Origin of the sequence: Lysinibacillus sp. KCTC 33748 (assembly GCF_002237755.1) — a bacterium.
Taxonomy (GTDB): Bacteria; Bacillota; Bacilli; order Bacillales_A; family Planococcaceae; genus Lysinibacillus.
In genome coordinates this window covers 57,672-115,168 of sequence record NZ_MWSJ01000011.1, presented here as the reverse complement: position 1 = coordinate 115,168, position 57,497 = coordinate 57,672, and the positions used below count along the sequence as shown (strand labels likewise).

Annotated in this window: 65 protein-coding genes, 2 pseudogenes, 1 riboswitch and 2 other annotated features (2 of these 70 cut by a window edge); of the genes and pseudogenes, 23 read left to right on the top strand and 44 right to left on the bottom strand. The window is 37.2% G+C overall.

What is annotated here, in order from left to right:
* Positions 1–145, bottom strand: partial view of an HAD-IIB family hydrolase gene (locus B1B04_RS14795; protein ID WP_079562201.1) — the start only. It extends 623 nt beyond the left edge of the window; 145 of the gene's 768 nt are visible here — the first part of the coding sequence; the start codon lies at positions 143–145; its stop codon lies off the left edge, out of view.
* A 646-nt stretch (positions 146–791) separates the two neighbouring features.
* Positions 792–1,029, top strand: a binding site (T-box leader).
* 123 nt (positions 1,030–1,152) lie between these two features.
* Here B1B04_RS14795 and B1B04_RS14790 point away from each other — a divergent pair.
* Positions 1,153–2,724 carry a 2-isopropylmalate synthase gene (locus B1B04_RS14790; RefSeq protein WP_079562200.1) on the top strand — a complete coding sequence of 524 codons (1,572 nt, stop codon included), beginning with the start codon at positions 1,153–1,155 and terminating at the stop codon, positions 2,722–2,724.
* Positions 2,725–2,822: 98 nt separating this feature from the next.
* Here the strand turns inward: B1B04_RS14790 and metG are convergent, their stop codons facing one another.
* From metG to rsgA, 4 genes are all read right to left on the bottom strand, one after another.
* Positions 2,823–4,457, bottom strand: a complete 1,635-nt coding sequence (gene metG / locus B1B04_RS14785) for a methionine--tRNA ligase (RefSeq protein WP_079562199.1) — start codon at positions 4,455–4,457, stop codon at positions 2,823–2,825.
* Positions 4,458–4,641: 184 nt separating this feature from the next.
* Positions 4,642–4,908 (bottom strand) — a binding site (T-box leader).
* Between the two features lie 165 nt (positions 4,909–5,073).
* Positions 5,074–5,721, bottom strand: coding sequence for an HAD-IA family hydrolase (locus B1B04_RS14780; RefSeq protein WP_079562198.1), 648 nt, complete (start codon positions 5,719–5,721; stop codon positions 5,074–5,076).
* A 55-nt stretch (positions 5,722–5,776) separates the two neighbouring features.
* Entirely contained in the window at positions 5,777–6,202 is a 426-nt protein-coding gene (gene fosM, locus B1B04_RS14775; protein WP_079562197.1) for a FosM family fosfomycin resistance protein, read from the bottom strand.
* A gap of 51 nt (positions 6,203–6,253) precedes the next feature.
* Positions 6,254–7,282 (bottom strand): ribosome small subunit-dependent GTPase A, encoded by a 1,029-nt coding sequence (gene rsgA, locus B1B04_RS14770; protein ID WP_170938990.1) that lies wholly within the window; start codon positions 7,280–7,282, stop codon positions 6,254–6,256.
* 420 nt (positions 7,283–7,702) lie between these two features.
* Between rsgA and B1B04_RS14765 the strand changes: the two genes are divergently transcribed.
* Both B1B04_RS14765 and B1B04_RS14760 read left to right on the top strand, forming a co-directional pair.
* Complete coding sequence (locus tag B1B04_RS14765; protein WP_079562195.1) at positions 7,703–8,785, top strand: type III polyketide synthase; 1,083 nt, start codon at positions 7,703–7,705, stop codon at positions 8,783–8,785.
* A gap of 1 nt (position 8,786) precedes the next feature.
* Positions 8,787–9,329, top strand: a complete 543-nt coding sequence (locus B1B04_RS14760) for an isoprenylcysteine carboxyl methyltransferase family protein (protein WP_079562194.1) — start codon at positions 8,787–8,789, stop codon at positions 9,327–9,329.
* A gap of 75 nt (positions 9,330–9,404) precedes the next feature.
* On the opposite strand, the gene B1B04_RS14755 is transcribed toward B1B04_RS14760, so the two are convergent.
* The 4 genes from B1B04_RS14755 to B1B04_RS14740 form a co-directional block, all read right to left on the bottom strand.
* Complete coding sequence (locus tag B1B04_RS14755; RefSeq protein ID WP_079562193.1) at positions 9,405–10,199, bottom strand: coiled-coil domain-containing protein; 795 nt, start codon at positions 10,197–10,199, stop codon at positions 9,405–9,407.
* Between the two features lie 14 nt (positions 10,200–10,213).
* The gene (locus B1B04_RS14750) at positions 10,214–10,492 is read right to left on the bottom strand and encodes a hypothetical protein (protein ID WP_240518307.1); all 279 of its coding nucleotides are present in this window, start codon (positions 10,490–10,492) and stop codon (positions 10,214–10,216) included.
* Positions 10,485–11,060, bottom strand: coding sequence for a hypothetical protein (locus tag B1B04_RS14745; RefSeq protein WP_079562191.1), 576 nt, complete (start codon positions 11,058–11,060; stop codon positions 10,485–10,487). Before B1B04_RS14745 ends, B1B04_RS14750 begins: the two co-directional genes overlap by 8 nt.
* A 141-nt stretch (positions 11,061–11,201) precedes the next feature.
* Positions 11,202–11,840, bottom strand: coding sequence for a BMQ_0737 family morphogenetic spore coat protein (locus B1B04_RS14740; protein WP_079562190.1), 639 nt, complete (start codon positions 11,838–11,840; stop codon positions 11,202–11,204).
* Positions 11,841–12,149: 309 nt separating this feature from the next.
* On the opposite strand from B1B04_RS14740, the gene B1B04_RS14735 reads away from it, so the two are divergent.
* Together B1B04_RS14735 and B1B04_RS14730 are read left to right on the top strand one after the other, a co-directional pair.
* On the top strand, positions 12,150–13,565 hold the full coding sequence (locus tag B1B04_RS14735) for a hypothetical protein (RefSeq protein ID WP_079562189.1): 1,416 nt from the start codon (positions 12,150–12,152) through the stop codon (positions 13,563–13,565).
* A gap of 252 nt (positions 13,566–13,817) precedes the next feature.
* The gene (locus B1B04_RS14730) at positions 13,818–14,426 is read left to right on the top strand and encodes an exosporium glycoprotein BclB-related protein (protein WP_079562188.1); all 609 of its coding nucleotides are present in this window, start codon (positions 13,818–13,820) and stop codon (positions 14,424–14,426) included.
* 140 nt (positions 14,427–14,566) lie between these two features.
* Here B1B04_RS14730 and B1B04_RS14725 read toward each other — a convergent pair whose 3' ends face one another.
* The 12 genes and pseudogenes from B1B04_RS14725 to B1B04_RS14670 all read right to left on the bottom strand — a co-directional run bounded on the left by B1B04_RS14725 (position 14,567) and on the right by B1B04_RS14670 (position 24,174).
* Positions 14,567–15,079 (bottom strand): YfiT family bacillithiol transferase, encoded by a 513-nt coding sequence (locus B1B04_RS14725; protein WP_079562187.1) that lies wholly within the window; start codon positions 15,077–15,079, stop codon positions 14,567–14,569.
* A gap of 151 nt (positions 15,080–15,230) precedes the next feature.
* Entirely contained in the window at positions 15,231–15,713 is a 483-nt protein-coding gene (locus tag B1B04_RS14720) for a ubiquitin family protein (RefSeq protein WP_079562186.1), read from the bottom strand.
* Between the two features lie 99 nt (positions 15,714–15,812).
* A pseudogene (locus tag B1B04_RS14715) lies at positions 15,813–16,462 on the bottom strand (hypothetical protein).
* A gap of 5 nt (positions 16,463–16,467) precedes the next feature.
* Positions 16,468–16,878: a GNAT family N-acetyltransferase gene (locus tag B1B04_RS14710; protein ID WP_240518306.1), complete on the bottom strand. Its 411-nt coding sequence runs from the start codon at positions 16,876–16,878 to the stop codon at positions 16,468–16,470.
* A gap of 363 nt (positions 16,879–17,241) precedes the next feature.
* Entirely contained in the window at positions 17,242–18,012 is a 771-nt protein-coding gene (locus B1B04_RS14705; RefSeq protein ID WP_079562185.1) for an alpha/beta hydrolase, read from the bottom strand.
* Positions 18,009–18,809, bottom strand: coding sequence for an ABC transporter ATP-binding protein (locus tag B1B04_RS14700; protein ID WP_079562184.1), 801 nt, complete (start codon positions 18,807–18,809; stop codon positions 18,009–18,011). Before B1B04_RS14700 ends, B1B04_RS14705 begins: the two co-directional genes overlap by 4 nt.
* 11 nt (positions 18,810–18,820) lie before the next feature.
* Positions 18,821–19,822 carry a FecCD family ABC transporter permease gene (locus tag B1B04_RS14695; protein ID WP_079562229.1) on the bottom strand — a complete coding sequence of 334 codons (1,002 nt, stop codon included), beginning with the start codon at positions 19,820–19,822 and terminating at the stop codon, positions 18,821–18,823.
* 22 nt (positions 19,823–19,844) lie between these two features.
* Positions 19,845–20,852, bottom strand: a complete 1,008-nt coding sequence (locus B1B04_RS14690; protein WP_079562183.1) for a FecCD family ABC transporter permease — start codon at positions 20,850–20,852, stop codon at positions 19,845–19,847.
* A gap of 282 nt (positions 20,853–21,134) precedes the next feature.
* The gene (locus tag B1B04_RS14685; protein ID WP_079562182.1) at positions 21,135–22,118 is read right to left on the bottom strand and encodes an ABC transporter substrate-binding protein; all 984 of its coding nucleotides are present in this window, start codon (positions 22,116–22,118) and stop codon (positions 21,135–21,137) included.
* A 219-nt stretch (positions 22,119–22,337) separates the two neighbouring features.
* Positions 22,338–23,168, bottom strand: a complete 831-nt coding sequence (locus B1B04_RS14680) for an AraC family transcriptional regulator (protein ID WP_079562181.1) — start codon at positions 23,166–23,168, stop codon at positions 22,338–22,340.
* Complete coding sequence (locus B1B04_RS14675; RefSeq protein WP_079562180.1) at positions 23,150–23,644, bottom strand: DinB family protein; 495 nt, start codon at positions 23,642–23,644, stop codon at positions 23,150–23,152. Before B1B04_RS14675 ends, B1B04_RS14680 begins: the two co-directional genes overlap by 19 nt.
* 24 nt (positions 23,645–23,668) lie before the next feature.
* A pseudogene (locus B1B04_RS14670) lies at positions 23,669–24,174 on the bottom strand (nucleotidyltransferase family protein).
* A 239-nt stretch (positions 24,175–24,413) separates the two neighbouring features.
* On the opposite strand from B1B04_RS14670, the gene B1B04_RS14665 reads away from it, so the two are divergent.
* Positions 24,414–25,208 (top strand): sulfite exporter TauE/SafE family protein, encoded by a 795-nt coding sequence (locus B1B04_RS14665; RefSeq protein ID WP_079562179.1) that lies wholly within the window; start codon positions 24,414–24,416, stop codon positions 25,206–25,208.
* A 12-nt stretch (positions 25,209–25,220) separates the two neighbouring features.
* Here the strand turns inward: B1B04_RS14665 and B1B04_RS14660 are convergent, their stop codons facing one another.
* Positions 25,221–25,580 carry a YybH family protein gene (locus B1B04_RS14660; protein WP_079562178.1) on the bottom strand — a complete coding sequence of 120 codons (360 nt, stop codon included), beginning with the start codon at positions 25,578–25,580 and terminating at the stop codon, positions 25,221–25,223.
* 295 nt (positions 25,581–25,875) lie between these two features.
* Here B1B04_RS14660 and B1B04_RS14655 point away from each other — a divergent pair, with 295 nt between their 5' ends.
* A complete protein-coding gene (locus B1B04_RS14655; RefSeq protein WP_481817185.1) occupies positions 25,876–26,259 on the top strand; it encodes an SRPBCC domain-containing protein in 384 nt (127 codons plus the stop codon).
* A gap of 128 nt (positions 26,260–26,387) precedes the next feature.
* Here B1B04_RS14655 and B1B04_RS25950 read toward each other — a convergent pair whose 3' ends face one another.
* Positions 26,388–26,912 carry a transporter gene (locus B1B04_RS25950; RefSeq protein WP_176166748.1) on the bottom strand — a complete coding sequence of 175 codons (525 nt, stop codon included), beginning with the start codon at positions 26,910–26,912 and terminating at the stop codon, positions 26,388–26,390.
* 160 nt (positions 26,913–27,072) lie between these two features.
* On the opposite strand from B1B04_RS25950, the gene B1B04_RS14645 reads away from it, so the two are divergent.
* Positions 27,073–27,933, top strand: a complete 861-nt coding sequence (locus B1B04_RS14645) for an endo alpha-1,4 polygalactosaminidase (RefSeq protein WP_079562177.1) — start codon at positions 27,073–27,075, stop codon at positions 27,931–27,933.
* Between the two features lie 74 nt (positions 27,934–28,007).
* Here the strand turns inward: B1B04_RS14645 and B1B04_RS14640 are convergent, their stop codons facing one another.
* Positions 28,008–28,520 (bottom strand): DNA-deoxyinosine glycosylase, encoded by a 513-nt coding sequence (locus tag B1B04_RS14640; RefSeq protein ID WP_079562176.1) that lies wholly within the window; start codon positions 28,518–28,520, stop codon positions 28,008–28,010.
* Between the two features lie 226 nt (positions 28,521–28,746).
* Positions 28,747–29,535, bottom strand: a complete 789-nt coding sequence (locus B1B04_RS14635) for a DUF2268 domain-containing putative Zn-dependent protease (RefSeq protein WP_079562175.1) — start codon at positions 29,533–29,535, stop codon at positions 28,747–28,749.
* A 107-nt stretch (positions 29,536–29,642) separates the two neighbouring features.
* Here B1B04_RS14635 and B1B04_RS14630 point away from each other — a divergent pair, with 107 nt between their 5' ends.
* Positions 29,643–29,903 (top strand): hypothetical protein, encoded by a 261-nt coding sequence (locus B1B04_RS14630; protein WP_079562174.1) that lies wholly within the window; start codon positions 29,643–29,645, stop codon positions 29,901–29,903.
* Positions 29,904–29,990: 87 nt separating this feature from the next.
* Here B1B04_RS14630 and B1B04_RS14625 read toward each other — a convergent pair whose 3' ends face one another.
* A complete protein-coding gene (locus B1B04_RS14625) occupies positions 29,991–30,725 on the bottom strand; it encodes a polysaccharide deacetylase family protein (protein ID WP_079562173.1) in 735 nt (244 codons plus the stop codon).
* A gap of 204 nt (positions 30,726–30,929) precedes the next feature.
* Here B1B04_RS14625 and B1B04_RS14620 point away from each other — a divergent pair, with 204 nt between their 5' ends.
* The 3 genes from B1B04_RS14620 (at position 30,930) to B1B04_RS14610 (ending at position 32,684) form a co-directional block, all read left to right on the top strand.
* On the top strand, positions 30,930–31,232 hold the full coding sequence (locus B1B04_RS14620) for a YunC family protein (protein WP_079562172.1): 303 nt from the start codon (positions 30,930–30,932) through the stop codon (positions 31,230–31,232).
* A gap of 114 nt (positions 31,233–31,346) precedes the next feature.
* Positions 31,347–31,970, top strand: a complete 624-nt coding sequence (locus tag B1B04_RS14615) for a DUF2238 domain-containing protein (RefSeq protein ID WP_079562171.1) — start codon at positions 31,347–31,349, stop codon at positions 31,968–31,970.
* Positions 31,971–32,033: 63 nt separating this feature from the next.
* Positions 32,034–32,684, top strand: a complete 651-nt coding sequence (locus B1B04_RS14610) for an SIMPL domain-containing protein (RefSeq protein WP_079562170.1) — start codon at positions 32,034–32,036, stop codon at positions 32,682–32,684.
* A gap of 52 nt (positions 32,685–32,736) precedes the next feature.
* On the opposite strand, the gene B1B04_RS14605 is transcribed toward B1B04_RS14610, so the two are convergent.
* Positions 32,737–33,408 carry a uridine kinase family protein gene (locus tag B1B04_RS14605; protein WP_079562169.1) on the bottom strand — a complete coding sequence of 224 codons (672 nt, stop codon included), beginning with the start codon at positions 33,406–33,408 and terminating at the stop codon, positions 32,737–32,739.
* 337 nt (positions 33,409–33,745) lie between these two features.
* Here B1B04_RS14605 and B1B04_RS14600 point away from each other — a divergent pair, with 337 nt between their 5' ends.
* Positions 33,746–33,991 carry a group-specific protein gene (locus B1B04_RS14600; protein WP_079562168.1) on the top strand — a complete coding sequence of 82 codons (246 nt, stop codon included), beginning with the start codon at positions 33,746–33,748 and terminating at the stop codon, positions 33,989–33,991.
* A 46-nt stretch (positions 33,992–34,037) separates the two neighbouring features.
* Here the strand turns inward: B1B04_RS14600 and B1B04_RS14595 are convergent, their stop codons facing one another.
* The 5 genes from B1B04_RS14595 to B1B04_RS14575 all read right to left on the bottom strand — a co-directional run bounded on the left by B1B04_RS14595 (position 34,038) and on the right by B1B04_RS14575 (position 38,155).
* On the bottom strand, positions 34,038–34,196 hold the full coding sequence (locus B1B04_RS14595) for a DUF1540 domain-containing protein (protein ID WP_079562167.1): 159 nt from the start codon (positions 34,194–34,196) through the stop codon (positions 34,038–34,040).
* Between the two features lie 276 nt (positions 34,197–34,472).
* Entirely contained in the window at positions 34,473–35,735 is a 1,263-nt protein-coding gene (locus tag B1B04_RS14590; RefSeq protein WP_079562166.1) for an erythromycin esterase family protein, read from the bottom strand.
* A gap of 67 nt (positions 35,736–35,802) precedes the next feature.
* On the bottom strand, positions 35,803–36,537 hold the full coding sequence (locus B1B04_RS14585; RefSeq protein WP_079562165.1) for an ABC transporter permease: 735 nt from the start codon (positions 36,535–36,537) through the stop codon (positions 35,803–35,805).
* On the bottom strand, positions 36,537–37,247 hold the full coding sequence (locus B1B04_RS14580) for an ABC transporter permease (RefSeq protein ID WP_079562164.1): 711 nt from the start codon (positions 37,245–37,247) through the stop codon (positions 36,537–36,539). The genes B1B04_RS14585 and B1B04_RS14580 overlap by 1 nt, the downstream gene beginning before the upstream one ends.
* On the bottom strand, positions 37,244–38,155 hold the full coding sequence (locus B1B04_RS14575; RefSeq protein ID WP_079562163.1) for an ABC transporter ATP-binding protein: 912 nt from the start codon (positions 38,153–38,155) through the stop codon (positions 37,244–37,246). The genes B1B04_RS14580 and B1B04_RS14575 overlap by 4 nt, the downstream gene beginning before the upstream one ends.
* A 66-nt stretch (positions 38,156–38,221) precedes the next feature.
* Here B1B04_RS14575 and B1B04_RS14570 point away from each other — a divergent pair, with 66 nt between their 5' ends.
* On the top strand, positions 38,222–38,533 hold the full coding sequence (locus B1B04_RS14570; RefSeq protein ID WP_079562162.1) for a hypothetical protein: 312 nt from the start codon (positions 38,222–38,224) through the stop codon (positions 38,531–38,533).
* Between the two features lie 42 nt (positions 38,534–38,575).
* Here the strand turns inward: B1B04_RS14570 and B1B04_RS14565 are convergent, their stop codons facing one another.
* The 4 genes from B1B04_RS14565 to B1B04_RS14550 all read right to left on the bottom strand — a co-directional run bounded on the left by B1B04_RS14565 (position 38,576) and on the right by B1B04_RS14550 (position 42,218).
* Positions 38,576–39,937 (bottom strand): HAMP domain-containing sensor histidine kinase, encoded by a 1,362-nt coding sequence (locus B1B04_RS14565; RefSeq protein ID WP_079562161.1) that lies wholly within the window; start codon positions 39,935–39,937, stop codon positions 38,576–38,578.
* Entirely contained in the window at positions 39,934–40,602 is a 669-nt protein-coding gene (locus tag B1B04_RS14560; RefSeq protein ID WP_079562160.1) for a response regulator transcription factor, read from the bottom strand. The genes B1B04_RS14565 and B1B04_RS14560 overlap by 4 nt, the downstream gene beginning before the upstream one ends.
* A 281-nt stretch (positions 40,603–40,883) precedes the next feature.
* Positions 40,884–41,330: a VOC family protein gene (locus tag B1B04_RS14555; RefSeq protein ID WP_079562159.1), complete on the bottom strand. Its 447-nt coding sequence runs from the start codon at positions 41,328–41,330 to the stop codon at positions 40,884–40,886.
* Between the two features lie 78 nt (positions 41,331–41,408).
* Positions 41,409–42,218, bottom strand: a complete 810-nt coding sequence (locus B1B04_RS14550; protein ID WP_079562158.1) for a GNAT family N-acetyltransferase — start codon at positions 42,216–42,218, stop codon at positions 41,409–41,411.
* Positions 42,219–42,443: 225 nt separating this feature from the next.
* Between B1B04_RS14550 and B1B04_RS14545 the strand changes: the two genes are divergently transcribed.
* Positions 42,444–43,289 carry an aldo/keto reductase gene (locus B1B04_RS14545; protein WP_079562157.1) on the top strand — a complete coding sequence of 282 codons (846 nt, stop codon included), beginning with the start codon at positions 42,444–42,446 and terminating at the stop codon, positions 43,287–43,289.
* A gap of 54 nt (positions 43,290–43,343) precedes the next feature.
* Here B1B04_RS14545 and B1B04_RS14540 read toward each other — a convergent pair whose 3' ends face one another.
* On the bottom strand, positions 43,344–43,727 hold the full coding sequence (locus B1B04_RS14540; RefSeq protein ID WP_079562156.1) for a winged helix-turn-helix transcriptional regulator: 384 nt from the start codon (positions 43,725–43,727) through the stop codon (positions 43,344–43,346).
* Between the two features lie 110 nt (positions 43,728–43,837).
* On the opposite strand from B1B04_RS14540, the gene B1B04_RS14535 reads away from it, so the two are divergent.
* From B1B04_RS14535 to B1B04_RS14520, 3 genes are all read left to right on the top strand, one after another.
* Positions 43,838–45,022, top strand: coding sequence for an MFS transporter (locus tag B1B04_RS14535; protein ID WP_079562155.1), 1,185 nt, complete (start codon positions 43,838–43,840; stop codon positions 45,020–45,022).
* A gap of 348 nt (positions 45,023–45,370) precedes the next feature.
* Positions 45,371–45,778, top strand: a complete 408-nt coding sequence (locus tag B1B04_RS14525; protein WP_079562153.1) for a YuzC family spore coat inner layer protein — start codon at positions 45,371–45,373, stop codon at positions 45,776–45,778.
* A 164-nt stretch (positions 45,779–45,942) separates the two neighbouring features.
* Positions 45,943–46,047: riboswitch (SAM riboswitch) on the top strand.
* 126 nt (positions 46,048–46,173) lie between these two features.
* On the top strand, positions 46,174–46,911 hold the full coding sequence (locus tag B1B04_RS14520; protein ID WP_079562152.1) for a cyclase family protein: 738 nt from the start codon (positions 46,174–46,176) through the stop codon (positions 46,909–46,911).
* A gap of 44 nt (positions 46,912–46,955) precedes the next feature.
* On the opposite strand, the gene B1B04_RS14515 is transcribed toward B1B04_RS14520, so the two are convergent.
* Together B1B04_RS14515 and B1B04_RS14510 are read right to left on the bottom strand one after the other, a co-directional pair.
* Entirely contained in the window at positions 46,956–47,561 is a 606-nt protein-coding gene (locus B1B04_RS14515; protein WP_079562151.1) for a DedA family protein, read from the bottom strand.
* A gap of 102 nt (positions 47,562–47,663) precedes the next feature.
* Positions 47,664–48,437, bottom strand: a complete 774-nt coding sequence (locus B1B04_RS14510; RefSeq protein ID WP_079562150.1) for a Cof-type HAD-IIB family hydrolase — start codon at positions 48,435–48,437, stop codon at positions 47,664–47,666.
* Positions 48,438–49,186: 749 nt separating this feature from the next.
* Between B1B04_RS14510 and B1B04_RS14505 the strand changes: the two genes are divergently transcribed.
* The 3 genes from B1B04_RS14505 to B1B04_RS14495 all read left to right on the top strand — a co-directional run bounded on the left by B1B04_RS14505 (position 49,187) and on the right by B1B04_RS14495 (position 52,013).
* On the top strand, positions 49,187–49,882 hold the full coding sequence (locus B1B04_RS14505; protein ID WP_079562149.1) for a DUF2225 domain-containing protein: 696 nt from the start codon (positions 49,187–49,189) through the stop codon (positions 49,880–49,882).
* 23 nt (positions 49,883–49,905) lie between these two features.
* A complete protein-coding gene (locus B1B04_RS14500) occupies positions 49,906–50,259 on the top strand; it encodes a hypothetical protein (protein WP_079562148.1) in 354 nt (117 codons plus the stop codon).
* 329 nt (positions 50,260–50,588) lie between these two features.
* The gene (locus B1B04_RS14495) at positions 50,589–52,013 is read left to right on the top strand and encodes an erythromycin esterase family protein (RefSeq protein WP_079562147.1); all 1,425 of its coding nucleotides are present in this window, start codon (positions 50,589–50,591) and stop codon (positions 52,011–52,013) included.
* A 55-nt stretch (positions 52,014–52,068) separates the two neighbouring features.
* On the opposite strand, the gene B1B04_RS14490 is transcribed toward B1B04_RS14495, so the two are convergent.
* On the bottom strand, positions 52,069–53,244 hold the full coding sequence (locus B1B04_RS14490; protein WP_079562146.1) for a DUF4272 domain-containing protein: 1,176 nt from the start codon (positions 53,242–53,244) through the stop codon (positions 52,069–52,071).
* Between the two features lie 57 nt (positions 53,245–53,301).
* Positions 53,302–54,132, bottom strand: a complete 831-nt coding sequence (locus tag B1B04_RS14485) for a MerR family transcriptional regulator (RefSeq protein WP_079562145.1) — start codon at positions 54,130–54,132, stop codon at positions 53,302–53,304.
* A gap of 176 nt (positions 54,133–54,308) precedes the next feature.
* On the opposite strand from B1B04_RS14485, the gene B1B04_RS14480 reads away from it, so the two are divergent.
* Positions 54,309–54,776: a GNAT family N-acetyltransferase gene (locus B1B04_RS14480; protein WP_079562144.1), complete on the top strand. Its 468-nt coding sequence runs from the start codon at positions 54,309–54,311 to the stop codon at positions 54,774–54,776.
* Positions 54,763–56,106 carry an MATE family efflux transporter gene (locus B1B04_RS14475; RefSeq protein ID WP_079562143.1) on the top strand — a complete coding sequence of 448 codons (1,344 nt, stop codon included), beginning with the start codon at positions 54,763–54,765 and terminating at the stop codon, positions 56,104–56,106. The genes B1B04_RS14480 and B1B04_RS14475 overlap by 14 nt, the downstream gene beginning before the upstream one ends.
* Positions 56,107–56,266: 160 nt before the next feature.
* On the opposite strand, the gene B1B04_RS14470 is transcribed toward B1B04_RS14475, so the two are convergent.
* The 3 genes from B1B04_RS14470 to B1B04_RS14460 all read right to left on the bottom strand — a co-directional run.
* A complete protein-coding gene (locus B1B04_RS14470) occupies positions 56,267–56,773 on the bottom strand; it encodes a GNAT family N-acetyltransferase (protein WP_079562142.1) in 507 nt (168 codons plus the stop codon).
* 160 nt (positions 56,774–56,933) lie between these two features.
* Positions 56,934–57,197, bottom strand: a complete 264-nt coding sequence (locus B1B04_RS14465; protein WP_079562141.1) for a CD3324 family protein — start codon at positions 57,195–57,197, stop codon at positions 56,934–56,936.
* A gap of 287 nt (positions 57,198–57,484) precedes the next feature.
* Positions 57,485–57,497, bottom strand: the end of a protein-coding gene (locus B1B04_RS14460; protein WP_079562228.1) for an AI-2E family transporter. It continues 1,031 nt past the right edge of the window; only the last 13 of its 1,044 coding nucleotides appear in the window; the start codon falls outside the window, past its right edge; it ends in the stop codon at positions 57,485–57,487.

Sequence of the window (57,497 nt, the reverse complement as noted above, 5' to 3'; positions counted from 1 at the left end):
GTAGTAAATCACGAATCGGACGAGCGGATGCAAAAATGATTTCATGTCCGTTTTCGATGCAAGCTTCTAAAGCATTAGTAACTCCCTCACTTAATGGTTGACCCTTAAAGCATATCGTACCGTCTAAATCAAATACAAATTTCATTGTCACGCCCTCTTTCTAAACTATTAATTACCCATTTATTATCTCATAAATATTTACATTTATTGTAGAAATAATAATGATTATTATAATAACGCGGGGTTGATTTCCGTTACGGCTGGGCGCTTTGTTGCTGTCGCTTCGCTTTCGCACAGTTAAAACATTTGTTGCTGTCGCTTCGCTTTCGCACAGTTAAAACATTTGTTGCTGCCGCTTCGCTTTCGCGCAGTTAAAATATTTGTTGCTGCCGCTTCGCTTTCGCACAGTTAAAATATTTGTTGCTGTCGCTTCGCTTTCGCACAGTTAAAACATTTGTTGCTGCCGCTTCGCTTTCGCACAGTTAAAACATTTGTTGCTGCCGCTTCGCTTTCGCACAGTTAAAACATTTGTTGCTGCCGCTTCGCTTTCGCGCAGAGCAGAGCTTCCTGGGGGCGTCCGATGAGCCGCTTGGGGCAACAAATGTTTTCTGTGCGAAAGCGTAGTGCTAACGTAGCGGCAGCGACAGGATGTGATCCTTTTAGCCTTCGTTCCTCTATATCGCTGATCCCCAAGGAGTTGCCCACCACAACAAGACAGAAAAGAAATAATTTTTAGAATATTATTGACAAATCAGAAATATCGCAGTATGATTGCTTTCAACAACACATTATTGTAGGCCAAGATTGGAAATAGTAGAAATGCAAGTGTACTTGTAGAGAGTCGGTGGTTGGTGCAAACCGATAGACACACATTTCGAACTCGTCCATGAGCCACTCCCTGAACTCTAAGTAAGGGACGTCGGTTTCCTCCGTTAACGGGATAGACAGTGATAGCTGTCGATAAGGGGGCTTTTTCTGTAAAGTGAAAGTCAATTAGAGTGGTACCGCGAGCATAAACTCGTCTCTATATTTTTATATAGAGGCGAGTTTTTTTATTTTTATTGGCCTAGGTGTGGTTTTCGTCTCTAGCAGAGCTAACGGTTCTAAGCAGAGACAATATCAATATTACTACTACAAAAGGAGTGTTTGAAAATGGGAAGAAAAATTTGGGTGTTTGATACGACTTTACGTGATGGCGAGCAAGTGCCAGGTGCAAAACTGAATTTATATGAAAAAGTAGAGATTGCTCAGCAACTCAAAAAATTAGGCGTCGATATTATCGAAGCTGGGTTCCCTGCTTCATCACAAGGAGATTTTGATGCCGTTAAAGCTGTTGCACAAAAAGTTGGGAATACAAGCGACATTATGATTACTGCTTTAGCACGTGCTGTACAGGCAGATATTGACGCTGTTTATAATGCTGTAAAATACGCAGAAAACCCTATGATTCATATGGTACTCGGTACTTCTGATATTCATGTTGAGAAAAAATTTAGTAAATCCAAGGATCAAATTCTACAGATTGGCGTAGATGCAGTAAAATATGCGAAAACTCTTCTACCACAGGTCCAGTATTCAACAGAAGACGCTTCTCGTTCAGATTTCGAGTATCTATGGAAGACGATCGAAGCCGTAATGAAGGCTGGTGCAACGATGATAAATGTACCTGACACAGTCGGTTTTGCAGAACCAGAAGAATTTGGAGCGATGATTTATAAACTAAATGAGCGTATGAAAAATTTAGACGATAGTGTTCTGTTAAGTGTTCATTGTCATAATGATCTTGGTATGGCAACTGCTAACACGCTTGCTGCGATTAAAAACGGCGCAGATAAAGTTGAATGTACAATTAACGGTATCGGTGAACGCGCAGGAAATGCTGCATTAGAAGAAGTCGTCATGGCATTGAAGACACGTAGCTCTGTATACAATGCTAAGACGCGTATCAACACAAGAGAAATTATGAATACGTCTCGTCTTGTTTCAAGCTTTATGGGCTTAGACGTACAAGTAAACAAAGCGATTACTGGAGATAATGCCTTTGCCCATTCATCTGGTATTCATCAAGACGGTCTTCTTAAATCTCGTGATGCCTATGAGATTGTCCACCCAGAAGATGTAGGTCTTGACGATATGGAGCTAGTCCTGACAGCGCGCTCTGGCCGTCACGCGGTGAAAAATGCTCTTGAAAAACTTGGCTTTTCAAATCTTACAGCGGATGAATTCGAAGGAATCTTCGAAGGCTTCTTAAAGCTGGCTGATGCAAAGAAAGAAGTTTACGATCACGATTTATATGTTATTGTAGAAAGCTATTATGAAAAGCATGACGCAAACAATGCTAATGCCACTCACTATAGTGATCAGTTCTTTGACTTCGATGATTTACAAGTCGTCAGCAACGTAAGCTTCCCTTCAGCAAGCGTGAAAGTCCGTAAAGGCGGCGAGGTATTTAAAGCAAGCGCAGTTGGCTCAGGTCCAATCGATGCCCTTTATTCTGCCATCGCAGAAATTACGAACATTGATGTAAAACTTGTGGAATATAATATTAATAGCGTTTCGCGCGGTAAAGAAGCGCTTGGAAAAGTAAAAATTACAATCGAACATGAAGGAGAAAAGTATATCGCCAAAGCTGCAGATACAGATATTTTAAAAGCGAGTGCGCTAGCTTATATTAATGCGATTAATAGTATCGTTGTTGCTAAATTAACGCCTGTTATGAATTAAATAATAGATCAATTATACCTCGGCATAATTGCGTCCGGAATCGGAAAGAAGTTAAAAGCAGTATGACACCATTTGGAGTCATACTGCTTTTACTTTTCTTATCGACTGCCCTCAACTAACTTTTGATATTCCTCTTCAATTAGTGCAACATCAAGACGTTCAAACAGCGGTATCACTTCGCTAATGCCTGTTGGTAAGTCTACTTGTTCATGCCACTTCACTTCTTTGATCCCTAACATTTTTCTCACCTTCTCAGCTGAAAACGGTAAAAATGGATGTAATAGTTGTCCAAGGTTGGCAATGATATAAACACATGTCGCTAATGTTTGATTTCCAGCTTCCACATTCTCTTTCACCTGTAGCCATGGCTGCTGCTCATCAAAATAGCGATTAGCCGCACGAATATATTCAAAAACAGCCTCTAACGCTTGCTTAAAATGACCCGATTCTATATGATTCCCAACATCATTAAACAGCTGAATTGTGTGTGTTCGAATAGTGTCATCTACCTCTGCATGAGGCACTTGACGATCAAACGATTTCTCTAAAAACTTCAATGTGCGATTAACAAAATTACCGTAAGCGCCAAGTAATTCGCCATTATGACTATAAATGAATTCTCGGTAAGAGAAATCCGTATCGCGATTTTCTGGCGCATTCATTGTTAAAAAATATCGAATGGAATCTGCATCGTATCGACTTAAAATATAAGGCACCCATACCGCCCAGTTTTGACTCGTTGATAATTTTCGTTTTTCTAATGTTAAATATTCGTTTGATACAATATGTGTAGGTAATGCCTTTGCTCCCATCCCCATTAGAATGGCTGGCCATATAACTGTATGGAACGGGATATTATCTTTACCATGCACATAATATGAAATTGTTTCTTCATTCCACAAATCTTCAATCGCTATTTGGTGCTGCTTTGCCCATTCCAAACTCGCTGTTAAGTAGCCTGCTACTGCTTCAATCCACACATATATTTTTTTGCCTTCAAAACCTGCTACTGGCACATCTATCCCATTTGGTAAATCCCTTGTTACAGCACGGTCCGGGACCCCTTCTGCCAAGTAACGCTCTGTTAAACCTAAGGCATTGTCTCGCCAGCGTTTTTCTGCCTTTGCCTCCGCTAAATACGTCTCTAGCCTCCCCTGAAACTGACTAAAGGCAAAATAAAAATGCTCTGTTTCCTTGATAATTGGCGCATCCCCACAAATCTTGCAGCGTTTATCGATTAAATCGAGCGGGTCTAAAATGGTTGAGCAATTATCACATTGGTCACCACGTGCCTTCGCACCGCAGTTTGGACAAATCCCCTCGACAAATCGGTCAGGCAAAAACTGCATGTCCGTTTCACAATAAGCCTGTTCAATTTTCTTTTTGTATAAAAAATTGTTCGCTAATAGCTGCAAAAAAATTGTTTGAACAGATTCATGATGGTGCTGCGCATCTGTCCGCGTATACAAATCATAGGTAAATCCTAATTCATCGAAGCATTTTGAAAACTCTTCGTGATAATGATTAGCAATTGCTTCCGTGGTCGTATTTTCCTGTGCAGCCCGAATAGAAATCGGGGTGCCATTACAGTCACTCCCTGAAACATATAGTACCTTCTCGCCCTTTTGTCGATAATATCTAGCCAAAATATCACCCGGTAATAATGCGGCAACATGCCCTAAATGCAAAGAACCATTTGCATATGGCCACGCGCCTCCAATAACAATTGTCATCCTAAGTTGCTCCCCTCGAAAAAATGTAAAAAGTGTAGATTAATTACGCCTCGGTGTAATCGCGTCTGGATTTTGATTGTGCTAGCACAATTCTTCCTTTCAAAACCCGCGACATCCGCCGGAGGCTTTATCTTCATTCAGGCAAGTCCTGAATGAAGATAAAAAAAACGCCCTAATCAAAATTGATTAGGACGAGTTTACCCGTGTTACCACCTATATTTACAAATAGCTCTCACTATTTGCCTCCATCAGTGCGTCTCATTTCAAATTTCAATGAGAGATACTGCCGCTGTTGTAACGAGTGCACATCTCGTCGTAATCTACTCGCAAACTTGCTTTCGGTACGAAGCTCAAAGGTCATTTTCAAAAGGGGACATTTACCTCATTTCCACCAACAGAGGCTCTCTATATAATGCTTATCCAATTTACTTTTCCTTATCAATGCTTTTATTATAGATTTCCACTATCTTACTCTTTTTGATTATGAATTGCAATGTATGTCGATAAATCGTTCTTATTTCTCGATAAACTGAAAAAGTTGGGCGATAAATCATTCAATCTTCTCGATAAACCGAAAAAGTTGGGTGATAAATCAGAAAATGTAGTCGATAAAGTTTTATCCTAACTTTAAATCAAGTAACTCTTTTAAATCATCAATAACAATGTCCGCTTTCTGTAATTCGGTTTCCTGTGCAAAGTCGAAACGAACACCAACAGAGAATAACTGATTGTCATGAGCTGCTTGAATATCAGAAGAACGATCACCAACAACTACTCCGTGTTCAATGGCATTTTCCTCAATTACCTTTTTCACTAAATCCGATTTATGACCACTCGAAATGGATTGAATACTATATGTACCTTTAATAAAACGTTGTAATTGATAAGTTTCTACTATCGCCTGTAAATACTCAGTTTGTCCATTACTAGCAATGAATAAATCATAGTTATCCGCCAAAGTGGCAAGTGTTTGCTCTGCATGTGGGTACAATGCACCCTGACGATTCCGTATTTGTTCAATAAGCTTAACGTGGAATAATGCATTGCTTTCTTCCCGTGTCCCTAGCGTGTGTCTAGGACATAACGTTTCCCACACAACAGGTAATGAAACACCCATAATTTCGCGGTATTTCTCTATTGGTGTTTCTCCCTGCCACAAGCCCTTTGCACGTAGCACATCGAACGTCGCCGCTAGTGCTGGCTCTAATATTAGATTTGTTTGAAATAAAGTACCATCCATATCAAAAATAATAGCTTTTTTCATAAAATCACCCCTTCTACTATTATCAACGTAATCATCAGAAGGAGTGTTGCAACCTTTAGACATCAAAGAACTCCATATGCATTTTTTCCTTTTTATAATAATTCAATCGATCCTGTAAAGTCCCTGTATGAAATTCGAACTTATGACCGTCTGGATCTGTGAAATAAATCGATTTTTTATCTCTTACATCTCTTTGTCTACCTTCTAGGATATTGACATTAAGTTGGATTAACTTTTCATACATTTTATCAAAATCATCCTCATGGATAGAAAAAGCTATATGTGTATAGGATTGATGTATTTCATTACGAGGGATATCCTTTTCTACATTCAGGGCAAGCCACAGCCCATTTACATCAAAATAGGCTGTACTTTTCCCCTTCACTAATAATTTTGCGTCAAAAACCTTTTCATAGAATGCAATGGATGCCTCTAGATTGGAAACTGAAAATAATAAATGATTTATGTTTTGGATTGTCATATGTGTGTCCCCCAACTATGAGATAACCGTTCACCCCATATCAAGTTTCGTTTAATTTGATTTTTCACCTTTCTTCCCCTTCGCAATTTGCTTTGATTTGCGTTGCTCATTAAGTTTTGCCTGTGCATTTGCTTTTCGTTCGATAAAAGCAAGCTCTCTTTGCAATTTAAAGTAGCTTTGAAGACGGGATTGTTCAAGCACACCATCTGTAATAGCTTGCTGTACAGCACAATGCGGCTCCTTCTGATGTTTGCAATCTCTGTAATGACAGGCTGCAGAAAGTTCCTCAATGTCCTTAAAACTAGAGGATAAGCTGTCACTCTGATCCCATAATTGTAATTCTCGCATTCCAGGTGTATCGATTAAACAGCCACCACCTGGCAATAAAACTAATTCACGATGTGTAGTTGTATGGCGCCCCTTCGCATCATCTTCACGAATATCCGAAACCTTCATATAGTCCTCACCACTAAGGGCATTCGTCAATGTGGATTTCCCTGCGCCAGAAGAACCAAGTAATGCTCCTGTTACGCCTTCCGTAAATAGCGCACGAATATCCTCTAAGCCCTCCCCTGACAGAGCACTAGTTACAAAAATATCCACACCGAACGTTACAGACTCAACCTCACGTATCTTACTAGAAACATCTTCACACAGATCTGCCTTCGTCAATACAACGACCGGCTTCGCACCTGAATCCCACGCAGCTACTAAATAACGTTCTAAACGACGAATATTAAAGTCTGCATTTAAGCTCATCACTAGAAGTACGATATCAACATTCGATGCTACAATTTGCTCTTGTACTTCCGCCCCCGCGGCCTTCCGTGAAAAGACTGACTTTCGTGTAAACAATTTATGAATAATCGCCTTTTCCTCACCAGGCATTTTCTCAACTAGCACCCAATCCCCAACTGCGGGAAAATCCTCACGTGCTAATGATGTATACGCGTAATGTCCAGCAATCGTTGCCAGCCACTCCCCTTCTTCAGCCAGTACACGATAGGAATGCTTATGCTCCAATGTAACCCTAGCCGGCACACAGTTCGCTAGCTTAGCCTCCTGTTTAAATCCAGTCATTTGCTCTTCAAAATATGTTAAAAATCCTAAAGTTGTTAAATTCAATTTGTTTTCCTCCTAAATATGCATATCGTTTATCATCACTTGAAAATAAACACAAAAAAAACCATGTCTCTGCGCAATTCGGCAGTTACAAGGTTCACAGGCACATTTAAGAGAATATACAAACACCACAATCATGAATTAAATCTCGTTACTACGTGTGGTTAAATTGTATATTTTAGGCGTGTGAAATTGAACAAACCGAATTGCTGTTCGTTAATAGCGGCTTTATTCATCATGTCACATCACCTACTTTCGATTTTGTTATTTTCAATATAACGGAATCTTCCAAAATTGTCAATTATAACTTACAAGCATGTATCCCCTCCCTACCTGCATACAATAAACAAGACCACTATTGGCGAAGGAGATGTTGAGTTGTCAAAAATCATTTCGATCAGTACATACAAACCACCTTACACATTACAACAGACAAATGCAGAGGAGCTAACGAAGGAACTCTTTCATGCAAAAATCCCTAAATTAGAACGCTACTTAAAAGTGTTTGAGAATGGTGGTATTGCAACACGCCATTTTTGTGTGCCACCGGAATGGCATCGTATGGATCATTCCTTCGAGGAACGTAACGATTTATATATTGAGCTTGCTACACAATATAGCGTTAACGTCATTCAAGCCTGTTTACAAAATAAAACGTTTTTACAATCACCGATTTCTCCTGAAGATATCGATGCTATTATTTTTGTGAGTAGCACAGGCATTTCCACACCGAGTATTGATGCACGGGTTATGAATCAACTTCCTTTTTCAGACCGACTTAAGCGTATTCCACTTTGGGGACTTGGCTGTGCTGGTGGTGCAGCTGGTGTTAGTAGAGCCTATGATTTTTGTCGTGCTCATCCGGAAGCAAAAGTTCTTGTCGTTTGCGTTGAGCTTTGTAGTCTAACCTTTCAGCCAAATGATTTTTCTAAAAGTAATTTAATTGGCGCCTCTCTTTTTGCGGATGGCGCAGCATGTATACTCGTCTGTGGAGACGAAGTGAATATCGCAGTAAAAAAATCAACACCTACTATTATCGGAACTGGCTCTAAGTGGATGCCAGATTCAGAAAATGTTATGGGCTGGAATATTAAAAATAATGGCCTACATGTCATTTTCCAGAAAAGCATTCCTACCATCATCACCAATTGGCTCGGTCCATTCATTGAACAATTTTTATTAGAACATGAACTGTACAGTGAACAGCTTAACCATTTTATTGCGCATCCTGGCGGTAAAAAAGTATTAACAGCCTATGAAGATACACTTTATTTAGCTCCCCAAAAAACCGACATTTCTCGGGAAATATTAAAATATCATGGAAATATGTCATCTCCTACGGTGCTATACGTGTTGGAGCAATTTATGTTAAATGAAGGACAAGTAGAGGATACTGGTTTGCTCGTCGCTCTTGGCCCTGGCTTTTGTGCTGAAGCTGTATTACTTAAATGGAGGGAGTAACATGATTATTTACATTATTTTGATCCTCGTCATTCTACAAAGATTGACAGAAGTTTTCATTGCAAAACGCAATGAAAAATGGATGCTCTCACAAGGGGCATATGAAGTTGGTTCCTCTCATTATCCGTATATGGTTACTTTGCACACCGCCTTTTTCGTATTTTTAATGATTGAAGTAGTTACTAATCATAAAAGTGTATCGCCTTTATTTCCGTTATTATTTTTATTATTTATTGCCGTTCAAGCATTACGCATTTGGTGTATCCGCTCATTAAGGTCTTTTTGGAACACAAAAATACTCATATTGCCTAATGCAGAAGTGGTACGGAAAGGCCCTTATACATTTATGCGTCACCCAAATTACGCAGTGGTTTGCTTAGAAATTATTCTTCTGCCTTTAATGTTTCAAGCATATTTCACAGCCTTCTGCTTCACACTTTTAAATATAACAATGCTATCTGTACGCATTCCAATTGAGGAAAAAGCTTTACGAGATGCAACAAATTATAATCATGTATTTCACAAGAAGATTTCGGAGTCCTAGCCGAAATCTTCTTCCAATTTATAATATAAAAAGGCTGTTTCATCTTACTTTTGAAACAGCCTTTCACAGCATACTTTATACAGTTTTATCAGTATTTATTTCTATTGTTAGCTCGTTCAATTTGTGATCCAGGTCCTCAAGCAAGCGTAATTTATGATTCAACTGTTTTTCAAAATCCATTGATTGAGCCAATACCTTATTCACTTGGGCATCTACACGTGTCAGGAATTCGGGAACCATCGTCGTTTTTCCACTCAGAGAAGGGCTTTGTTTTTTTACATCTGCTAATTCTTCCGATAATTTTGCTACCTCACTGCTTTTCTCCTCTATTTCTTTGACTAAATGCTTATTAAGATTGTCTGAATCGGTTTGTTCTAAACGGGATCTTTCGATGGCTTCAATGATCGACTTCATTTGTTGGCCTATATCTCTCGTAAAGACATTCAACTTATTTTCAAGGCTATCCACTGTAATCTTATCTGAACTCATAGAAAGTAATTCATCTTTAGTGAAATTTAGAGATTCCTTTATTAGCTTATTTTCTACACGCAGTTCTTCCAGTTCTTTTAATAAACCCTCTATCGAAGAAAGTTGTTTTTTCTTCTGGATTTCTCTTGATTGTATATCATCATAGTAAGTTTTTATTGTTCTATCATGGTCTCTCTTCAGCTTTAATAGCTCCATCGAAAGCTCCTTCTTCTGTTTTGTTAAATCAACATTTTCTCGCTCTAATCTCAGTATTAGTGAATAATAATCACCATCTCTAAGCCTTTTAACTTCATTTTTATACTTCGCTAATTCGGCTCTTAAAAAAATGATCATTTGTTGAAGCTGGATAGGATCATTGTTTTTGACAATATCATTATCCACACTTACACCTCCTATCACGACAATTTTTTAAGTAAACTAATCACTTCTTCAAATTGCTCCTTACTCTCCTCTAACACCTCATCAAGCTGCTTAATCATCTTAATTTCTATTTCCTCATCGCCAACTTCATTAGCTATTCTCTTTTCTCCTGCTATTAAATGGGTAATAAGTAGATTCAACGTGCCTTTTTCGAGATAAGCAAAGCTATTGTTTTCCTCATTAATATAGTTAGGTAGATTTGCAAGCTGTTCCTTAATAATTTGATGGGCAACACTATCTATTTTTTCACTCATTTTCATCCTCCTGTATATAACTCATTCCATTGAGATTAATAGGATTTAAGACGACGATACCATCTTCTAACTGATCACAATATGTAAAACCCATAATACTTCCTGAATAAGATGAATTATTACCCCATTTAATTTGAAAGTTAGGAAATGATAGTGTCTCGTTTGGCTCTAACGTTGTTTTTCCTATAGGTCTAAGCCAAAACTCCTCTTTGCTCGATTGATCATTAATTCGCTCCCAGCTACTATTTCCTTTTAAATTTGGTGCGAAATGTTCATAGACATACCTTCCTGAAAAGGAGAATGGGGAGTCTTCAGGTAGCTTTATACATAGAGAAGGATTCGTTATAGGCTGAGTACCTATATTACGAATATGATAAGAGCCCAGGCATAAGCTTTCCTCATCGGGATTATATGAAATATTGATTGAGGATGTAAAATAACTAATAACGTTGACACTTTCCGGAACGATCAACTCCTCAATCGCTTTTTTCATTTCATGAACATAAAAATCCGTTTGTTTTTTCAACTCATTTATTTTTTCTTCTACACGATTGATGCGAGTAAGCATAATCAGTACCCCCTTACTAATAGTATTGAATTAATCAAATTGAATTCAAACTTCTTTATATGACAGTTACGTCCTTTCATAAAAAAAAAGAGAGGATTATCCTCTCTTTACAATATGATTTTCTTCTATGTGTTAGTACCATTAACCAGCAGGTGGGAATACAGAAGGGCATTGCGCTGGGCGAACTACACCCGGACACGCAAACGGTAATTCTGCTCTTGGCTCGCAGAAAGTCGCTAAGAATTCCACAGTAACTGGGAATGTAGATTGAATACTTTGGCAAACTGATATAGTAACTACTAATGCAGAAAACGTAATTGTACCTGCTCCAGGTGTTAGAGTTCCTGTTGAACACACGAAACAATCTAAATCTGTGAATAAAATTTCTACATCTGTCCCTTTCGGCGCACATAATGTAACTTGTTCACAACGTGAAACTGTAATAGGATTGCTTGTAAACCTAGTACCATTTGGTAAAGTAACAACTAATGTAAGAGTAAAGTTCTTTTGAATAGTCAGATTTTGAAGACATACCGTTGCACCATCAATGGAGAACTGACGATTCTCACGGTTCAAAATAACAATAGGATTAGTTGCTCTTGGAACTACAGTACATGTAACCACTGCACCTGTTAGGTTAGTAGTTGCTGTTACTCCTGGAAAAGTAATTGGTCCAGTAGTAGAAAACTCAAACGACGCTTCCTTTACAATCCAGTCGAATACCTTATCGACGTTTATACAAATTGTTTCCTGCAATTGGGATGGCATATTATCTTGCATCCTTTTGACACCTCCATATTTTTTTTACCTTTCGTTTGTATCTTATGTTTTCTGACTAAAAGTGCATGGGCTAAAAAGTAATTCGTTCTGATTTTTATTTAATCAAGTATGCCTCGGCATACTTGTAGCTGTCGCTACAGAAAGTAATTGATGAAAGAAGTTAAAATACTTAAGTATCAGTATGTATCGTTATTAATTACATCGCCTCTTCTTAAGAAGAAACAAAAATGTTTGAAAGGACCGGTATATTTGTAACAGAAAGTAAATATTTTTAATAAAATATTAATGGACTGAAAGGGGGGAAATGCAATGGAAGATTCAAAATCAAAATTGTACTCCACTCAAGACATTGAAGAATTGAAGCAAAAAATAGAAACCTACAAGGACACGTTAACTTCATTAAAAACGGGAACTTCAATGGAAGATTATTTATTTATGAAAATTGATTTTGATGGGATTAAAACGCAAATGGCACTTTTAGAAGGGCTAACTGAAACAATAGATGATAAGCAAAATTCACAAATCGGAGGCTATGAGGAGCAGATAAAACTTCTATCAGCACAAATTGAGTCTCTGAATCAAACGATTGAGGAAATGAACCAAGAATTATTAAGGGTTTTAAACAAATTACTCACTATTGAAAATACTGAAGCTCCAACCGCTACACCTAAAACTGAAAACACATCCAAATCTATTGCTAACGGTGTACAAAGGGATCTGATCATTACACAGACAACAAACCAATCGGCGATTACATCAAAACAGCCATCTTATAAAATGCTACAAAGTCTGGCAGGAAAAGTAATAAATGCGCAATTAGATGGTAACAATGGTATACCTTCTGCTCACAACGAAAATCAAAGAAATGTACCTGAAGAACGCCATTTTAATCAACAATATTTTCAATCAATAAATACTCATCCAAGCCAAATATATAATGGTTTATATAGAAATACCACTACCAAATCCACCTTCCATTTTAAACACGCTACCAATGCACAGGAAATTCCAATTAGTGTTTATGAATCTAATACTTTACCGCATGCCGAAATCCATAATTCCACTGGCAACGACCTTAATACGGAAAATTTAGTTAATTACGGAGAACCCGAAAAAATTAATAACACTGTCACTATAGATGAAATGAGCTCTGTAATAACAAATGAGCCTGTCACTTCTGAAGTAGCTGAAGTAATTAACGAACATGCCATTCTCGAAGCTTCTAAAGTAGTTAATGAACATGCCATTCCTGAGGCTTCTGAAGCAGTTAATGAACATGCCATTCCTGAAGCTTCTAAAGTAGTTAACGAACATGCCATTCTCGAAGCTTCTCAAGTAGTTAACGAACATGCCATTCCTGAAGCTTCTCAAGTAGTTAATGAGCATCCCATTCCTGAAGCTTCTCAAGTAGTTAATGAACATGCCATTCCTGAAGCTTCTCAAGTAGTTAATGAACATGCCATTCCTGAAGCTTCTCAAGTAGTTAATGGGCATCCCATTCCTGAAGCTTCTCAAGTAGTTAAGCAAGTCGACACAAATACATCCACCACTTTAAAAAGTAACGAATTTGAAGTCTTTGAAGCTACGCCAGAGGAGAAATATGAAACACATATACAAATAGAAGAGATAAACAAACAACCTGAGCTAAAAGAAGAAGCAACTGAAGAAGGGCATAAAAAAGAAAAGAACTCTTTGTTTTTCAATTTCTTTCGAAAATGGAGTTAGTTTAAAATTAGGATGTACAGTGTTTAGCAAACTGGAGAAGTATACGATGAATAAGTCCAATAAGTATGAAAATACATATTGGACTTTTTTATGTTCAATTGAAAAAACAAGTCCCCTTAGTAAATACTCGCAAAATGCCAAAGCTTCTCAAATGAAGCCTCAAAATTTCCACATATAAAAACTACGATACAGATAATTGCCCTCCCCCCCCAATCTTAGCTGAATAGAATAATGAAGAAAGGGGGTGTAAAAATGTGTATGAATAATTCTATGTGTGGCTGCTCTTCTAATAATAATGAATGTGAAAATTTTGGACCTTTCTTAGCGGTCGACGCTGCATGTATTACTACACCAGCACCAACAGGCTCAATTATCCCATTTTCATCAGGAATAACTCCTGTTGCTTTAGTAACTGCTGGTTCTGGTTTAATTGCTTCTGTAAGTCTTGTAGGATTCGGTACAGCTGTTCCAGGGATAATACTTGCTGGCATTAATATAGATCTAACATCTAGTGCTGTCACAGAAGCTTTTACGGTTCCACGTCCTGGCACTATTACATCTATTTCTGCAACAATCGCAGCAACTGCCGCTTTAACCCTAACAGGAACAGCAACAGTCAGAGCACAAATTTACCGCGCAGTTCCGGGAAGCAATGTTTTCAGTCCTACTGCAGCATTCGTTGACCTAGTACCAAATTTACCATTAGTAGCTTTATTAGTAGGTACGATTGCAAGTGGTAATGCAGACGTTTCAGTGCCAGTAAATACTGGTGATCGTTTACTAATGGTGTTCTCCATGACTACTACAGGAGTTGCTGCTACTCTTGCTGGTAACGCAAGTGCAGGAATTAATATTGTATAAAAGATAATTATGTTCGTAATTTAGGTTAAATCTACCATATAGCACCATAATCCGTGTAACATACGATATTTACTTGAAAAACAATTTCAAAAGTAGGTGATTTTAAAAATCGCCTACTTTTCATTCTAAAAATATAATTATTATTTCGCCAAAGCAATCTGAATATGAACAAGATGATGCTTCCCGTGCCAAGCATATAAGGCTAGAGCTTTTTCAAGCGTCATTAATCCTGAATCAGGATGATTAAACGCTCGTTGTATTTGCTCTGCTGTTAAGCTTTCCAGCAAATAAACCCAGCGTGCATGTAAGCCCTCAATCAATTTATAAGATGTCGAAACAGGTATTTCCGGATCCGGAAGCTGTGCCCATTCCACTTCGTTATAAGGTTTAATTGTCGGAGTATCCTCTGTTAAAGCTAGCTTAAAACGGATATAGCTATTCATATGACTATCTGCAATATGATGGACAAGCTGCGTAATCGTCCAGCCATTTTCTCGGTAGGATTTTATGAAGGATTGTTCACTTGCTCCGTTAAGCGCCTCTGCTAGTTGTGTCGGTAAGAGACGAATATCCTCTATCCATTCCTTTATTTGCTGCGCTGTCACTACTTCCGGAAATTGAAATTGTCCAATTGGGTATCGTAAATCGGTCATGTAGCTATCCTCCATTTCTATGTTCTTACTTTTCATATTACCAATATTATATTTTTCACGCTATTCACATTTGTTCTTCTAAGTAAAACCCTCATTTTGTAAGGATTTTAGCTTACAAAATGAGGGTTACATTATATGGAATATCAACTTTTTATTCAGTAATATCATAAATTAACGTATCAAAATAGCTCCCATTCGTATAAAGTAAAACTGCCCAGTCCCCAGATTTCGGGATCTTCACATTTGAAGGTGCATGTGCATCTGCACCATTAACAGATCCACTAAGTCCTATATTCCATCCATTTAATAAAAGCGGATGTATGGTGTTAGAATCTTTGTGATACCCGACAATCGTTAATTGATTATCACGTCCTTCTTCAATCCCCCAAATATGCCACATCCATTTTTGAGTGTTTAAACTTGGCATACCGACTCCAATAACACCCGATTTATTTGAGTTACCAATAATACCTCTGTCTCCAAATTCAACAGCCTTTTTGTCCCAATCAATTGATTTAAAATCACTTTCTTGCACAAAGTCAGGCAAATCATCTGGCAGAGCAACTGCTTTCCCATTCATTGTACAGCCTACTAAAAACAACAACACTGAAAACAAAACTATACATCGCCTCACTTCATCCCCCCTTTATAAGCATGGTTCTTTCCTATGAAACGATTTTTCTACTCACATTGTTACAGATTATTCAGAAAATGCATTCTCTAGTTCAACCTATTATTCTATAAACCTCATCACATATTTAACTAACGACTTTAGAGGATGAATAATCGTTAACGATGACTCTTTTTCGAATTGCCGCGCAGCCTCACCATTGAAAGCTGTGCAACTGAAAGATGCCGCAGTTCCCCTGCTACATCATGAAGAGCTTGTATAATAGCGTTATTATACGCATCCTTTTTTCCTTGAATAATCAATTCAAACGTATTGTCGATAACTTTCACTTCAGCATTAATGGATTTCTCATGTAGTAAGGCGTATTGATAAAGTCTGTCCATCGTCCCTTCTACGGTTTTAGGATTTGTAAAAAGTATCGTTTGAGGCCGTTCTTCTTCACATATTGCTTCAAAGAAGGGCTCGTCTATTTTAATAATGGGAATAGAAAGTTCTAGAAATTCTCCCTCTAACAACGCAATATAATTCGTACACGTTATTAGAATGACATCTATATTACAGCTTTCCATCCATTTAAGTTGTTCTTTAACCTTAAAGGCTAACCCTTCAGTTCCTTTTGAAACTTGATGGATAAGACCTGGATCCACAAAATGGATTAGTTCTACTTTCTCCATATTTTGAAATGCCCGTTCGATATATTCAATATTTGAATGATGTGCATGTAAACAGCCAAGTTTTGTCTTCAAGTGCAGTCCTCCTAATTAGTAAGCTGTTTTTCCATTGTCGCTACAGAAAGAGAGAAAACGTTACGATTTTCTTCTTTGTCCTCTTTTGTGACAACATAACCTAATGAGCGATATAACTCAATATTTCTTGGTACGCTCATTCGTACTTTACATTCGCTAATCATTTTTCCTTTCGTACATGCGAATTGTTCAAGCTCTTCAATTAATGCTTTAGCTAATCCTCGTCCTTGCTTTTCTGGAATTACGGATAATCTAAAAAAATAAATTCTTTGAGCACTAAGTGTAAATCTTACCATCGCAACTGGTTGCTCATCGATATATCCGATAAAGGCATGCTCTCCATTTTTCATCACCTGTTCAATCAATTCAATTGTTTCACTTAGTGCACTTGATGGTGGGGTTGCATGTTCATACTCTATCAATTATGCCTCGGCATAATTGCGTCCGGAATCGGCTTTGTGCTTAGGCCTGCACGAGGGCCGACACGATGTCGGTCATTTCGGTAGTGCCACAGGACGTGGCGTTATTACCGATGCAGGTCAGTTAGCCGTTATCGCATGGATGCGATGGTTTTAGGCTAACATCCCCTAAGCACTCCTTTCCGATTCCGTGACATCCGCTGGAGGCTTTAACTACTTTCAGCGGATGTTTGGACACGCGCTGAAAGTAGTTAAAGGCTTGTAGCATAACGTCATGAATTGCTGATGCATCCTTTGCCTGCGCTAAAATAATGTTCATATACCAAAAACAAACCGCATCATCAGAAGATAATGCGGTTTGTACTATTAGTTTTTATTCACAAAACGAATGGCTTTACTCATTACCGTTGGGACGACTGATGCATGATTTTCCTCCAACGCTTCATAAAACGCTATGTCCATAATTCCCCCTAAATCGCTCGCAATTTGTTGCGCATCATCCACCATAAAGGTTTCAAGTTCCCCTACGCCGATGAATAATTTTTCATACGCAAATGGACGCTCTTTTATAAATTTCGAAGCATAACTGAATAGTTCATGCTCATTCCACCAAACAGAAGGACTAATCGCTATATAACGTTGGAAGGCTGCTTGATGATGGAATAATTGCCAAAGCACAAAGTAGCCCGCTAATGAATGCCCGAACAGTGATTGCTGCAGCATATTTACAGGGAATTGAGCCTGAATACTTGGCTTTAATTCCTCCTCTAAAAATGTACTGAAGTTTTCAGCTCCTCCATGTTTCTCATAGCCCTTTCCTTTAAACCTTGCAGGATACGTATACGTTTCGGCTTGTCCTGTAAAGTCATAAAATCTTCGTTCATGCATATCCGCACCATGCCCAATGCCAACAACAATAGTTGGCAAAATACCCGTTTTAGGTGCATTGCGACTTTGTAGGCGGACCGCTTCCTTAACAAGATGGAAATAGGACGATCCATCTAATACGTATAAGACTGGAAAACCTCCTTCCGGTATTTCTCCATTCGGTACATAGATATTTACCGTATACGTATAATCCGTAAACTTCGATACAATTTCTTGCGTCACATAATCAAGTGCTTTCTCCTCAATCATTTGTCGGTCTCCTTCATAACATCATAGCCGTAACATACGGGTGTTTTCGTAACTGGATCTTGCATAATACGTGCGTTAATATTGAATACGTTACGCATAACATCTGCACATAAAATTTCCTCAGGTGTTCCAGTTTTCATTACTGCCCCTTGTCGCATTGCGATTAAATGATCAGAATATCGCGCCGCGTGATTAATGTCGTGCAATACCATAACAATCGTACAACGATGCCGTTCATTTAAGTTTTTCACAATTTCTAGCACCTCTAACTGATGTGCCATATCTAAATAAGTTGTCGGTTCGTCCAACAGCAGAATACTCGTTTCTTGCGCTAAGGCCATTGCAAGCCATACACGTTGGCGTTGACCTCCAGAAAGCTGAGCAAGCTCTCGATCTCGGTACTCCATCGTATTTGTCACATTTAAAGCCCATTCAATCATTTCCTCATCTTTTTTTGTTAAGCGATTCACATTATTTCGATGTGGATAACGACCATAAGCTATGAGCTCCTCAACCTTTAACTGACCTGGTGCAATAGGCGTCTGTGATAAAATAGCTAGCTTTTTCGCAATGTCTTTCGTCGATAAATTTTGCATGTTTTGGTCCTGTAAATAAACCGTCCCCTGCTGCTTCTTTAATATACGACCAATCGTTTTTAAAAGTGTAGATTTCCCACATCCATTGGGGCCTATAATAGTCGTAATCTTTCCTTCTTCTATTGTTAAATTTAAGCCTTCAAACACACGAATTTGTTCATAGCCTGAAGCCAAATTTTCCATTCTAAATGCCGTTTGCATACGATTTCCCCCTATGCCTTCGATTTCACTAGTAAATATAAGAAATACGGAATCCCGATAATCGAGACAACAATACCAACTGCTAGCTCAGACGGCGCAAATACTGTTTTTCCTATAAAATCAGCTGCAATAAGCAATCCCGCACCTATTAATGCACTTACTGGCATGACGTAACGATGTTGTATACCTACGAGCTGTTTAGCAATATGCGGTGCCATTAATCCAATAAAACCGATACTACCTGATACAGATACACAGGCACTGACTAAGCCAACGCTCGCCAATAACAGCTTCATTTTCTCTTTTTCTACCGCTATCCCTAAGCTAGTAATACTATCCTCTTCTAATTGGAAATAATCGAGCAAATATGATTTCCGATAAACGTAAAAGCCTAATAAAATAAGCCACGGTAGCATAGTCACAACAAAAATCCAGTTTGCATTATAAATGGAGCCTGCCATCCAAACTGCAGCAGCTTCAAAATCTTGAGCATTCATTTTCAATGATAAAAATAATGACAATGCCCCAAAGCCACTATTAATCGCAATCCCTGTTAAAATTAGCCGTTGCATATCTAAATGACCATTTTTTAGGGCAAATGAGAAAATTAATACAGCGGCCATCGCACCACCGATAAACCCAAAAATCGGCATCATCAAAATAGATAGCCAACTACTCATATCTGCAGATGTAAGATGTAATTGAAAGAAAAACATGAATATGACTACTGCTGCACCAGCACCAGCATTGATCCCTAGAATCCCAGGGTCTGCTAAGCCATTACGCGTAATACCTTGTAGCACAACCCCTGCCATTCCTAAGCCAACACCGACTAATGCTGCTATGACAATACGTGGTAATCGGAATTCAAAAATGACAAGATCAAATTTGGGGTTCGGCTCAATTCGTAGCAATGTTTTTAAGACATCCATCACCGACATATCAAATACACCATTTGTAAGATGGAGATAGCTTGCACCAAAAATTAATAACACCAATATTGAAACGGTCATCACGAATACACTTGAGGTTTTTTTACGCACGTTTTTCACCTCCGTGTTTACGAACTAAATATAAGAAGAATGGGACACCAACCAATGCCGTTAAGACGCCGATTGGAGTTTCGAATGGGTAATTAACAAAGCGACTGAGTACATCACAAAGCGCTAAGAAAAACGCACCTACTACAGCTCCACACGGAATGATAAAGCGGTAATCTACGCCAACAAGGAAACGTGTAATATGAGGAATAACTAACCCTACAAAGGCAATCTTTCCTACAAGTGCGACAGCCGTTCCTGTTAAACATACAACGGCAAGCATACTAATAATTTTTACGGCTTTTGTCTTTTGCCCAAGTCCAATAGCGATATCTTCTCCTAATGAAGTGATCGTAATGGCCTTAGCTGATAATAATGCAAGCACTAAACCAACTAACCCAAATGGAATCGATAGCATGAGCATATCCATATCTACCATATGGACTTTTGTGTTATACCAAACACTTACCGTTTGTGATACTTGGAAATACATCGCAATAGCTGTAGCAATACTGCTTAAAAACGTACCAATGACCGTACCAATAATGGCAAGCCTTACTGGTGATAAACCATTGCGAATTAAAGAGCCAAAACCAAATACAATTCCTGCGCCTAATGCTGAACCGAGCATAGAAAGTAAAATCATTTGGTAATTAGGAAGCCCTGGAAAAAATACGATTGCTAACGTGATCACAAATGCAGACCCATCATTCACGCCCATTAATGATGGAGACGCTAAATAATTCCGTGTAATACCTTGCATCACTGCACCAGCTACTGCTAAAAATGCTCCCACCAGTAAAACCGCTGCAATTCTAGGAATACGTCCTGTTCGTATAATTTGGTGGTCCACATTCGAAGGGTCAAATGCAGTAATCGCCTGCCACGCCGTTATTGCGCTAATGTCTTTTGTGCCGTACATAACGGAGACTAATGCCACAATCGCAATTAGGAATGGAGAAGCTGCTAATATTGAAAATGCTACAATGTTTGTTTTTTTCAACTTCCGCACCTTTTTCTATATCAATTTATGCCTCGACGTAATTGTAGCTGTCGCTACAGTAAACATTTGCCGCTGTCGCGCGGATAAACAATGCGTCCGGAGGCGTTGGGCCAACAAATGTTTTCTGTGCGAAAGCGTAGTGATAACGCAGCGGCAGCAACATGATGTTGGTCACTCAGTCGTTGCCACAGGACGTGGCGTTCTTAGACTGAGTTCCTCTAACCTATAAAAGGCTGGTAATAGCCTGGTGATACCACCAAATCTACTACCAGCCTCTTTATACTATTTAAGTAATTTTTCAGCTGCGATATCTAAGAATTTCACCTTAGACCATGCAGTACCACCTTGTGCTAAAGGTTCAATGGCATTCACGAAAATTTGATTATTTTGTGATGCCTTTAAGCTTGTAAAGATTGGATTTTTTTGTAGCTCTTCTAACGCTTTTGGTGCGTCAGCATTTTCTGATTCCTCGAATTGAAGGAAAATAGCATCAGGATTAACCTCGGCTAATGTTTCAAGAGATAGTTCAGCCTGTGCCTTTGCCGTTTTTAAAATCTCTGGTATTGGAGCACCTAAATCTTCATATAAAACAGGGTTTAAGTAAACGCCTGCAGGATAGATATACATGATGCCACCACGTACTCGAATAACTAGAATTTGCTTGTCCGCTAATTGCTCTTTAGATTTCACTTGAGAGTCAGCAACCTTCGCTTCATAATCCGCAATGATTTTTTTTGCCTCATCTTCTTTACCTGTAAGCTGTGCAAGTAACGTTAAGTTCTCTTTCCAATTTGTAGAGACATGAGAATACGGAATCATCGTTTGAATTTTTTTAAGTTTTTCAGCCATTTCCTCAGGGTATTTTGAGGAACCTAAAATAACATCTGGATCCAGTTGAAGAATGGCTTCCGTATTCGGTGTCATTTTATTCCCAACAAGCTCAGCACCTTCTAATTCAGAAGCAAGATATGCTGGAATTTTCCCACCTATATCAAGCACACCAACTGGCTTGATACCGAGCATTGCCGCATCTTCCATAGATTCTAAGCTTGCAGCTACTATGTTTTTGACATCTGTAGCAATTTCATATTTTTCGCCTAAATATGTAATCGTTTGTGTTTTCGCTTCATTTGTTTGCGTTTCTGTTGCACTAGTTTCTGCTGCATTATTTGTAGATGTTGATGACTCTTCTGCTTTATCCGTTCCACACGCAGCCAAAGATAGAGCTAATAGAGCAGGTGCACACATTTTAAAATATTTATTCATCGATATTCTCTCCTAACGAACTTGATTATATTGATAATGATAATCATTTTCATTTATAAGTCAATAGTATTTATTTTTTAATTGATATCTATTATCATTTACGGATACTATCCTAACAAAGTGGAAAACAGATGTGAATGGACGATTTCACGAATCACATGGACTTTTGCCGATTCCCGAGCACAAAAAAAGCTGCTTCTTTTTAAAGAAACAACTTTTTTATAAGTATTTAGCTTCCTCAAGCATTGTTTTTCGATATGTTGTCGGCGACATTCCAGTACATTTTTTAAATACTCGACTGAAATAAAAGCAGTCTATATAACCTACACATTCTGCTATTTCCGCTACTGGCGAATCGTCATATTTCAGTAACTCCTTTGACCGTCGAATACGATATTCCGTTAAGTAGACGCTAGGATTCATCCCTGTATGCTGTTCAAACAGATAGGCAAACTTACGACGCTCCACGCCAAATTCTTCAGCAATTTTCGAAACAGAAAGTTGTGTAGCATAATTCTCATGTATATACTGTAAAGCTTGTTCCATCTGGTGACTTGCCGTATCGAGCACCTTCACTTTTGCCGACATAAGAATAGCTTCCAAAAGATTCATAAATAGAGTCTTTGCTTTTAGCACTGACATATTACCTGGCATTGCTTGGCTTTCTATTAACTGCTGTACATAGTCAATAATTTTAGTATGATAGCCTGTATTGATTAAAAAGTGCTGAGTTGATAATGGATATAAAATTGACTCTTCGGTAGAAAGTTGATAATGAACAACTGCATACTCCCATCCTTTATCATTAGAAGCTTTAATTTCGATTGGCATTTGTGGTCCTGCATGTACGACCATACCCGGCTCCATTGTATAAGGAGTACCGTTAAAACTAAATATAGCGCTACCAGCAAGTGGCACAACCAATCCACACTTCCCGGGGGCTGTTGTTCGACCTTTGTCTACTTGACCTGGCTCCATTTTATTCGTAAAAACATCCGTAAATTTTACAGACGCATGTGCATAGTAATCGATTAAATGCTTGATATCCATTTTATAGCCCCTACATTCTTTAAAACTGTTTGAATTTGTGAAAAATGATGTAGATCATGATCTACTAAACTAGCAAAATAACTGTAAAGTGTTAGTTCAGAAGCACCAATTGTAAAAGGCTGTTGCCATTGCTCATCCACTATTTCATAAAGCGCATCTATTAGCTGATGTCTCTGATGGATAAAATTAGCTATCGTTTCATCTTTACTTCTTGCACGACTATTCCTTGCTGCACTAGCATTCATCTCTCCTACATCTGGCCCTTTTGGTAAGCTCTCCTCTGTAAAAAGAAACGGTAAACGTTGATTTAACACAAATTCATCCCACGGTGTAAGATGTCCAATTACCTCTGCAACCGCCCATTTCCTAGGCTCTATAGGGGTACGCCATTGTTCTTCAGTTATGCCTGCTAAACTTTTCACAAATACGATAGATCTTTCATAATGCGAGATTATTTGATGTTTATCGTGATACAAATCCCTTAGCTCCTTCGCTTCATTTTAGTAGAAAATCTGTAGTTTCGTCCAAATTGATTCCCACTGTTTGTTATGGATTCTACCCTTATAAACTTCATGCATCGGAGAGCCCTTTTGAAAATATGGTGTAGGAGCGACAATTCCAAAAACTAAGTGTTTAATACCATGAGGTGCAGCTATCTCAAGTCTTCCATAAGAAAGCCTCACTCCAATAGCTGTTGGCATTTCTGGAAAATGCGCAATACCATCATTAGATGATTGAAAGGCTCACTGTTATTTACTACATGCATTCTTGCTTGGTTTTTCACAGACCAAGGCACATCAGGTAAATACTTCGTCAATTCTTGTTCATGTTGCTTCTCATAGTTATCTGAGAGATTTACTTTATCAAAATATATCACATCAATATCAGCTAATGGCGTTCTATATTCTTTTTCATGCAGATAATCCCACACCTTGGATCGAATAAATCCTGCACATATCCATGAATCAGGTAATTGGAGCTTTTCTACAATTTTTAGAATGTCCATCATCCATTCATCTGCAGCAATTAAGCTTTTTAACTCTTCTTCTGTTTTTATCAGTTTCATTCACCTCTGAATTCATAGCTATTTACAGTTCTATTTGAAGGGCTTGGAAGAGAAAAAATCGGCTGACCATTGTACCGATTATATTTATAAATTTTATTTATACAAAACGAAAAATAATATATTAGATTTATAAATTATTTACCAGTACCCTTTAACTAATAACGCTAAAGGAGCCGCTTATGAAAAAATCTTTTATTTTGATTGTGACTATTGCCATCGTAGTGGGACTTTTTTATACGAAGCTTTCACTGACCCTCGTCAGTATTGGAATTATTGCCGCTTTTATCGGTACCCTTGCTGGGGGCGCTGGGCTTATTACGATCCCGGCCATGATGCTTGTTGGCATACCTATTCAAACAAGCATTGCTACGAATAAGTTTTCATCGGGCATTGCAGCGTTGTCGAGTATCTTTTATCTTCTTTATCATAAGGAACTTCGACTAGCCTCTATTATGAAATATGTTGCTGTAGCTTTTGCCGGAGGAATTTGTGGTGCACTCCTAACAGTATCCATCTCAGAAAAAACGATGAATATTATTGCATGTATTCTACTTTTTTTCGCCTTATTTATAACGTTGAAAAATAAAGAATGGACTGTTAGTTCAGAAGAAGATGACACTAAGCACAGCGATAAATTATGGCAGCCACTTTTAATCGCGGTTTATGATGGTGGCTTTGGACCTGGCTCTTCAACTTTCAGCATACTACATTTTTTTCGCTACCATTACTCCTATATAAAGGCTGTACAGCTCACACGCGTACTTATATTTGGGAGCTGTACAGGAGCATTTTTAGTTTTTTACCAGACTGGCTTTATTCAATGGCATTACGCAATTGCGATGGCAATTGGCTCCATTATCGGCTCTCAGCTTGGCCTTTTAGTTTTACCAAAAATCCCAATGAAAACAGCGAAAATATTACTAACAGTAATCATCTCGTTACTACTCATTCAAGTATCATTAAAGATTATATAGCTTGAAGCTTCACTAACTGCTTAAATGTTCATGGATTAACTTCCATTCATTGTTTAAGACCGTAAAAATATTCGTTGCTCTCCCGCTGCCTGATACTAATTTTCCGTTATGATAGCCTTCATAATGGTATGTATAAATACAGGTAGCTGATTGTTCATCAACCGTAAGCCAGTGCACATCAGTAGCCGAATAAACTTCTTCCTTTATTACATTCCAAGCATCAGTAAAATAAACACCTATTTCTTCTACAGTCGTACATGTTTGATCCGTAAACCAATACACCGCTTGCGGATGCAAAATTTCCTTTACGTTATAAAAATTATGGGAATTTGTAGCCTCAATATAGCGCTCTAAAGCTTGTTGATATGGCATGGTAATTTCTCCTTTTAAATCATATTATCTGAAGTTCTACTTTTTGGACATAAATATAATAAAGAAATATAGAGAAAGGGAAATATAATGGTCTGATTATTTTAGGATATGGACATTTAAATAAGAATGCATGACAAGACTATTTCATGCAGTTTATGATGAGGGAAAATAAATAAGGAGGATACCCATGCTCGCTACTATTCAAAAACAACAAAATAACTATGTCGTAAAATTTAACCGACCACTGTCACATTCTGTTGATGCTGTTTGGGCTGTATTAACGTAGAATGGAAAGATTCGAAATTGGATGAATAATTTAGAAATTATTGATCTTCGAAAAAACGGTAAAATCCATTTTAATATGAATGATGGAACAGATAATTATATGGAAATAACAATTACAGACTATATTGAGAAGGAAGTGCTCGAATTTGACTGGGGCAAAGATACATTAAGATTTGAACTCTCCCCCACTAGCAGCGGCTCCATATTAGTATTACTCGAATCGATTGGTGCGCTAACTGAGCATACCCCTAAAGATTTAGCCGGGTGGCATATATGCTTAGGCCTACTTTCAGATTTATTAAATGGAACGGTACATGGAGAATTCCCAATGGAAGAATGGCAAAAGTGGTTTGCAGAGTATAAGCAACTTGTGCATGACGTAGAGAAGTATTAAGTATACTACGAATAAAACTCCTAGAGCATACATGCTTCAGGAGTTTTCAGAGTGTTGAAAACTTTATTTAAAATGACTACCTTTATTTTATAAATGAACTATTTATCACGGCTTCTCAATACGCTTAATTACCATCTCGAACATTCATACGTACGAATATTTCTTCTTGCAATAGTTTGGAAGCGCCAGCCACTTCTGCTACTCCATCGGAACCCTGCAATAAACTCTCTTCCTACAGCAGTTAGGAAGAACCAAAAGCTCGATCCATTAAACATCCATATATACGTATTTCTAAATAGGCATGATTGAATACCACTTGTTCCTATTCCGAATGGTGGAGTTGATGGTGCAAAGCTAGGTGGTGGGCCTAGAGGCATTTGACCTGCTGGTGGTGGGCCAAAGCTTGGTGGGCCAAAACTAGGTGGTTCAAACGATGGCGGCGGGCCGAAACCTGGTGGTCTAGATGATGGTGGTGGACCAAAACCAGGCGGGCCGAACGATGGTGGTGGGCCGAAACCAGGCGGGCCAAACGACGGTGGTGGACCAAAACCAGGTGGTCTAAATGATGGTGATTGGCCAAAACCAGGTCGTCCGAATGAAGGTTCGAAATCGGATTCTGGAAGTGGCATAATCTGTTCAAATGGATTGTTCATGATAAACCCCTCCTTTTACATAATTCAATATATGAAGGAGGGCTAATAACCGTTGAGCAATTGCCTATTAGCCTTGTATTTAGTCGACTTAAACTACATTCGTATTTTTACTGTAAACACCGTATAATAAAAGGCATGTTTTCCAAGAAAAGGGGTACTCATGCGAAAAATAATTTTACTAATTACTACAATTTTATTGTCCTTTGGGATCTGGCTATTTTTCAACTGTACAAATTTTTCTGCAGGATCAACAAGTATTCAAGACAGGCTAGCTGCTGTTAAAAAGTACAAATATTATTTAGATAAAGGGAACGATAAAATTGGCAAGGAAATGGCTAAAGAAGATTTGGTCATTGTGGAGCCAATCGAAATGCAGCAGAAATATATTAAACAGGCTCAAAAAAACGGAACATTAATTTATGGCTATATTAACGCAATGGAAGCAGACAAATGGAATTTAGAGTTTTATAGCCAATTAAAAGAAGAGGATTTTTATAAAGACGAACGCGGAGAAAAGATGTATTTCTCTGAATGGGATTCGTATTTAATGGATATGACATCTGAACACTATCAAGCGCTTTTACTAGAAGAAATTCAAAAACAAATTGTTCAAAAAGGGTTGGATGGTGTGTTTTTAGATACTGTTGGCAATATCGAGTCCTACTTACCTGAAAAAGAACAGGGCGTACAAAATGAAGCAATGCTTGCCTTTATAAAAAACATAAAGCAGCAATATAACGACTTGTCTGTTGCTCAAAATTGGGGCTTTCAAACATTAGCCGATTATACAGCACCAAATATCGATTTTGTTATGTGGGAAAACTTTTCTTATGATGTAGTCGGAGAAGATGAATGGGCGCTGAATAAGATGCAACAATTAATTCAGATCCGAGAAAAATTCGGCACTCAGGTGATGGCAATCGGATTTGACGACGAAGAGAAAAGTCGAGCCTTAGCTGAAAAATATCATTTTAAATTCTTTTATAGCCCAGCAGGATCTTACTACAACACATGGCAGTAATGTCATCATCTATTAAATAATGCTTACAATCCTCTCCGTCAAGCAACACACTCGGAGGGGATTTTGTCATGTAATTATCTAGACAAATAAGAGTGCATTACTCGCCAATCCTCAAGCTTTTCTTCAAAGGATTTAATATTTTTCCCTGGTATTGGGCTAGTTGAAGGCATTTTCTGATATGCTCGACCATCTAAAACCTCAAGGCCAATATGCTTTTTAAAAACCTCGAACGCCTTTGCGCCATTAAAAAGCACTAGCTCAATATAAGGATAGTGTTCAAAAAGCGTTTTAAAGTCATTCGGTTTTTCATTACGAATGGCTGCATCTAGGCTTCCTTTACGCTCGCACGACTCTATGGTATCCCAGAGACCAATATGATGGTTCTTTAGCAATTGTAATCTTTCTCCATAATTCTGAGGTATTTCTACTTCTAAGATTTCCCCAATAATCGGCCAAAAGTGATTACGTGGGTTACCATAATATTGCTGCTTCTCTAACGATTGTTTCCCCGGCATTGAGCCGACAATTAGCACTTTCGTTGACAAATCAATAACCGGTGATAATACATTTTTAAGTTCATTTGACATGACAATCACTCCTTCCTTCTATTGTAGCGGAAGATTTGTGTCAATGTTATGGAAGGGCACACTCGCTCGTATCAAAATTAAGGTTCCTCACCATAACACGGGGTTGATTTCCGTTACGGCTGGGCGCTTTCTGGGAGTCGCCCAGTCATAACAAAGATCAGCTTATCCTCATTACATACATTACCCATCTCTATCTTTCAGTGATGAAACTTTACATAGGAATTGCTTATAAAGAAAAATCAGAGCCAGCAAGTATTTCCTCCGAGCTTTTTACATGCAGGTTATTGGATGAATGATTTTTTATATAGGTCCTTACTATTTCGTAACCAATGCAATATCCTATCCACTGAGGAAGCTTTCCACCATATAAGAACTCAACATGATTGTTTAATCCTTGAATATTGATTTGAGGCAAAATATGCCCCCTCCAAATTTCTAGCATCTTATCCATTGAGTAGTACTTCAACCATGGTGCTAACCATTTATCCCCGTAAATTTCCTCCACTGCGCATTCTGCTAATCCTTCTAAAATTAAAGAATCTAATAAAGTCACTTCGTCTAGCGATTTATTTACATATTGCAAACGACAAACATGATTATACTCATGTGCAAATAGTGCTTTAAGCTCCTGCTTTTCAAGCTCTCCTATATATAAAAACATAGCATTTGGATAGGCAACACCGTTTTTCTTAGTAATCATTTGCTCCTGCGTGATTGGGAAGATATAGATTGGTATATTTGGACCGCTCCATTTCTCCTTTAAATAGTTAAATTCCTTCTGTACTACTTCCCAAACGTTTTGTCTTTTTAACTTGTTAATATCTATTTTTTCATGTGACTGAAAAAGTCCCTGTTGCAGTAGTTCAAATTGTATTTCATCTAGAGATCCACCAATAAAAATCTCTACTAAACGACTGCAAAGTATAGAGCGTTGTAAGTCCTCAAGATTTTTGTGATTACGCTTTTGACTAGCTATTAATTCATTGAGCCACTCATCTGTAGGTATTACTGACATACATTCCCCCCTTACTATAGCTTATGTCTGGCGTAGACAATCGGCTAGTGATAATGTTTGCAACCGCATATATTAGCTTGTAAGGAAGCCGAAAGGAGGGATAGTTTGTGAATCCAGCTGATACTTATAATCTTTGCTGTAAATATCATGGTAAACGTGTAAGAATTGTAGAAACTGGTGGCAGAGTACATTATGGAGAAATAACTAGGGTGGATAGAAGACAGGTGTGGATTCTACCTGATAGACGATTTGGCGGTTATGGTTTAGGATGGGGTTGGGGTTTTGGAAGAGCCGGAGCAGCTTTTGGAATTGGAATCGCATTTGGGGTAGTTGCCGGAATTGCCCTAGCACCACTATTATTTTGGTAATATTGAAATGACTAATTTTACTATCCGCTGCGCGAAGACATGGAGAAAAAATAAGCCATTTCAATCTACTGAGATGGCTTATTATCCTCATTGCACTTGCTCTTGTTGCTGTTTGATTTTAATCAACTCGGATATTGTGACAAATGTATAGCCTTGTTTCTTCAGTTTTGGCAATATTTCCTCCAATGCTTTGATGGTCTGCGTACGATTGCCGCCTCCATCGTGGAACAAAATAACATCACCTGGCTCCGTTCCCTTCATCACTTTTTGTACAATTTTATTGACCCCTGGCTGTTTCCAATCTTGAGTATCCTGATGCCAAGACCACATCACTACTTTGTATCCATCCTTTACAGCGGCATTAATCATTTGATCATTATAGTAACCACCTACAGGACGGAACAATATCGGTGAAAATCCAGTAATACTATAAATTATTTCCTTTGTCTTACGTAGTTGTGACTGTAATTCAGCTACGGAAGCTTTAAACGGATGTGAATACGTATGATTGGCAAGCTCATGTCCTTCTGAAAAAGATCGTAAAACAAGGTCTGGATATTTTTCTGCATTTTTTCCAATAATAAAAAACGTCGCCTTTGCATCATACTTAGCCAATAAATCTAAAATAGCTGCCGTATACTGGGGATGAGGGCCATCGTCGAAAGTCAGAGCAATTATTTTGTCTTTTGTGTTAATGTCCCATACAACTTCCCCTGTCTCCTCATAATAAGGTCGTCCTTTATCCGCATAGGTTGTCACTGAAGATATTACCGATATGATTAAAAAAAACAAGGATAGAACCAATACATATTTACGTGTCATAAGCATCACCTCCCAAGTTCAAATTCACATAACTCCGTCAACTTACTATTTACGAATTACAATGAATTATACTTATGAAGGTTTGGCTGTTTTCTCCTCTTAAAACACCGATCATTTTTGGTAACTAATAATTTTTTAATAAAAATGCCGAACACCTTTTTAACTATCGCCATATGTATATAGAGAGAAAAGGAGTGATTTCGGATGGTAACAATTGAGCCTATTATGATTAAAGGCCATTTTTTCACTGCAATAGTTGTTCAATTACCAAAAACAACACTGCTAACAATTTCTAACGACACGGGGTACATTATGTGTGGGGCTTTAGATGTTGGTCTATTAAATGACCGCTTAGCAGATCGGAAAATTATTGCCGGTCGAGCAGTTGGCGTGAAAACAATTGATGAATTATTGACAGCTCCATTAGAATCTGTGACATATGAAGCGCATCAACTTGGTATTTCTGAAGGAATGTCTGGTGTAGAGGCATTATTAAGAATGGTATAACAAAATTATTACAAAGCGTCAGTGCAATACGACTAGGCGCTTTTTTCTTCAGTCTTATAAAGTGTATAAGCTATTTACTCTATTCCTATACTTTAGACAAAAGGAGTGTTTGTTTTGTCTAAAGATAATCATCGGAAAATACATGTAATTTTGTTGTTAATAGTACTAATTATTTTCGTGTGGTCTGTCATAAAACCAGTATCCTATTTAGACTGGCTCGCAGAAGTTAGTCCCGCTGTCGTTGCAATTATTATTGTAGTCGCTATTTATAACAAGTTTCGCCTTACAACACTTTCTTATTTTATCATTGCCCTTTTATCTATTCTAACATTTATTGGTGGACACTATACTTATTCGGAGGTTCCACTTTTTAACTGGATTAAAGAGGAGTTTCACTTAAAACGAAATGACTACGATCGATTTGGGCATTTCCTAAAAGGTTTGATGGCCATTGTCATAAGAGAAATATTAATACGAAAAACACCACTAGTAAAAGGCGCCTGGTTAACAGGCATAACAATAAGCATTATGCTCGCTATTGCCGCTCTCTATGAAATCATTGAATGGCTCAGTACAAAAATTTCAAAGGGTAGTGGAGCAGCGAAAGATTTTGTAGGTATGCAAGGAGATCAATGGGATGCACAATGGGACATGCTTTCGGCCTTCCTTGGGACAATTTTAGCTTTACTGCTATTTACAAAACTCCATGATAAATTGTTGAGAAAGCAGACAAAGTAAAACAATTTTCTTCTGTAGCAAGCATAGCATAACTAATATGAACCATTCGAAAGGTGGTACTCTATGTACTATGCAAGTGTTAGTCAACAATCACCCCATGTATCTCGCGTAATTGCTGTCACTGGAAATGGAAAAGTATTAGCTACTCCAAGCTATGTTCAAATTCAGTTAGAAGTCCAAACAAGAGGAAAAAATGTACAAGATGCACAGCAGGAAAATGCGATAATTATGAATCGTGTCATCCAATCTCTTTTAGCTCTCCATATCCCGAGAGAAAATATTCAAACAACGGTTTATACTATTTCCCCACTTTATGATTATAAGGACGGCCAACAGATTTTTAAAGGCTATGAAGTAACAAATGGTATTACCGTTAAAGTAACGGATACGAGCCAGATTGGTGAAATTATTGATACAGCAGTAGAAAATGGTGCAAATCGGATTTCCTCTATCCAATTCAACATTGACAATGTAGATGCCTATTATCAACAAGCTCTTAGTTTGGCCCTTCATAATGCCCAAATGAAAGCTAAAACGATTGCAGAAACGATGCATCTGCCTTTACAACCACAACCAATCGAAATCGTTGAGGGACATGAAGATACACCTGTCCTGTATAGATCAATGGCGATGGCTGATTCCAAAATATCGACACCTATTGAACAAGGTCAAATAGCCATTAAAGCGAATGTTCGAGTGAAATTTCAATATTAATTGTATAAGAGCCTACACCCTATTTAAATAGGATGTAGGCTCTTATAGTTATTTAAGCTTGTAGAGATAATCTGTCGTTAAATTCAAACGTATTTTTTTCTAGACATACTACTTCATCGGAAGTTTTAAAAATAATATCAAAATGCTCACTATACGAATGCATAAACAATTCATATTGAATCCGACGTTCTTCATGGGATTGCTTTAAATAATTGATATCGGTTCCCCTTTCAATTACATCACGACCGGACCTTCTCTTTAATTCCGTCTCACCATCTGTATAAAAATAAATTTTCAAATCAAATAGTTGGGGATCAATAAATGCTACACACATCCCCTCTACAATTGTTACTTTATTTTTTGAAGAAATAAACGCACATTTCATATAGTGCGTATCTATTGTCAATAAATCCAGACCCTTTCTAACCATTTGAATATCTCTTTCCAAAGAAGGCAAATGATGCGCCGCTGGATGGCAAGCTGTCATTTTAAAATGATGCTGCTCGTTTCGATAAGTATAATTGATAATTGTATGCTTTCGTATATCCGAACTAACAATGTACGGGTCTGTATTGATATAATTCACTTCATCTCCGTTAAAGCAGTTAATAAGATTATTGGCGAACGTTGTTTTTCCTGCTGCTCCATGACCAGAAATACCAATAACAATTGGCGTTTCTTTCTTGCTGGCCCAAGTAACAATATTTTGCAATAACCTATCCATCTTTCTTCCCCCGCTACTTCTATTATTAGTTTTTATTTCACAGTTATTATACCTTATTTGCTAATTAGTTCCAATTCATTTAACGCATCGCCAATTTTACCTTTCTTTAATTGATCCGTATGTTCTTCTTTCTGATAACCTTCTAAATTAACGCTTATATCGCTAAAAAATAATATGGAGATTGAATATTTAAGATTTCACCTGAGCTGTCGGCTGTTGGATCTGAGTAGTCTTTCGGTAAAATCTAGCAAGGTGAAGGCCCATCGGAATCATTCATGAAATTATATGGTTTGACATATATTTAAGCATCATAAATTGGTTCAACAAGGAGGGTTTCATGCAATCTGAAAAATTGCGATTAAGAAAGATTCAACATCTTGCTCATGAAATTACTGATGAAATGAATAAAGGCGGAGTACTTACTCACTTAGAAACGTTGATTCCTGTTATTGATAATTTATCTCGTGCGATTGGTGATTTAACAGATTCCTATGGAAAGTATTCATTAGATTATGTAGAGGAAAAAGTGGAAAATGCTCATACGCTTTTGTTTAACAAAGAAAAAGTGGATGTCTATTTATAAAGATATAGGAAAAGGGTAACCATTTATATGGTTACCCTTTAAACATTTAATGTGTTTCAGGATTAAATGTTTTACAATCTGTTTCTTCACTATTAGATGCATGTTGTCCCTTTTGACTTACAACATAAATTTTTTCTGCACCACATCTGTTTCCAGAGTTCCAAAATGTACAGTTATTGACTTCACAAAGAATTTCTTGTGCCATCGTTTCCACACCTCCTCTTTTTTATCATTAACAAAATTGAGGTATTCAATACTTAGTCTTAGAAGGTGTAATGAAACGGAAATATACATCATTTAAACTTCGATTTCATAGTGTTGAAAAACAAAATGGTCAAAGAAATCTTTGTGAATGTTGCGGCTCTTTAAGTGAGAGTGATTTCCGTTCCAGGCTACTCGCCCAGTCGGAACGGAAATCAACCCCTCATTTTGCCATAAGAGTCATACTTTAATTTCATTGTCTCAATAGCTTTTCTCCACGTTAATCAATAACCTTTGTTGGTGTTGCCTTTTGCACAATTATAATGCCATCATATGCCTCAGCAGGTGTCATATTAATTGTATAAAGCATCTTCATAAACTTATACCAAACACTAAAGTCATCTCCGATATTACCCATTCTTTGTTTTTGTGCTAAGATGTCAGCTAAATCCTGAGATTCATTAGCCTTTTTAAAGTCTACATAGAATATATTTTCCTTCACTTCGCTGAAAGCATCTATTAATGCATTACGGTGCTTAATTGTATACTCTTTTCTTACGCCAGACTCATTTTGTGCTTGAAACGTATTTTTAACAAAGTCAGTCCCAATAGCAAAGTACGCATCTTTATACACTTCGTCTAAGTATTGGCCCATAGATTTGTACCCTGCCAGATTCGCCGAAGTTTTTTCTATATGTCCATTATGAGCAGACATCAGTACTTTATCATGACCTCGACCCGCTTCAAAATCAACGATCCATTGTAAGTTGTTCGCTAAATATTCATCACGAAGATTTGCATAATTATTATCACTTAAAAATAATTGCGTTCGCTGCTTCATAATTTGCGCATATTGAGCAGCAAGTAAATAAGCTTCTTTCGACGATTTCTTTTCATAAGAATCTTTATTTGTTTGCAAATCCTTTATGATTGCATCCATACTTTTGTCAAGTTTCTCTAGCTGACTACTAGATAAATCTCTCATTGTTTTATTCGTCGCATCTTTTAGCTGTTCCTTATATTTCTTAGCACCTTCACTATTGACCACTTCGTAATAGTCTAGTAATCCTTTTTTACTATAATCATAGCGTTGCATATCGTTACCATAAAAATAAATTTTATCTTTCTCATTGGCAGTCATATTGTAATCATGCATCCACTGAACAAACTCAATCATTTGCTCTGTTTTATAAATACCATAATCCAAAGCTTTTACCGCTTCCTCAGCTGTGCCAGTACCATTTAAAATAAACTGATTAATTTGCTGAGCGCCACCAAAATCACCTTCTAACACAAACACACGAACATTTTCATTTTTTATTAAAGCTTGAAATACATCTTTCTTTAAAGTTTGGAATTCAACGTTACCATGTGTTGCTTCTCCAAAACCAATTACTTTCACGTCATTTGGAATATCGATATTTTCAACCGCGGATGTATATTTTGAAGCATCCTTAACAGCCTCTACCTTTCCCCACCCCGCTAAAACAAACACAAGAAATATTGTTGAAATTAACAAAAAACTCCTTTTAACAAGTGCCATTTAAAAAAGCCTCCCTTTATTTATAAAAAAGTTACTCCACATTAGCAGAATGAAATAGTCCCACACTTTATATAGCTTTTCGTTGGAAATATAAATATCCTCCAAGGAAAAACAGTAAGAATCCTCCTCCTACAACTGTTAATAATTGATCCCAAGGCACGAAGAATACATCACCTGTATTACCACCTACATTCATCATCAAGAAGGGCTGCCCCCATGGATAGTAAGGTCCAAAACGTGCGGAATTGACCGCTAATATAGACGGTAAAGTAAATACAACGTTTACTGCAAATGGAGCAGCAAAACTTTTAAACATAATGGACGTCCAAAGCTGCAACGCGACTAATGGCATTGTCGCTAGCCATCCGCCAAAAATACTTTTCCACACAATTTCCATTGGGAAGGGATCTGAGTAGCCTTTCATAAGACCTACTGCATATATAGAACATAAATATAATATCTGCATCGCCATCACAAGAAGCATAATTAATACATACTTTGCGGCAAACACTTTCCCTCTTGTCACAGGTAGTGCTAAAAGTTGTTTCCAGCCACCAGATTGATGTTCATATCTACAAATTAGACTCGCAAATACTCCTGAAATTAAAGGTAGAAATAATAATGCATACAATAAATTCATAGAAATTAACGAGCTATACCATTCATTAACTCCAGAATCCGCCATATCACTAAAATTCGATGTTAATCCTATAAAAAGTCCGATTATAGGTCCTGCCAAAATTAATGGCACCATTTTTGATTTACGTAATTTAAACCATTCAGCGCTCAATATAGATCCCATTACTTTACATCCCTTCTAGCGAAATCTATCATTCCGATAATATACAGCAAAATACCGATGCTGATTCCAAGCACGACATTTATAACGGGTTCATCCCATTGATTCATTAAAGATGGCCATTTCCAAATCATCCAATCAGGCAATACAAAGGAGGAATAGGCAAAAATCACGCCGAAAATGCCTACTGTAATTGGGATCCCCTGATTATGACAAACACTTGCAATCCAAAGTTGAAGTGCCAATATTGGCAATGACGCAAAATATGGATAGTAAGCAAATTTAGCAATTTCCATATATGGTGTGCTATCGCCTAAGTCTAAAAAGACTCCGTAAGCCAGTGTCACTAGCATTAAAATCGTGGAAGACAAGAACAGTAAAATTGCCAAGACCGAGAATTTTGATAAATACACTGTCAATTTAGACACCGGTAGTGCAATTAATTGCTTCCACGCGTTCGTTTCATTTTCAATACTCGCTATAAATGAAGTTAAAATAGCAATCCCTAAAACGATAGCAAGTGGTGTAAATGAATGAACATTTAATAAATAGTAGCCCCAATCGTCCTCGCTTTGCTCTAACAAATAGTCCTTCCTTACGCCGTAATTTACCATTTGCATCGCAACAACACCGATTGGTCCTAAAGCTGTTAGAAACCATAATCCTTTGCGTTTAATTTTCAAAAAGTCAGAAGTTAATAGTTTTCCTATCATAGCGCTTGCTCTCCTGTTGTCATTTGAAGGAAAATATCCTCTAAAGATCGTTTCTCTTCTTCCACTCGGTAAACCGAAATGCCTTCTTGTACAAGGATTTGTACAATATGTGCTACCTTTTCATCTGAGCATTCATCAAATAAGATGAGGTCATCCTTATGTTCTGCCTTAATACCATTTGCTACTAATGAACGCCAGCCCTTTTCACTATCACTCACTTTAATGACTACCTTTGGCTGGGCAAATCTACGCATTGCTTCAATTGAATCTTGGAAAATCATTTTCCCCTTTGTCACAATACCTACTTGCGTAGCCATTTGATCAATTTCAGATAATAGATGGCTTGAAATAATAATCGTCATTCCATATTCTGAAGGTAGTCGTTTAATCAAATTACGAATTTCGATAATACCAGATGGATCAAGACCATTCGTTGGTTCATCTAAAATAAGTAATTCAGGATTATGTAACAACGATGCAGCTATACCTAAACGCTGTTTCATCCCAAGAGAAAAGCCCTTTACTTTTTTATCTGCGGCATCCTTCAAACGAACAATTTCTAACACTTCATCGATCCGTGACTTCGGTACACCTAAAATTTTTCTTAACGCTTCTAAATTTTCATAGGCCGTTAAATGTGGATAATAAGAAGGGTTCTCTACTAATGAACCAACCTTTGATAAAATATTAATTCGTTCCCTCGTTAGATCTTTTTGGAACATTTTAACAGTTCCGGAAGATGGCTTCATTAGACCAAGAAGCATACGAATCGTCGTCGTTTTTCCCGCTCCATTCGGTCCTAAAAATCCGTATATTTCACCTTTGCGTATTTTTAAATTTATATTTGATACAGCTTGCTCTTTACCAAAGCTCTTTGATAAATTTTCTGTTTGTACGATATATTCCATTGTCCTCACCTCTGTAATTATCATAAGAAATGAAGGTTAAAAACAGGTAAGGTTCAAGGTTAAATTTTGTTTAAAAAAGACAATTTATCAAAACATGGGTTGATTTCCGTTCCGGCTGGGCGCTTTGTAGCTGCCGCTACGCTTTCGCACAGAAAACACCCGCTGCCTCAGGCCAACACGATGTTGGTCACGAAGGCGTTATCACAGGATGTGATGGTTTTAGCCTTCGTTCCTCGATTGCTGATCCCCAAGGAATCGCACAGCCGTAACGAAGATCAACTTATTTACATGGCGTACGTTTTATCAATTGGAATCCCTATTTTTGTGATGAGCTTTAAAAAGAACTTTGCAGACATACTATTTGGACAATCAATCTAAGTATGAAAATGAAGCATGCCTTAACATGCTTCACGAATTATTCTATTTGTAGTGTTTAATTTTAATTTTGGTGCCGGATTCACTTGACTCAATATCCCAATCTAAATTCATGCCCTTCACCATAATATCGACTATAGATAAGCCAATACCAGCGCCTTTAGCATCGGATTCATTTTTCATTCCGTTCCCGTGATCTTTTATGATAAATGCATCATAATGCTCCGTCGATTCGGTTTCAACGCCAATATATTTCCCGCTACTTGCATGGCGTAATATATTTTGAAATAAATTATCAAATATACGTCCAAGCCAAATCGGATCCACTTGCCATTCATTTTTCTCAAATGAATGTAGTTCAATATCGATTTCAAAGCCTTCCTTTTCAAATACTGAATACCATGTAGTCATTTGCTCACGTACAAAACGAATAACGTTGATTTCTTTCGCCTCAAATTTATATTTACTAGCCATCAACAGTGTATAGGACATTAAATTTTCTATTAAAGCGTCAACACTAACAATCGATGCTTCCATTGCCTTAATCGCTTGTTTTCCATCCTTTGATAATGCTTCTTTACTTATTGAATAGGATTGCGCCCGTATTTTCGTTAATGGTGTTCGTAAATCATGTGATAAATTAGCAATCAATTCACGTCTTAACTGTTCTTCCTTTTGCTCGCGATTCTTACTTTCCCTAAGCTCGCACACCATGCGATTAAAGCTATGTTCAAGCTGACCGATTTCATCCTTCTTCTTGACCTTTGTTTCAATAGGTAGGCCATCTACATCACGAAGTTCCATTGCTTCTTGAAGGTGCAACAGTCGTTTCCGAATCCCTTTGAAAAATAAAAAGGAGATGATAATGAAAAATAAAATAATCGCAATAACACCAAAAAATACAAAGGCACCATATTTTTCATAAACACTCCTAATTGGTGGTGTAAACACTTCTTTAGGAATTTCAAAAACGATAAATCCATTCGATTCATCCTCACCTAAAAAAGCAATGACAGTAAATGGATCTCCACCATAGCGTTCTTTTATAAACTTTGTTGTAAATGCTGGTGTCCATTTTGATGGAAGTTGCTCAGTCACATTCAATGTTGTAAGCAATGTACCATCCTCACCTACCCAAAACATAGATGCTTTAGGGTATTGTTTTTTCCAACTTTCAAAATGTTGAACAATTGCTTCCTCTGTCATGTTTTTTAAACTTTTAGCTTCTGCATGCCATTTTCCCTCTACTTTACTCTCAATCTCAGCTCCCTTTGAAAGATCATCTTCTCCATTTTGGGCAATCCCTAAAACAAAAAGAGGAATGACGAGATAGGCTATTTGAACAATAGAAATAGCGAGCAGAATGATAAACATATACTTAGCTAGTAATGAACGAAAAAATTTCATTGTTTCACCCTGTATCCAATACCACGAATGGTTTCAATAATTGTCGGCTTAGCAGGATTTATTTCTATTTTTTCTCTTAAGTATCGAATATGTACCATTAATGTTTTATCGCCTTCTATGTAGCTTTCTCCCCAGACACCTTCATAGAGCTGTTCCTTCGTTAAAATTTGATTTAAATGGCGAATAAAATACTGTAATAAATAGAATTGCTTACCCGTTAATTGAATTTCTTCATCAGTTTCCTTGTTGATAATCCGCATATCTTTCGTATAAATTTTTAAATGCTGAAGATCTAATACATCATCATTTTTTTGATATCTTCTTAGTAAAACCTCTATACGGGCTATAAGTTCATCTGGGTGGAATGGCTTCGTTAAATAATCGTCCGCGAAGTTAAGGCCTTCTATTTTATCCTCAACGGCAGTTCGTGCTGACAGCATTAAAATTGGGATCTCTTTATTTTCTCGCTTAATTCTTTTGCCAATTGAAAAGCCATCTAAGCCTGGCAGCATCACATCCAATATAGCGATATCTTTAAAAGCTATGTGCTGATCGACCTCTTCCCCAGATTCAAGCCATGTAACCTCATAGCCTCTTTCCGTTAAATCCTTTGTCACCCATTGGCCGATCTCTTTTTCGTCTTCTATGTACAATATCCGATACAATGGTAATCCTCCCAATCTAATCTAGATTTTAGAAATAAATGTTATTCTGTATTATACGATTTCATAGATTTGTACTCAATCATTGTCTGTAAAGTGAGAGAGTCATTGCATAAATCACATCTAAGGCTAGGGATATGTCGATAAAATTAAAAATTTGGGTGATAAAACTAAATAATTGGGTGATAAATTAAAAATTACGTCGATAAAACCAAATTATTTCTCGATAAAACAAGCTAACCATCAAAAAAACGTATTTGGATTCCCCAAATACGTCAATCTTTTCAGTTATTTGTAATAATCAACATATCATGATCATCAAACTGCCACATGTCCCCGTAAGCAACTTCCCAATAGTAGCCGTTCGGATCTTGGAAATAGCCACTATAACCACCCCAAAATACAGTTTCTGGCTCCTTGACGATTTCCGCTCCGGCATTTTTAGCTAATTCAAACACTTGATCAACTTCTTCTTTCGATTTTCCATTATAAGCAAGCGTAATCCCATTAAAGCCATTACCAATAGCTGGTGGATTTGCCTCGTTTATATCTTTTACTAAACGCTCAATCGGAAACAGTGAGATTTTTGTCCCTCCATTATTAAAGAAAATAACATCTGGGTTTGTTTCCTCGCCATACACAACCACTTCAAATCCCAGACCCTCTCTATAAAACCTAAGAGACTCGATCATATCCTTTACACCCAATGTAATTAAATTTAAACGATTCATCCTACTCTCTCCTTTATAAAAGATTCAATTACTTATTCTATCTTAAGCATTGAATCCCCTTCTAGCTTCTTGCAATCCTCATGTTGCTTCTGTCCATGTACTCTTTGTATAAGCCATTTTCAATCCACAACGCTCCATATTGTTTTGACTAATAGATGCAAATTTGGCGTGCCCTATCATTACACTACAATTTTGTTTGAGGGATTCGTTGATACGAAACTGTATTAACGCTTGGTGAATTCCTTGATTACGGGCAATTTGTTTCACGGCAAAGGCAGCTAAAACGGCCGTCCCATTATATACATATAAAGAACCAACACCAACGTCCTCACCCTGAAGAGAAGCAATATAAAACGACCAGCCAGGCTTGTCATGCAACACCTGATTATTTGTCGCAACACTTTCTGCTAAAAATGCTGGCATACCAAAACCTTCAACATAGATATTTCCGTAACGATCAAATCCGTCTTCATCGATTTGTCTTATTTTAATGCACGAATTCTTTGTTTTCCCTACCATCTCTTCATTTAGCTCACAATATAATGTTGCATGAAAATCACTCTGAAAAAAACCAGCATTATGTAAGTTTTTTAGCGAAGTAGTGTTTACATATTGAGGGGCTAAATCAAAACGGGCTGGGATTTCCCTTGCTTTATAAAAGCTAAGTATTTTATCTATCGTATCCTCTGAACTAAAGCTATCACCCTTTACCACATTGTATGAGGGACCGGGGATATTTTTAATGAAAAAAGCATAGGCACCATCAAATTGACCAACCTCTACTCCCATAGCATTGTTCTGAATTTCCTTTATTGCATTCAGCCTCGACTCAAACATCTTGATTTCCGTCATTTCAAAGTGATCTGCCAAGTTTTTCGTTATTACCACCCCTTATTCACCACCCTATAATTTTTACTTTTCTACCACTAATTGTAATCCACCCAGGTGACCGAACTACGTAAACTATAAAAATTTCTTCCTGTGAATCATTGATATTTCACAAAAGTAACCTCCACGTTTCTATGAAACTAAAAAGTGCGTACTTTTTTTCGCAATGGAACGAAAGCATAATAAAAAAGCACAAAGCAACAACGAAAATTGGAGGACAGAAAAATGATCAATCATTTACAAGATACAATCACATTAAATAATGGCTTACAAATGCCAGGAATGGGGTTAGGCGTATTCAAAGTAGAGAATGATGCTACAGCAGAAATAGTGAAAAATGCGATTGAGGTCGGTTACCGTAGCATCGATACTGCCGCTATTTATGGCAATGAAGCAGGGGTTGGTGAAGGTATTAGGCAGGCACTAACAACTACTGATTTACAGCGTGAGGATTTATTTATTACATCCAAAGTATGGAACGATGACTTGAGCTATGAAGCGACAATTGCAGCATACGAGGAAAGCTTAGAAAAATTAGGGCTAGATTATTTAGACCTCTACCTTATTCATTGGCCAGGTAAAAATAAATATCAAGAAGCTTGGAAGGCACTCGAAGATTTATACGAGCAAGGGAAAATTAAAGCAATTGGCGTATGTAATTTCCATACGTCACATTTACAGGATCTTCTTAAAATAGCACGTATCACACCTGTTATTAACCAAGTGGAATTCCATCCACATTTACAACAAGCTGAGCTACGTTCATTTTGCGAAGCGCACAATATACAAATGGAAGCTTGGGCACCGTTAATGCAAGGTGGGCTTCTTGATCACGAAACTATTTCAACAATAGCTGAAAAATACGGGAAATCAAATGCTCAAGTTATTTTACGCTGGGATATTCAAAACGGTATCATCACAATTCCAAAATCTGTGCGTAAAGAACGTATGATTCAAAACGCTGATATTTTTGATTTCACCCTAACTGAAGAAGAGATGGCGATCATTAACGCTATGAATCTGGAACAACGTGTTGGCCCAAATCCAGATGACTTTGACTTTGCTCTATAAACGGAAAAAAGAGACTGTCTAATTTTCTTCTCAGACAGTCTCTTTCCAATCTATTTAAGATGTATGCATCATCGCGATATCCTCATCACGTTGCATTAACAGTACATCTTCACCTTTATCTTGTAGCTTTTCGATATGTTTTTCACCCCAAGTGCAAAGGACGTTCAACACAGGGTCCATCTCTTGACCATAAGGTGTTAGCGAATATTCAACTTTTGGCGGTACTTGATTGAAAACCTTGCGATTAATTAAACCAGACTGCTCTAATTCACGCAATTGGCTCGTTAGCATTTTTTGCGAGATGCCTGGAATCAATCGGCGGAATTCATTCGTACGAATCTTACCATGGTGGTTAAGATGACAAAGAATAATAGGTTTCCATTTGCCCCCAATGACTTCAAGAGTGGCTTCAACACCAATATTATAAACTTTTTTCATTGTAAACCTCCTGAAATATTCAAAAGTAACTAAAAGTACTCTATACAACTTTTAGGCATGTATGAATATTACAATACACTATACAAAAAATCAAAGGAGATAGTAATAGAATGAAAGAAACAAAAGTTCCGAATGCTAAACTAACATTACTCGCACTTGCAATCAGTGCTTTTGGCATTGGCTCAACAGAATTTATCAGCGTCGGACTCCTCCCATTAATAACAGAAGATTTTGGTATAACGTTAAGTACTGCGGGTTTAACCGTATCCATATATGCACTAGGCGTAACTATTGGTGCACCGCTTTTGACAGCATGTACATCAAGCTTTAGTCGGAAAAATGTGTTACTGCTCGTCATGGTACTTTTTATTATTGGTAATTTACTCACAGCTCTAGCACCCTTATTCTCATTACTAATAATCGGCCGTGTTATTTCAGCATTAGCACATGGCGTGTTTATGTCTATTGCCTCTGTTATCGCTGCAGATGTTGTGGAACCTAATAAACGAGCAAGTGCAATAGCTTTTATGTTCACAGGGTTAACATTAGCAACTGTCACAGGCGTCCCGCTAGGAACTTTTATTGGACAAGTAACTGACTGGCGAATGTCGTTCTTTTTCATTGTTGTTATTGGTATTATCGGATTAATTAGTAATGCCCTGCTTGTACCTAGTCAATTATCTAAAGGAAATCCAATATCTATTCGAGATATCGGGAAAATCTTAGGGAATATAAGAATGCTACTAATTCTCTTTATTACCTCAATTGGATATGGTGGCGCATTCGTAGTATATACGTATATTTCCCCTATTTTAGAGAAGTATATGGGCTACTCACCGAAAGCAATTGTCGTGATCTTAATCGGATACGGTATTTGTGTTGCAATCGGTAATACATTAGGTGGTCATTTTGCGAATAATAACCCTTTACGTTCTATCTTTATTATCTTTATCGGCTTAGCACTGGCTGTACTCGGCATTGGCTTCTTTTTGGAGTCATCAATCATGGGATTATTAATGGTCCTTATGATGGGTCTATTTATGTTTATGAATGTACCGGGATTACAGCTTTATGCCGTTCAGCTTTCAGAAAAATATATACCATCAGCTATTTCAATGGCTTCCGCATTAAACATTTCGGCCTTTAACATTGGCATTTTTATAGGGTCATACATTGGAGGATTCATCATTCGCCACCAATCATTAGCACATACACCTATATACGGATTCGGCTTAGTGATGCTTGCAGCAGCTACTACATTCCTATGGTTAATCTTTGATAGAAACAAACAATAGTCCCCTTGCTTATAGGATCAAAAAACAATGAAAAGGACATATTTGTCAATGTTATAGCACTTTAAATGAGGATAATTTCCGTTCTAAGCTACTTCGCTTTCGCTCAAAAAATCTGTGGCTAATGTTTTTTTATCACTATAAATTAAAGTGCCATGCCAGAAGATACATGTTGATTGGAGTGGAGGCTGGGCGACTCCTCGGGGATCAGCGATGACGGAAATCAATCCCTCCTTTTGCAGAGACTTGAGTACCTTTTCGCTCAGGCTTTTCAAAGCATTTGCCATTAACACCTAAAGTCTTTGTTGTACATAAGATAATGTATCAACTATAGGATAGGAGGAAATTTAGTTGTATTACAATCCTTATCCGTATTTTGTCTATCCTAATTATTATCCGGCATGGGTAATGGCAAATCAACCAACTACTCAACAACCTTCTAGACATCTAGCAATGCCTGACCCAACGAATAGAAGTCCATTTCCATCCATCAATACAGTGAAATTAAAGACTTCCGCGAAACGAGTCAAGATTATTATGCAGCAAGCACAATTACTTACGGATAAAATTGATGAATCAGAGCAATTTGCACATGATCTTATGAACGCAGCGCAACTATCAAATAAAACAGAAGTTGAAAAATTAATTACGTCAACGGGCGTTACGATAAAATTCGAAACTACCTATACGCCAGATGGCATTCGTATAATATTTACTGATAGCGGCTGTTGTAAGCTTACATTAGCTTTGAGTTGGTGAAGAGTTGGCCCTTTGAAGAGGGCCTCTTTTTGCTTTTCGCATGCTTTTGGAGGTTTTGAAGTGTTGAAATTTTTTAACCTCGTATCCCTATTGAACTTGTAACCTATAAATGAATATGCTAAATTATTTGTAAACTTTATTTCTGAAAATTTTTATATCGTATTTTCTTATCAAGAGAGACGGAGGGATTGGCCCTATGAAGTCTCAGCAACCAGCCTATAGGTATGGTGCTAATTCCAAATGGCATAATTTAGCCTTGAAGATGAGAAGACTTACTGCATTTGCTTTGCACAAGAGTCCTCTTCTACAAGGAGGACTCTTTTTTATTTGCTCTTTAACGTGAATGATACGCAAAGAATCGCACCCAAAATATGCACAGAAAGCAGGGAAATAGTATGGCAAACGAACTTTTACAAGCAATAAAATTATTGAAATCAAAAGAATGGGTTGATTTAACACATACATTCGGTCCAAACTCTCCTCATTTCTTTATGTTTGATGATGCAAAATTTGAAACATTATTTTCACATGATGATGGATTCTTTGCACAACAATTCTCTTTCCCTGGACAATACGGAACACATATCGACCCACCTATCCATTTCGTGCAAGAAACACGCTATTTAGAGGAATTGGAGCTAAAAGAACTAGTACTCCCACTAATCGTTATTGATAAATCGAAGGAAGCTGAAATTAACAACGACTACACGTTAAGCGTTCAAGATATTCTTAACTTTGAAGCTGAATATGGAGAAATTGAAGAAGGTACCTTTGTTGCGCTGCGTACAGATTGGAGTAAACGTTGGCCAGATAAAGAGGCTTTCAGCAATAAAGATACCGATGGCAATAATCATATTCCTGGCTGGGGATTAGAAGCTTTGCAATTTTTATTCAACGAACGAAAAGTAAGTGCAATCGGCCACGAAACTTTTGATACGGATTCAGCAACAGATTTTCGTAAAAACGGTAAGTTAGACGGCGAATATTTTGTGCTTGAGCAAGATACTTATCAAATTGAGCTTATGACAAATTTGGATAAGCTACCTCCAAAAGGCGCCGTTATATTCAATATTGTGCCGAAGCCTGAAAAAGCATCTGGATTCCCTGTTCGTTCATTTGCTATATTGCCTTAATATAGCAACAGGTCTGATTCAATAAATATTGAACCAGACCTTTCTTAATCATTTATATTAGTGAGATTCCTTTTTTTAAAAACAACATAAACGATCAGCATAATTATTATAAACAATACTATAAGATAAATGCTGTAACGGGATAAATATGCCTCAACATAATGCCATTTCTCACCTAGTACATTACCTAAAGTAATAAACGTAAATGTCCATATAACTGCTCCCGTATACGCAAAGAAAGCAAATTTTTTATAAGGATAATTATTAATAGCGGCAATATATGCTGTAAGATGGCGCACACCAGGAATAAAATATCCTATTAATAATAATCCCGGCCCTATTTTTGCAAATAACTCTTTAGTAAAATCAATTTTCTGCTCAGTAATATGAATTTTCGAACCGTATTTTTGCAATAAAGGTAGCCCGAATCTATAGCCTATATAGTAGCTCAAAGTAATTCCTCCTACCGCACCTACGATAGCGCTGATTAAAGCAGGAATATGTGCAAGCGTTTCTCGATAAACGCTATACCCTACATATGTCAAAAATAATTCATCAGGAAGTGGCAGCCCGACAATCCCCCCAATTAGGACAAGAATGATGCCAAAATATCCATAATGTTCAATAAGAGATTGCACATGCTGCGCCATAAATCCATCCCACCTAAAGCATAATAATTTTTATAGTTAGCTTTATCATAACTCAATGGAGACAACATTATGAGTGTTATGAATTCAATACAGTTTTTTCCATTAAATGATTCCTAGCTCACGAAGAGCATAATCAATACCATCTTCAGTTGATTTCTTTGTTACAAAATTAGCGATATTTTTTAATGCTTCACTACCGTTACCCATTGCAATACCGAAGCCGACCTGCTCTAGCATATCGATATCATTATCTCCATCCCCAAAAGCAAGTGCTTCATCAGGACTCAAGTCGAAATATTCTAGTACAGCTTGAACAGCAATAGACTTAGAAACATCATGCTGCAAAACATTTGTTATGTTAGGATGCCACCTTTTAAATAATAAATGAGGAAATGTGGAGGTATACTTTTTCTCAACATCCTCATCACCATATAAACACATTAAATACACTTCTTTCGTTCCAATATCTTCATTGATAACGGGAAACTCTCGCAAAGATAATGTTTCTTTCATAGCTTTTAATGTCTCTTCTTCTTGAACGTTATTCATTGATAATGTTTCTGTAAAAAACGATAGACTTTGTTTATTTTCATCAGCAAAAGCCTTCACTACTTGGACTACTTCTTTGGCAATCGGTATTTTATGTATGACTTGATCTTGGTGCTTAACATATGCACCATTAGCTGTAATAAACGTCTCTATTCCTACATTCCTTAAATCCTGGCACATTGATAAAGGTCTTCCTGTAGCAGCTACAATATGAATTCCTTTATCCTTTAATTGTTGAATAGCGGTCCTTGTACGTTCTTGCATACGACCATCTTCATAATTAACAAGCGTTCCATCTACATCAAAGAATACAATTTTATAATCCATCGTTTGCTCCTTTTCATTTTACATACTAGATGTAAATCTAGCAGAGGAATAACACCAAAGCTTGGGGGATGATTTCCGTTCGGCAGGGCGCTTTGCTGCTGCCGCTACGCTTTCGCACAGAGTAGAGCTTCCTGGGGGCGTCCGATGAGCCGCTTCGTTGCTGCCCAAGGATTTGCCCAGCCGGAACGAAGATTACCTTATAAATGTCATCCGCAATTTTGATGATGAATCTAATTTAAAGACACTCATTTCCACTACAGGCGAGCGTTAATTGGCTCCTCTTTACCGTCAATCATAATCCTATATTCCCTATCCAGCATACTTGTAATTTTACGTTAATAATTGAGAGGAAGCATCTTTATCCCAAAACACAATATAGGTATTTTAACCTGCACAAACGACTTTATAATAAAAAAATAAGTAGTTATTTATTTAAACATTTGTACGTATTTCGACAAACTAAAACGAACATGTAAATTTACTTCAGCAACACCGATAAATACTATTACGGGTACGTATCGGTATTTCAAACAACTAAAAAAGCATTGAACATTTTTATTTTAATAATTCTAAAGGAGTATACCAAAGAACATAGAATTGTTAAAATAAGAGAAACTAAATTAAATATATTGAACGACATTGCCCTTCATATAAATAGAACAAAAGAAATATATTCACATCCCTCTTACTACCATCAGAGGTAGGAGTCTTCTACATAAAATTATTTGGGTGGAAAGGAGTTGATTCTTATGGCATTTAATATTTATTACTATGAAAGTAGTGTGGATTGTAAGTTTTGCAAAAAGCATTTTACTACATATAAAGTTCGCCCTAATCGATATAAAATTATCGAGGAACAAACAGACTTCATGCCAGTTTATGAAGGTTTAAACCCGTTATTGTATGAGGTTGCCGTTTGTCCGCATTGTGGCTACGCTTATCACAAAACTATGACAAGAACGTATGGACCTTTCATGCTTCTTATAGATGAGCTGTACATTAAAGAGCTACAAAAACCAATGGATATTTGCAAGGAACGTACGATTGATGATGCCATTGTAAGCCTTAAATTAGCCTATCTTGTATCAAGAGCATCAATGGAAGAGTCACTTCTTATGGCCAATTTCGCACTAAAAATAGCCTGGCTATATCGCTTAAAAAATGATCATGAATCGGAAATGCGCTACCTCTTTGCAGCAAGAGACTTTTACAGTAAATCTTTTGCATCCAATCAAGAGGGCGGAGAGAGAATTCAATATTTACATGCAGAATTAAGCCTTCGACTTGGAGATATTGCTGAGGCGAAAAAAGGATTCTCTCGATTAATTGCAGATCGACATGTTTCCAATAAATATCGAAAACTAGCACGAAATCGTTGGGAAAACTATAAATACGACGATCAACCTAACAACGTAAATGACAATATAGGAGAAGTCATCAATTAATGTAAACGAGGAGAGTAATAAATATGTTGCTATTTACTAATAGGATTGATGTGAGAGAAGAAGATATTTTTTCGGAATTGCATCATTTTTTACTAAGAAAAAATAATCGCTATTTAACGAACGATGAGGTAGTTGCAGTGACTGGGGTTTCATCAGACCTACTCTATAAATGGGTAAAAGCAGGAAAGTTAAAAAAATCGATTTTCCCTAATTTAGGGGCGCCTTGTGAACGCTGTGGACAAATTACTCAGGCAAAAATCTGTGTTAGTTGCTCATCAACAATCGTTAGTACATTAAAACAAGAGGAAAAGGATCGTGCATGGTTCAATCAAATACAACGGAATCATCCTAGAGCTAGCACGTATCACTATAAATAAAATTACATCTCTACAGTGTACTTACACTTTGGAGATGTTTTTTTACTGTCTTCGCTCAAATAACTTTAATAATGGCTCATCACCCTAACGTGTGGTTGATTTCCGTTCCGGCTGGGCGCTTTGTCGCTGACGCCCCGAGGAGTCGGCCAGCCGGAACGAAGATCAACTAATATAAAATGTTTTTTTAAAAATTTCACCCACTACTTTTGGTGATGAACCTTAATCATGTAATTAGACCAAATTTAAACAAAATTTAAACAAACTCCCCTTTTACTTTAAACTTCACTATCTATAATTAGCCTTAACATATAACGAAGGACTGATAGAGAGTGACAAAAGGTAAGAAACGTAAGGTTTTATTATCATTAAGTATCGCGCTAACAAGTTTTGTAGCGTTCAACGGAGTTTCAAATGCATCGGCAGCAGTTCCGGTGATAGAAGAACGCGTAGCTTTCGAAAATAAATTAGAAGTTAAGGTAGCTCGCACATCTAATGAAACACTTCAAGAGTGGAAAAAGTGGACAAACGACCATGCTTACAGTTTAACGTCCATTCAGCCTGAAGCTATTATTCAACAAAACATTCCATCTAATAAATTTGAAGATTTAGAGATGCTAAAGCCTTTACTCCATGATAAGCGCATCGTTTTTTTAGGGGAAAGTTCACATGGCGCAGCAGAATTTAACCTAGCAAAAACACGTTTAATTCAATTTTTACACCAAGAAATGGGCTACAATGTCCTAGCCTTCGAAAGTGGTATGGGGAATGCCATGAATGCTCAGGGGCAAATCGACAAACAAACAGTGAAACAAACGATGAAGGATTCTATTTTTGGTGTATGGTGGACAAAAGAAACACTACCGTTATTTGAATATGCTAAAAAAACACAGAAAACAGATAAACCTTTAAAATTAGCAGGCTTTGATATTCAACAGCAAAATGCATTTACGAACGGTGACTGGCTACAAAATAGTCAGCTTGCGAAACAGTTCAGTGAAGTAGAGAAGCAACTTGCTGATTGGAGCTTCGGTAAGGATTTAAAAGGCTACCAAGAGGCGAAACCTAGCATTATCGACGTGTATAAACAAGTAAAATCACAAGTACAGCTTAAAGAAAAAGAGTTACAAGCAGCTTATCCTAGCGAGCCACATATTGTAAAACTTATGGAACGTACTTTGGCTGACCGTATCCGTTTAGCAGACGAATATGTAGAACTATCAATTCAATCAAATATTGATCTAGAAAAATATAACCCTGAGTCTTTTTATAAGACAATGGAATGGCGTGACCAAGCAATGATGGAAAACCTACTTTGGTTGGCAGAGGAGATTTATCCGACTGAAAAGTTTATCGTCTGGGCGCATAATGACCATATTCGTAAAGCACAATCCGAAGTAATGGGTTCTCCTTACCCGGTAAAGTTAATGGGTGAGCGTCTACCAGATATCTACAAGAAATATAGCTATGTACTTGGCCTTTATATGGCTAGTGGCGAAACAGCAAACAATATGGGTGAACCTATGACCGTTTTACCTCCTATAAAGGGATCTGTCGAGGATATTCTTTCGTCATCAAATAAACCGTACACATTTATCGACATGCGAAACCGTCAAAATGAACGAGGAAACTCATGGATGTTTGAACCACGTTTATCGTATAGCTGGGGAATGATTCAGGAAAGTCTTGTTCCGCGGGATCAATATGATGGCCTTCTTCTGATTGATAAGGTAAGTAAGCCTAATTATATTAAATAATATTGTTAAAATAGCAAACTAGCTCAACCTACTAGTTTGCTATTTTTCTTTATGTTTAAGTATCCATTGAAATTGTATCCCAGTCTTCATTGCGATGCCCTATTATCCAGAACAAGCCCCTACGTCTTTCCATAACGATACTTTCATTCATCCCCGCAGGAGCTGGTCGTTCTTGTATACGACTATCTACACAAGCCCAATGATATCTGTAAATTTTGTCGGCTTCATCTAAAATCTCTTCCTGACTACGCATGACAGCTTGAAGATAAAGTTGTTCAAACGTTTCACAGTTAGAAACAACTTGAATGGCATACTCGCAATCGCATACTTCATCAGGAAAATCGAGTTCTTCAACAAAGCCAAGTGCCCAAATAAGTGCCCAATAAGCCTCGTATTGCCATGAAATATTAATGGCTTTTTGCACATCTGGTTCTGAAGCTTGTAAAAAGTCTCTTTCATTTTCAGTTAGATAGTTTTCCACTTTATATGTGCGTAACATATTGATGAAAAAGTCTCGCGATTCTTCCACATTTCCGCCTTGTGCCACATCACAAGCAAATTGAATGACAATTAACAGAGCTACTGCTCTTCTAGCAATGTCTTCTTTGGTTTTAAACTGACAAGCCTCTATTGCTGGGAGTTGAGGAAGGGAAGCTGTATATAGAATAGCTTTTTCTTTTAAATAGGCTATCGTTTTATTTTTTCTTTGCTCGCCTTCTTCTGATGTCACCTCTTGTCCCATAACCTTGCGTGTACACGCATGGGGTCTGAAATTGGACGGTCCTGATTGCCCGTCAGGATAAACAATAACCGCTCCTTCATCGGCTAACAAAGTGCCATTCGGTAAAAAGCCAATCCCCCCTATTTTTGATAGCAGTTCCGTAAATAACAGCATCTGGTCTTCATGTATCTCTTTTTCTGATTCAATCGCAATCACTGTATTTAAAACGGCTATTTGAGTCAACACTAATTCTTTTAAATGATCATCTTCAAAAGGAATGTTATCGTAAAACCCCATCATCCCAGAAATATTATTAACGAAGTAGTTTGGATTCGTATCTTCAGACATGACTCTAATGATTAATTTATGTTTTTTAAACAGCGCCTTAGACTTTAATAAATACTCGTTTTCATTTTTACCAATGGCAAAACCTTTTGCAAAAACATCTGAAATTTTAAACTCAATATCATCAATGTTGTTCTTAGATGCAAATATTGTAAAATAGTTCATTCTTCTCTCCCCTTTTATTCACCAACTATTTTTTGTACCTAAATTACATACTACGGATCAACAACCCTTTTTAATTTCTATCATAATTTTCGTTACATAATCCTCTTCACGATTTTTAATAACGGCGTCATAAATATATTCCTCATATACGTATTGCCCTAGTTCAAAGCCCTTTTCCCGCATGACCTTAAATAATCGCTCATATGATTCACCCAATGTAGTGGACGTTCCTACATGGTATCCAACAATAAAATCCCCTTCAATCGCTTCGAAATAAGGATGGCCTTCTCGTGGATGCGGCTGCTCTATATACAAGTAACTATAGTTATCATAGTTTCCGGCTAATATTTGCTCTCTTCTTGTAATTCCTCCAATAGGATAGCCTGTGTCTAATTGCGAGCGATCTAATTCATCTATAAAGTCTGAAACAGCCTTCGTAAACTGTTCTTCCGTCGAATCCTCAATATTCTTGCTTAAATACAACGTTGCCTCTGGCAGATGTTCAATCGTAATGCTATCAAAATCAAGGTGTAAAGCCTCTTTTGTTAAATCAATTTTGACATCAATAATGCTTTCAATCATCTCCAGCTCCCGGCGTTTTTTCGCTACAATTTCCTTTTGCTGATACATCAAGTCTAAAAAATTTTCAGGTGATTTTTCGGCCATATATTTTTGAATATCTTTTAAAGACATGCCGACCGCCTTTAATAGCTCGATCACACTAAAAAATTCATATTGTGCAACAGAATAATAACGGTAGTCTTTACTATCTTTCATAATTGGTGATAATAAACCAATTTGGTCGTAGTAAATTAACGTTTGTTTATTAACCTTGCATATTTTAGCAAACTCACCAGTTGTAAAATATTTTACATTTTTATTAAACATTTTTAAAATCCCCTCCTTGACTATATAGTAACTATATACATTAGATTGTAGCTATTCACAATTAATTATGCCAGTGCATAATTGAGTCCGGGATCGGTTTGTGCTTGCATAAAGATCCCTTTCCGATTTCCGTGACATCTGCTGAAAGAAATTAAAAATAGAAAGGTTTTGAAATTATGTTCACGGAAATTCGTGACATTACAGCTTTAAACAAAGAGGAAGTATTAGCACTACGCATTGCTGATAATCAGCAAGATTTTATTGAAAGTACAGAACAATGCTTAGCAGAGGCAAAGGAAGATAAACGCTTTATCCCTGTAGGATTGTATAAGGAAGATCATGCAGTCGGCTTCGCTATGTATGGCATGTTCCCACAAACAGACAATTCACAACGTGTTTGGTTAGATCGCTATTTCATTGATGAGCGCTACCAGCACAAAGGATTGGGAAAATACTTTTTACAGCAGCTTATTCAATATTTAGTAGCTAAATACAGCTGTCAAAATATATATTTAAGCGTTTATGACAACAATACAGTAGCTATTCAATTATATAAAAAGTTTGGCTTCGTCTTTAACGGTGAGCTAGATACTAAAGGTGAAAAGGTGATGGTAAAGGAGGTATATGCTCATGACTACCATTAATCCAATTGAAACAAGGCCGCTCAGGCCCTTGTTTTTATCATATTTATTCCCAGCTATGATTGGTATGTTGCTGATGTCAGTCAATATTTTAGTAGATGGTATTTTCGTTAGTCATGGAGTTGGACCAGCCGCTTTAGCAGGAGTAAATATCGCCGTACCAATTTTCTCGATTTTACTATCCATTTCCCTTTGGATTGGTATGGGTGGAGCAACACTATTTTCAATTTCCCTCGGTGAAGGCAATAAAAAACGAGCACATCAGCTCTTTACATTAGCATTTACAACAATGATCGTTGTCGTCATGACACTGATTCTAATCCTTTTATTAAATTTAAAGGAAATCTCCTATATATTTGGGGCAAGTGACGCCACCTTCCCTTATGTTCAAGAGTATCTACATGTTATTTTGATTTTCGGTGTGTTCTATACAATTGAAAACTTATTAAGTATTTTTATTCGAAATGATGGCAATCCAAAGCTTGCGATGATGGGCTTAATCACTACTTCTGTGTTAAACATTATTTTAAACTACATCTTTATTTTCGTACTCAATTACGGCGTAACTGGCTGTGCCCTAGCTACAGCAATCTCCACAATAATCGGTATGTCGGTTCTATGCCTACACTTCTTCCGCAAGCAATCCGAATTAAAATTTGTTCGTACATTTTTCAGCACATCTGATTTAAAGAAAATATTCGCTATTGGTCTACCAAGCTTTATCGTTGAAGCCTCCGTCGCTGTAATGGTTATTTTATACAATGTTACATTTTTACATTATTTAGGCTCAGACGGCGTTACTGCTTATGCAATGGTTAACTATATTCATACTGTACTTTTAACAGTATTCCTTGGCATCGGTATGGCCTTACAGCCACTAGTTAGTTATCACCACGGTGCGAGGTTGATTGACCGATTAACAGCATTATTGAAAATAGGTATTGCCACTGCATTTATTATAGGTTTAACGACTGTCATTATTGCTATGTTATTCCCTTCCCAGCTAATTGCATTATTTGGTGATAGCACATTTGACATTCGTAATATGGCTACACAAGGCTTTATACATTTTGCAATTGGGTATGCATTCCTTGGAGTGAACATGGTATTTGCGGAATTCTTCCAGTCAATTGAAAAAATACGTCTTGCAACAACCATCATGTTACTTCGCAGTATTCTATTATTTATCCCTGCTCTCGTACTATTGCCTAAATTCTTTGGCCCACAAGCTATTTGGTGGACGTTCCCTGTCGCAGAAGGTATTACCGCATTGCTAATTTTTATATTTATGAAGAAAAAAACGCATACAATTTTTTCAGTAACAAGTTCTTAAATGCACAATAAAAGAAGTTAACCCTCTTTCAATTGAAAGGGGGTTAGCTGTTTTTTATTGTTTTCCTAAATAAAAGAATTAACTATCTACAAGGCATTTGAAGGCCATGATTGTTCCTCCATCAACCGCTAGCAGAATACCGCCAAACCATTGACCTATTCTAATAGCTCTTATTTAATTCCATATATTCATCACGTAAAATACTCATAATAATTTCATCTGAATACTTACCGTTCATATATAAGGATTGCCTTAAAGCTCCTTCCTTTTTGAAGCCTACCTTTTCGTACGATTTTATTGCCCGAATATTATGGGAGTATACTTGTAACTCTAAGCGATTAAGCTGAAGCTCCTCGAACGAAAATTTTTGAACAAGCTGAACCGCTTCAGCCCCATATCCCTTGCCACAATCCTCTATCCTATGTAAAGCTATGCGAAATATTGCCTTTTTATTGTCTAAGTCTATTTCCATAATAGCTAAATCACCAATAACTCGGCTATTTTCTACTAAGCAAATAGCAAAATCACGGCGTGTAGAATCTTCGCTAAATCGACTCAAAGCCTCTCTAATTTGATCCTTCGTTAAAATGTTACGTATACCTGTCATATACATAATTTCTTCATCTTGAAAACACTCATAGATACTATCTACATCTTCTTCAGTAATTGGTCTTAAAAATACTACTTTGCCCTGTAATCATAAATCAACCTCCCCCTTTAACTATATTGAACAAGATTTCTAGCGGAAAGAATATGCCTAGTTCGATTAAGAAACGTACTAGACATACAAAAAGCACTAACATATCAGGTGCTAGTGCTTCAATAAATTACTTTGTATATATAATTTTTTTAATCGTTTCTACAGCTAAATGATATTCCTTAGATAATTGTTCAATAGAAGCTCCATTTGTAAACGCTTCTTTTATAGACTTATTCCTATTCTCAATATATTTCTTTGAGCCTGAACGAGCACCCCACTCTAAATACGTGTTTTCTATTTTAGGAATATAAATCGTTTCACCTTGAACGTATTTTTGGATTTCTACTAAAAGTTCTTCCGGTAATATAGCTGAAGCCTTCTTATAAGCCAATTATGCCAACCCCTCATTTATTTTGAAATGAATAAAATAAGGTAGCAAAGCTAATTTTATAAGAAATACTTCAGGGCAAATATTGAAATTCACCCCATGCAAAGTATTGCCCTATCAAAATTAGGCTTTGCATGGGCTGCTTCCGTATCTAGGAACTTAACATAATTACTCACATCTATCCCCCCCTAAATTGTGTCATTGTTCATTTTATCATATGTATATATTTTCAATTAATAAAACAAAAAGGAATCAGATACACTGATTCCTTTTCCGAAACTTTATACAATTTATTGGTCCACT

Bases quoted from the DNA above. Each gene is read 5' to 3' on its own strand.
- B1B04_RS14790 (WP_079562200.1), top strand. From the start codon at position 1,153: ATGGGAAGAAAAATTTGGGTGTTTGATACGACTTTACGTGATGGCGAG.
- metG (WP_079562199.1), bottom strand. From the start codon at position 4,457: ATGACAATTGTTATTGGAGGCGCGTGGCCATATGCAAATGGTTCTTTG.
- B1B04_RS14780 (WP_079562198.1), bottom strand. From the start codon at position 5,721: ATGAAAAAAGCTATTATTTTTGATATGGATGGTACTTTATTTCAAACA.
- fosM (WP_079562197.1), bottom strand. From the start codon at position 6,202: ATGACAATCCAAAACATAAATCATTTATTATTTTCAGTTTCCAATCTA.
- rsgA (WP_170938990.1), bottom strand. From the start codon at position 7,282: ATGACTGGATTTAAACAGGAGGCTAAGCTAGCGAACTGTGTGCCGGCT.
- B1B04_RS14760 (WP_079562194.1), top strand. From the start codon at position 8,787: ATGATTATTTACATTATTTTGATCCTCGTCATTCTACAAAGATTGACA.
- B1B04_RS14750 (WP_240518307.1), bottom strand. From the start codon at position 10,492: ATGAGTGAAAAAATAGATAGTGTTGCCCATCAAATTATTAAGGAACAG.
- B1B04_RS14745 (WP_079562191.1), bottom strand. From the start codon at position 11,060: ATGCTTACTCGCATCAATCGTGTAGAAGAAAAAATAAATGAGTTGAAA.
- B1B04_RS14740 (WP_079562190.1), bottom strand. From the start codon at position 11,840: ATGCAAGATAATATGCCATCCCAATTGCAGGAAACAATTTGTATAAAC.
- B1B04_RS14735 (WP_079562189.1), top strand. From the start codon at position 12,150: ATGGAAGATTCAAAATCAAAATTGTACTCCACTCAAGACATTGAAGAA.
- B1B04_RS14730 (WP_079562188.1), top strand. From the start codon at position 13,818: ATGTGTATGAATAATTCTATGTGTGGCTGCTCTTCTAATAATAATGAA.
- B1B04_RS14725 (WP_079562187.1), bottom strand. From the start codon at position 15,079: ATGACCGATTTACGATACCCAATTGGACAATTTCAATTTCCGGAAGTA.
- B1B04_RS14705 (WP_079562185.1), bottom strand. From the start codon at position 18,012: ATGATTGAGGAGAAAGCACTTGATTATGTGACGCAAGAAATTGTATCG.
- B1B04_RS14700 (WP_079562184.1), bottom strand. From the start codon at position 18,809: ATGCAAACGGCATTTAGAATGGAAAATTTGGCTTCAGGCTATGAACAA.
- B1B04_RS14695 (WP_079562229.1), bottom strand. From the start codon at position 19,822: ATGACCGTTTCAATATTGGTGTTATTAATTTTTGGTGCAAGCTATCTC.
- B1B04_RS14685 (WP_079562182.1), bottom strand. From the start codon at position 22,118: ATGAATAAATATTTTAAAATGTGTGCACCTGCTCTATTAGCTCTATCT.
- B1B04_RS14680 (WP_079562181.1), bottom strand. From the start codon at position 23,168: ATGGATATCAAGCATTTAATCGATTACTATGCACATGCGTCTGTAAAA.
- B1B04_RS14665 (WP_079562179.1), top strand. From the start codon at position 24,414: ATGAAAAAATCTTTTATTTTGATTGTGACTATTGCCATCGTAGTGGGA.
- B1B04_RS14660 (WP_079562178.1), bottom strand. From the start codon at position 25,580: ATGCCATATCAACAAGCTTTAGAGCGCTATATTGAGGCTACAAATTCC.
- B1B04_RS25950 (WP_176166748.1), bottom strand. From the start codon at position 26,912: ATGAACAATCCATTTGAACAGATTATGCCACTTCCAGAATCCGATTTC.
- B1B04_RS14645 (WP_079562177.1), top strand. From the start codon at position 27,073: ATGCGAAAAATAATTTTACTAATTACTACAATTTTATTGTCCTTTGGG.
- B1B04_RS14640 (WP_079562176.1), bottom strand. From the start codon at position 28,520: ATGTCAAATGAACTTAAAAATGTATTATCACCGGTTATTGATTTGTCA.
- B1B04_RS14635 (WP_079562175.1), bottom strand. From the start codon at position 29,535: ATGTCAGTAATACCTACAGATGAGTGGCTCAATGAATTAATAGCTAGT.
- B1B04_RS14625 (WP_079562173.1), bottom strand. From the start codon at position 30,725: ATGACACGTAAATATGTATTGGTTCTATCCTTGTTTTTTTTAATCATA.
- B1B04_RS14620 (WP_079562172.1), top strand. From the start codon at position 30,930: ATGGTAACAATTGAGCCTATTATGATTAAAGGCCATTTTTTCACTGCA.
- B1B04_RS14610 (WP_079562170.1), top strand. From the start codon at position 32,034: ATGTACTATGCAAGTGTTAGTCAACAATCACCCCATGTATCTCGCGTA.
- B1B04_RS14605 (WP_079562169.1), bottom strand. From the start codon at position 33,408: ATGGATAGGTTATTGCAAAATATTGTTACTTGGGCCAGCAAGAAAGAA.
- B1B04_RS14600 (WP_079562168.1), top strand. From the start codon at position 33,746: ATGCAATCTGAAAAATTGCGATTAAGAAAGATTCAACATCTTGCTCAT.
- B1B04_RS14595 (WP_079562167.1), bottom strand. From the start codon at position 34,196: ATGGCACAAGAAATTCTTTGTGAAGTCAATAACTGTACATTTTGGAAC.
- B1B04_RS14590 (WP_079562166.1), bottom strand. From the start codon at position 35,735: ATGGCACTTGTTAAAAGGAGTTTTTTGTTAATTTCAACAATATTTCTT.
- B1B04_RS14585 (WP_079562165.1), bottom strand. From the start codon at position 36,537: ATGGGATCTATATTGAGCGCTGAATGGTTTAAATTACGTAAATCAAAA.
- B1B04_RS14580 (WP_079562164.1), bottom strand. From the start codon at position 37,247: ATGATAGGAAAACTATTAACTTCTGACTTTTTGAAAATTAAACGCAAA.
- B1B04_RS14575 (WP_079562163.1), bottom strand. From the start codon at position 38,155: ATGGAATATATCGTACAAACAGAAAATTTATCAAAGAGCTTTGGTAAA.
- B1B04_RS14565 (WP_079562161.1), bottom strand. From the start codon at position 39,937: ATGAAATTTTTTCGTTCATTACTAGCTAAGTATATGTTTATCATTCTG.
- B1B04_RS14555 (WP_079562159.1), bottom strand. From the start codon at position 41,330: ATGAATCGTTTAAATTTAATTACATTGGGTGTAAAGGATATGATCGAG.
- B1B04_RS14545 (WP_079562157.1), top strand. From the start codon at position 42,444: ATGATCAATCATTTACAAGATACAATCACATTAAATAATGGCTTACAA.
- B1B04_RS14540 (WP_079562156.1), bottom strand. From the start codon at position 43,727: ATGAAAAAAGTTTATAATATTGGTGTTGAAGCCACTCTTGAAGTCATT.
- B1B04_RS14535 (WP_079562155.1), top strand. From the start codon at position 43,838: ATGAAAGAAACAAAAGTTCCGAATGCTAAACTAACATTACTCGCACTT.
- B1B04_RS14520 (WP_079562152.1), top strand. From the start codon at position 46,174: ATGGCAAACGAACTTTTACAAGCAATAAAATTATTGAAATCAAAAGAA.
- B1B04_RS14515 (WP_079562151.1), bottom strand. From the start codon at position 47,561: ATGGCGCAGCATGTGCAATCTCTTATTGAACATTATGGATATTTTGGC.
- B1B04_RS14510 (WP_079562150.1), bottom strand. From the start codon at position 48,437: ATGGATTATAAAATTGTATTCTTTGATGTAGATGGAACGCTTGTTAAT.
- B1B04_RS14505 (WP_079562149.1), top strand. From the start codon at position 49,187: ATGGCATTTAATATTTATTACTATGAAAGTAGTGTGGATTGTAAGTTT.
- B1B04_RS14500 (WP_079562148.1), top strand. From the start codon at position 49,906: ATGTTGCTATTTACTAATAGGATTGATGTGAGAGAAGAAGATATTTTT.
- B1B04_RS14490 (WP_079562146.1), bottom strand. From the start codon at position 53,244: ATGAACTATTTTACAATATTTGCATCTAAGAACAACATTGATGATATT.
- B1B04_RS14485 (WP_079562145.1), bottom strand. From the start codon at position 54,132: ATGTTTAATAAAAATGTAAAATATTTTACAACTGGTGAGTTTGCTAAA.
- B1B04_RS14480 (WP_079562144.1), top strand. From the start codon at position 54,309: ATGTTCACGGAAATTCGTGACATTACAGCTTTAAACAAAGAGGAAGTA.
- B1B04_RS14475 (WP_079562143.1), top strand. From the start codon at position 54,763: ATGACTACCATTAATCCAATTGAAACAAGGCCGCTCAGGCCCTTGTTT.